A 56,423-nucleotide genomic window follows, 5' to 3' on the forward strand; every position below is an offset into this window, starting at 1 on the left:
TGCCGCCAGCGTTCAATCTGAGCCAGGATCAAACTCTTCAGTTCAAACCTGTTACTGTTTTTCGGTTCCGTTAAGAACCGGTCGCTCACTCAACGTACTGACGAATTGTTCGATCGTCTTTCGACAGTCAAACCTTCCTTTCATTACTGTGTGAGACTTGATACTTTCGCTTTACGGCAGATCCCGAAAGATCCGCCTCGCGTCTCGCATCAAGCGCCCACACTTATCGGCTGTTAATTTTTAAAGATCGATTACGCATTCACTACCAAACCAGCACCGCGTGTCGTCAACATCACAACTACCCGGCACCACTTCGTTCTGCGTCGCTGCATCTGCAGCAGAGAAACGAGATTATGAAGGCTCTTTTTCGTTTCGTCAACAACATTTTTTGCTTTCGCTTAAAACCTTGTTGACGCTACGGCCGCTGGTTTCTGCCGCGGCCCTCGTTCGCAAACGAGGAGGCGAATCTTAGGACAACATTCGCCATATGACAAGGGTTCGATGGAAATATTTTCCCGCAGCTCATTTGCGCATGGAATTTACTACTGTGTCCAGCGGAACGGCGTCCGCCATTGCCGCATAGCCGGCGTCGCTCGGATGGATGTGATCGCCACTGTCGAAGTTCCGCCGCAGGCGGTCCGGCTGCCCCGGGTCACGCAACGCCGCATCGAAATCCACGACGCCGTCAAATGCATGGCTGGTCCGAATCCACTGGTTGACAGCGAGTCGGATGCTCTCCCGCTGCGCCGGCAGCGATGCCGGCGTCAAAGTTGCGCCGAACACCTTCACGCCGGCGTGCCGCGCCGCGGTAATCACCCGTTGGTACCCCGCGATCAGATCGGGCGCCGTCACCGAGGTATGCGGAAAGTCGCAGTCGAGGCCGCTGCGAGCCGGCATCGAGGCGAAATTAATGTCGTTGATGCCGATCAGCAGGATCGCCGTCTTGACGCCCGGCCGCCCGAGAACATCGCGCTCGAAGCGTCTGGCGAGCGCATCCCCGTAGCAAGGCGAGTCGCTCAGCAGCCGATTGCCGCTGATGCCGAGGTTGACGATCGCCGTCGTCCGGTCGTTGCTACCGGCCAGTCGGCGCGCCAACGCGTCCGGCCAGCGGTGATTCTGATTCAGGCTGGAGCGCATGCCATCGGTGATCGAGTCGCCAATGGCGGCGACCGCGCCCGATGACGGCGTCGCCTCCACCGATACCCCCGTTACCCACACATATTGAGTGAAACGCCCACGGAACGCTTCGGCAGAAGCATCCGCTGCATGATTCCCCGGCTCGGAAACGTAATTGACCTGGCTCGATACGCGATGCCACGCAACGATTCGCTGCTCCGGGCCCATGAACGCGCTGATGGCGTACGGCGCGCCGTCGGCGATGTCGATCGTGACCGGATCGCTATCCAGCTCGCCGCCCGCCGGGATGCTCACCGCCGATTTGCCGCCGAAAGTCACGCGTGCCCCGTCATTCGCCACCGCGGCCGCGCCGCCCGCCGAGCGGGCGATGCGCAAATCATCGATCACGAGCGGCGTCTTGCCGTACTCGTTGCTGAGGTGGATTCGCGCGGCTCGTCCCGACAGCGTCGGATACACGATCTGGCGCACGGTGCGTCCGGCGACTTCCGGCGCGCGATACAAAGGTGGCAAGTCCTCGCGTTGCGGAATCGGCTGCAGCGCGGTCGCCCAGGCGGCGACCCAGTGCGCGGGGGCATCGGCGGCGAAAACGGTCGGGGAAACAGCGAATTGGGCAAGCAGCGCCGCGCCGCATGCGGCAGCCAGGGTGCGAAAAGTCATTCGGATGGTCGGTTCGAGGCGAAGCGTCCATTGTGCCCGAACGCTAGATCGATCGCGGCGCACCTTGGGTGCTGGGTGCTGGGTGCTGGGTGCTGGGTGCTGGGTGCTGGGTGCTGGGTGCTGGGTGCTGGGGCGCCGGGCATGGCCACGCCCACTGGCACTGGCACTGGCACTGGCACTGGCACTGGCACTGGGAACCGGTGCGCAGTGCCGAGCTTTGAGTGCGGGGCCGTGGACATCGGGCCCCGATCACCAAGCCTCAGACGCCAACCTCATCCGCTAATACCAAGACCAAGCCACCACCCACCCATAACCGCACCCTCACCCAATACCAGCCGCCCCTTACACCCCCGCCATCTTCAGCGCCACCGCCTCAGCCACCTCGATCCCATCAATCGCGGCCGAATAAATCCCGCCCGCATACCCGGCGCCCTCACCCGCCGGATACAAGCCCTCGACATTCATACTCTGATAATCATCCCGCCGACGCACCCGGATCGGCGACGACGTTCTCGTCTCCACGCCCGTCAGCACAGCGTCATGCATCGCAAAGCCGGCGATCTTCTTGTCCATCTGCGGCAAAGCTTCGCGAATAGCTTCGATCACATAATCAGGCAGCGCGGTGCTGAGATCAGTGGGATGCACGCCCGGTTTGTAAGAAGGCACCACCGAACCCAACGACGTAGACGGCCGCCCAGCAATGAAATCGCCGACCAGCTGCCCAGGCGCCATATAGTTACCGCCGCCCAACTCGAACGCCCGCTCTTCCCACTTCCGCTGGAAAGCGATGCCGGCGAGCGGGCCGCCCGGATAGTCCTCCGGCGTAATACCGACGACAATCCCCGCGTTCGCGTTGCGCTCCGCCCGCGAATACTGGCTCATGCCGTTCGTCACCACACGACCCGGCTCCGACGTCGCCGCCACCACCGTGCCGCCCGGGCACATACAGAAGCTATACACCGCGCGCCCATTGCTGCTGTGATGCACGACCTTATAGTCGGCGGCGCCCAACTGCTTATGGCCGGCAAACTTGCCGAAACGGGCACGATCGATCAAACCCTGCGGATGCTCGATCCGGAATCCAAGCGAAAACGGCTTCGCTTCTATATAGACGCCGCGGTCGTTCAGCATCTGGAAGGTATCGCGCGCGCTGTGCCCAACCGCCAGCACCACGTGGTCGCAGCGCAGCGTCTCGCCGGTCGACAGCTTCAGCCCGCGCACCTTGCCCTGATCGATCTCGATATCGTCGACGCGAGTCTCGAACCGCACTTCGCCGCCCAGCTCGTGAATGGTCGCGCGCATCTTCTCGACCATGCTGACAAGCCGGAACGTGCCGATATGCGGCCGGCTCAGAAACAGAATGTCTTCCGGCGCGCCGGCCTTGACGAATTCGTCGAGCACCTTGCGGCCGTAATGCTTCGGGTCCTTGATCTGGCTATACAGCTTGCCGTCCGAAAAGGTACCTGCGCCGCCTTCGCCGAACTGCACGTTCGACTCCGGATTGAGCACCGACTTGCGCCACAGCCCGAAGGTGTCTTTGGTGCGCTCGCGCACGGCCTTGCCGCGCTCGAGAATAATCGGCCGGAAACCCATTTGCGCCAGGATCAGCCCGGCGAACAGCCCGCACGGCCCCATGCCGATCACCACCGGCCGCGGCACGGTCAGTTGCGCCGGCGCCTTCGCGACGAACCGGTAAGCCATGTCAGGCGTCACGCCGCAATGCGGCACGTCGGCAAGCCGCTTGAGCGCGGCGGCCTCATCCGCGACCTCGACGTCGACGATGTACGTGAGCTTGATGTCGGCGCGTTTGCGCGCGTCGTGCGCGCGGCGAAACACGGTGTACCGGATAAGCCCGTCGGCGCCCACGCCGAGTTCCGCGAGGCGCGCGCGGACAGCGGCTTCGAGGTCGCTATCGGGGTGATCGAGCGGGAGTTTGATTTCGCTTAGACGTAACATGAGTACCGGGGGATGCAGGAAGGCCGCAAATCGCGGCCAATTCGCAATTTTATAGGTTAAGTGTCGGCACGGGGCATCGGCTCCGTCGAAACGCCCTCCGTCACGGAAATCTTGCCCCTATCAACACTGTCAGTCTGTCTCAAAAAATTTATTAACCGACCGGTCGGTTGGCTTATACTGTGCGCACACAGACAACTTCCGCAGAGAGCGTCCCCATGTACACGCAATCCCTGGATATTCCCGGCAATGTCGCCCCGCTGGATGCGGGCGCGAGTTCGCCCGAGCAGGCGCAATTCGATGCGGTCATGGCCGCCGACGGCAAGATCGAAGCTCAGGACTGGATGCCCGAGGCTTACCGCAAAACGCTGGTGCGGCAGATCTCGCAGCACGCGCATTCGGAAATCGTCGGCATGCTGCCGGAAGGCAACTGGATCACGCGCGCGCCCAGCCTGAAGCGCAAGGCGATTCTGCTCGCCAAGGTGCAGGACGAAGCCGGTCACGGCCTCTATCTCTATAGCGCGGCGGAAACGCTCGGCGTCTCGCGCGATCAGCTGATCGCCGCGCTGCACGCGGGCAAAGCCAAATATTCGAGCATCTTCAATTACCCAACGCCCACCTGGGCGGACGTCGGCGTGATCGGCTGGCTGGTGGACGGCGCGGCGATCATGAACCAGATTCCGCTGTGCCGCTGCACGTACGGTCCGTACGCCCGCGCGATGATCCGCATCTGCAAGGAAGAGTCGTTCCATCAGCGCCAGGGTTTCGACGCGCTGATGTCGATGATGGCCGGCACCGACGCGCAGCGCGAACTGGTCCAGCAGGCGGTGAACCGCTGGTGGTGGCCGGTGCTGATGATGTTCGGCCCGAGCGACAAGGATTCGATCCACAGCAATCAGTCGTCGAAATGGGGCATCAAGCGCATTTCGAACGACGACCTGCGGCAGAAATTCGTCGACGCCACCGTCGACCAGGCCAAGGTGCTCGGCGTCACGCTGCCGGACCCGGACCTGAAGTGGAACGAAGCGCGCGGTCAGCACGACTACGGCGACATCGACTGGGAAGAATTCTGGCGCGTCGTCAACGGCGACGGCCCGTGCAACCGCGAGCGCCTCGCCACCCGCGTCAAAGCTCACGACGACGGCACGTGGGTCCGCGAAGCCGCCCTCGCCCACGCCGAAAAACAGCGCCAGCGCGCGCAACAGCACGCCGCCTGATTCGCGCGGCACGCCAGACACAGCATCAGGAGATCAGCAATGAACAAGGAATGGCCGATTTGGGAAGTCTTCGTGCGCAGCAAGCAGGGACTCGACCATAAACACTGCGGCAGCCTGCACGCCGCTGACGCGCCGATGGCGCTGCGCATGGCGCGCGACGTCTACACGCGCCGCCAGGAAGGCGTGAGCATCTGGGTGGTGCCGTCTTCGGCGATCACGGCGTCGTTGCCGTCAGACAAGGCGGAGCTGTTCGAACCGGCGGGCGACAAGATTTACCGCCATCCGACGTTCTACACGCTCCCCGACGAAGTCAACCACATGTAAGCGCGGCCATGGATATCACGCCCCAACATCTCCAATACGTACTGCGTCTCGCGGATACCGCGCTGATTCTCGGTCAGCGCAATACCGAATGGTGCGGCCACGGCCCTATCCTCGAAGAGGACATTGCGCTGTCGAACATGAGTCTCGATCTGATCGGCCAGGCGCGTCTGCTGTACACGCACGCCGCGTCGCTCGAACAGCAGCTCACCGGCAAGACCCGCACGGAAGACGACTACGCGTACTTCCGCGCCGAGCGCGAATTCGCCAACTACACGCTCGCCGAGTTGCCGCATGTCGGCCCGCTGTGCGGCACGGCGCAAGCCGAGAAGGATTACGCCGTTACGATCGTGCGCAATTTCCTGTATTCGACGCTGATGGCGCATCTGTGGACGGCGCTGACCGCGTCCCCGGACGAGCAACTGGCCGCGATCGCGTCGAAGTCGATCAAGGAAACGAGCTACCACGTACATCACGCAAGCGAGTGGCTGATCCGTTTCGGCGACGGCACCGACGAGTCGCATCGCCGCGCGCAAGCCGCGCTCGACTACCTGATGCCTTACACCCGCGAGTTTTTCAGCGCGGACGCCGTGGAGGAGACGATCGCGGCGGCCGGCATCGGCCCGTTGACGTCGGATCTCGAAGCCGCCTGGCTCGACGACGTGCGCGCCACGCTCGACGAAGCCACGCTGAGCCTGCCCGAAGCGGTCAAGCACATCACGACCGGCAAGCACGGCGAGCATTCCGAGCACATGGGCTTTGTGCTGGCCGAAATGCAGAGCCTCGCGCGCCAGCATCCCGGCGCCACCTGGTGACGCGGCTTAAGCCAAGCGACCTAAGCCAAGCGACTTGACCCAAGCGATTTAACCCAACGGTAAAGCGACGATGACGACCTCGACAGCCACTTACAGCACCGACGCTACGCTCGATCACGCGTGGGCCGTGCTCGAAACGGTGCCCGATCCGGAGATTCCGGTGGTGTCGATTCGCGAGCTTGGCATTCTGCGCGACGTGCGGCGCGCCGCCGACGGCGCGCTCGAAGTCGTCATCACGCCGACCTACTCGGGCTGCCCGGCGATGTCGCAGATCGCCGAGGACGTCGCGCACGCGCTCGACGTCGCGGAACTGAAGCCTTACCGGATTTCCACCGTGCTCGCGCCGGCCTGGACCACCGACTGGATGACCGCCGACGCCCGCGAAAAGCTGCGCGCCTACGGCATCGCGCCGCCCACCGGCAACTGCGGTTCGGCCGCGGCGCCGCAGGAAAAAGTAATGCGCTTCGTGCCGCGCGCGCTGCCCGCGCCGTCGTGTCCGCGCTGCGGCTCGGCGCATACCGAACGTCTCGCGCAATTCGGCTCGACCGCCTGCAAAGCCCTGTACCGCTGCATCGACTGCCGCGAACCCTTCGACTACTTCAAACCATACTGATATGGCCACCCCGCAATTCCACTCGCTGCGTATCCGCGAAGTACGGCCCGAAACCGCCGACGCGGTCTCGGTCGCCTTCGAAGTCCCCGTCGAACTGCGCGATCACTATCGCTTCACGCAGGGCCAGTTCGTCACGCTGAAAACGCATTTCGACGGTGAGGAAACGCGCCGCTCGTATTCGATCTGCGTCGGCGTCACCGATTACGACCGCGACGGCGAACTGCGCATCGGCATCAAGCGCGTACGTGGCGGGCGTTTCTCGAACTTCGCGTTCGACACGCTGCAGCCCGGCCACACGATCGACGTGATGACGCCGGACGGCCGCTTCTTCACGCATCTGAACGCCGATCAGGGCCAGCAATACCTGGCGTTTTCGGGCGGTTCGGGCATCACGCCGGTGCTGGCGATCATCAAGACGACTCTCGAAATCGAGCCGCGCAGCACGTTCACGCTGGTGTACGGCAACCGCAGCGTCGATCAGATCATGTTCGCGGAAGAGCTCGAGGATCTGAAGAACCGCTTCATGAACCGCTTCGTGCTGTATCACGTGCTGTCCGACGATCTGCAGGACGTCGAGCTGTTCAACGGCGTGCTCGACCAGCAGAAGTGCGCGGCCTTCATTGAGAATCTGCTGCCCGCGGATGCGATCGACGAAGCCTTCATCTGCGGTCCCGCACCGATGATGGACGCCGCCGAAGCCGCGTTGAAAGCCGCCGGCGTGCCGCAGGAAAAGGTCCACGTGGAGCGCTTCGGTTCGCCGCTGCCGCAAGCGGGCGTACCGGCCGTCGAAATCACCGAAGACACGCCGGCCGCCGAGTTGGAGATCGTGCTCGACGGCAAACGGCGCAAGCTGCGCCTGCCGTATCAAGGCGTCAGCGTGCTGGATGTCGGGCTGAAGGCCGGGCTCGCGCTGCCTTATGCGTGCAAGGGCGGCGTCTGCTGCACCTGCCGCGCCAAGGTGCTGGAAGGCGAAGTGAAGATGGACAAGAACTACACGCTTGAAGAGCAGGAAATCCGCGATGGTTTCGTGCTGACCTGCCAATGCCATCCGATCAGCGATCGCGTGGTGGTGAGCTACGACGAACGGTAAATCGTACACGGCACGCGGGCAGGAACGACGCCCGCAATCCTTTGAGCCGTTCCACGATCCGCTTACACTAGGGGCCGCTCACGATCGGACACCTGTTCCGGTCGTCGAGCGGCCCCTTTTTGTCAACTGCCGAAGCCACTGCCGATGAGCACGATCCACCTCACCAACGGCGACGTCGCCGCCGAGTCACTGCGCACCGCGCTGCAGCAAGCGGGCCGCGACGATCGCGTGCATGCGTTGCGCGACGATCTGGCGGTCGGCCCGTTGCGCGGTGCCGACGACACGCCCGACGTGCGCGCGGACTTCTGGGAACGGGTCAGCGCGGACACGAAGCGCGATTTCCTGCGCGAATTCCGCGAGCAGGGCGCGACGCTGGACGCGATTGCGCGCGGCGAAGCGAACCTCGTGGTCTGGCACGGCGACAGCGCCGCCGATCAACTGATGCTCCGTCGCGTCTGCTATTACCTGCGCAACAATCCGCAGCGGCTGAACGAAGTGCGTCTGTCGATTCGCGACCTCACCGATCCGGGCGCATGGGCGCACAGCCGCAAAGATCACGCGACGTCCGTCGGCATGTTCGCACCCGACGTGCTGCAAGCGCGCCTCCCGGACGCGGCGCCGATTTCCGTGCTGCGCATTAGCCGGCTGGCGCTCGAATGGCAGGAAGTCAAACACGCGAACGGCGAAACCCGCCGGTGGCGTGACAACACGTTCACGAGCGGCCATTTCGCCGATCTGGACGCGCTGATTCTCGAACATATCGCCGACGGCTGGCAGCCCGCCGCGCACGTCGCCGCCGAACTGATGGCCGCCGAACTGGGCTTTCTGGTCAGCGACAACATGGTGCTGTGGCGTTTGCGCGAGTTGTCCGCGACCCGGCGCATCCGGCTACGCGGCGATGCGAACACGTGGCGCACGCTGGAGTTGTGCGCGGTGCTCGCTCCCTGTCCACACTAATAAAATCAACGACCATGGCCCGCACCCGAGCGCCCGACCACGAAACCCAGCGCGAACAGATTCTCGAACTCGCCGCGGCGAAATTCGCCCAGACCAGCTATCCGAGCACGTCGATGGCGGATCTGGCCGCCGCGAGCGGCACCTCGAAAGCGCGCCTGTACCACTACTACGCGAGCAAGGAAGCGATCCTGTTCGATCTGCTCGACCGCTACACGAAGCGGCTGATGCTGATCATCGCCGAGGTGGAAGGCGCGAGCCAGCGCCGCGGCCTGACGGAGCGGGAAACCTTCGCCGAACTGATTCGCGCGTTTCTGTCCGAGTACGAGACGTCGCATAGCCGGCACGTGGCGCTGTTGAACGACGTGAAGTATCTGGTCGACACCCAGCGCGAGGTGATTCTGAACCGCCAGCGCGACGTGGTCGCGGCGTTCGCGCGGCAATTGGCGCGGGCGTATCCGGAGCGCGCCACGCGCGACAACCAGACCGCGCTGACCATGATGGTGTTCGGCATGATCAACTGGACCTTCACCTGGCTCAAGCCGGACGGCCGGATGAACTACACCGAATTCGCCGAGCAGGTGGTCAATATGGTGGACCACGGACTAAGCTCGACACCCGCCTGATGACGCAAAGCAGCAATATTCATATGAAATAAAGGCTTGCCCGTCGCGTTGGCGTGGCATTGGGTCATGAACACCCGTTCATTTTGTTTTTCTTTATGAATCAACGCCCTAAAAATAGGGCGCAATATTTTTAGGCATTTAACTCAAAACGAGATACGGGTTTTCCCTAGGCTCGGGGTCGGCTTTCCGCTAAAATGATTTTTGCGGTGCACCACGCCGCTTGATCCAAGGAGAACCCGACCATGAACTTGATTACACCCCGCGTTGCTGAGCAGATCGTTCCGCGCGATCCGTTGTCGCAACCTGCCGGTCGTGCGCCTGCTCTGGTCCGTGAACTCACCGCGGTCGACCGCGAGCGGCTGCTGACCCACTTCCTCGCGCTCGGCGAAGACGACCGCCTGCTGCGCTTCGGCCAGATCGTGCCGAACCACGTGATCGAAAACTACGTCCGCGCAATCGACTTCACGCGCGACACGGTGTTCGGCGTATTCAACAGCCAGTTGCAACTCACCGGCGTCGGCCATCTGGCGTATCTGCCGGCCGAAGGCGACAAGCGCACCGCCGAATTTGGCGTCTCGGTGCTGGAAAGCGTGCGCGGCCAGGGCATCGGCTCGAAGCTGTTCGAGCGCGCCGCCATTCGCAGCCGCAATACGCACGTCAGCTCGCTGTACATGCATTGCCTGTCGCGCAACTCGACCATGATGCACATCGCGAAAAAGGCCGGCATGAAGATCGAATACGCGTACGGCGAAGCCGACGCTTATCTGACGCTGCCGCCGGCGGATCAATCGAGCATCATCGCCGAGATGCTGCAGGAGCAGGCCGCCGTGTTCGACTACGCCATGAAGCGCCAAGCGCGTCAGGCGTCGAAACTGTTCGAATCGTTTATGCCGACCGCCGCCGCGGCCTGAGCAGCAAACGCTTCGGCGCAATGACAGAGGGCAGCCCAATGGCTGCCCTTTTTGTTTGGCCTGCGCGTTCCGCCGCTCGCGGGCTGCGGTCCCGTACCGTGCTTACAAAATAGGCAACGCGGTGGTCTCCTTTATCGTGTCGAGCGAGAAGCTCGTCTTCACGTCGATCACCGACGGATGGTGCAGCAGTTGATCCTGCATGAAGCGGGAAAAGTGCGCCATATCCTCCACCTGCACGCGCAGCAGATAGTCCATGTCGCCCGTCATTGCGTGGCATGCGACCACTTCGGGCCATGTCTGCACGGCCGCGCGAAACTGATCCGCGTGCGTGACGTCGCCGCGCGGACGAGGCGCCGGCCCGCCACGCTTTTCCAGCCGCACGTTCACGTACGCGAGCAGATCCAGCCCGAGCCGCTGCGCATCCAGTAGCGCGACATAGCCGCGGATCACGCCGCACTCTTCCAGCCGACGAATCCGCCGCAGACACGGACTCGGCGACAGGTTCACGCACTCGGCGATCTCCTGATTCGACAGCCGGCCATTCTCCTGAAGGATCGCCAGAATGCGCCTGTCGATGGCGTCCATCTCTAAATCGGCCATTTTCTGCCCTCCACGTGAGTTACTGCGCTAGAAAATAGCGCCAGCGTATCCACACGTGCTTTATTTCGCAAGTTTTCGCCGTGATGACGCCTTTACACTGGCGTCATCCGAATCGCGCTCAACACCCCTTCCCCACTCGCACAACGCGCCGGCGCACTTCAGGAATCAGGAGACAGACCATGCAGGTTTCAACTTGGGACAATCCCGTCGGCACCGACGGCTTCGAATTCATCGAATACACCGCCCCGGATCCGGTTGCGCTCGGCAAGCTGTTCGAACAGATGGGCTTCACCGCCGTCGCGCGGCATCGCCATAAAAACGTGACGCTGTATCGCCAGGGCGAGATCAACTTTATCGTCAACGGCGAACAGGATTCGTTCGCGCAACGCTTCACGCGCCTGCACGGCCCGTCGATCTGCGCGATCGCGTTCCGCGTTCAGGACGCCGCCAAGGCCTATCAGCAGGCAGTCGAAAAAGGCGCCTGGGGTTTCGACAACAAGACCGGCCCGATGGAACTGAACATTCCGGCGATCAAGGGTATCGGCGACTCGCTGATCTATTTCGTCGACCGTTGGCGCGGCAAGAACGGCGCGGACGCGGGCAGCATCGGCAACATCGATATTTACGACGTCGACTTCGAACCGATTCCGGGCGCAAACCCGAATCCGGTCGGCCACGGCCTTACCTATATCGACCACCTGACGCACAACGTCCATCGCGGCCGCATGGATGAATGGGCGGAGTTCTACGAGCGCCTGTTCAACTTCCGCGAAGTGCGTTACTTCGACATCGAAGGCAAGGTGACCGGCGTGAAGTCGAAGGCGATGAGCTCGCCGTGCGGCAAGATCCGGATTCCGATCAACGAGGAAGGCTCGGAAACGGCCGGCCAGATTCAGGAATACCTCGACGCGTATCGCGGCGAAGGCATTCAGCACATTGCGCTCGGCAGCAATGACATCTACCGTACCGTGGACGGTCTGCGCACCGCGAACATTTCGCTGCTCGACACGATCGACACGTACTACGAGCTGGTCGATCGCCGCGTGCCGAACCATGGCGAACCGCTCGAGGAACTGCGCAAGCGCAAGATCCTGATCGACGGCGCGCCGGACGACCTGCTGCTGCAGATCTTTACCGAAAACCAGATCGGCCCGATCTTCTTCGAGATCATTCAGCGCAAGGGCAATCAGGGCTTCGGCGAAGGCAACTTCAAGGCACTGTTCGAATCGATCGAACTGGATCAGATTCGCCGCGGCGTGGTGCAGGACAAGGTCTGACAGCCAGATTGAGTTGAGGTGAGCCGGTGCGCGCAACCCGCGCACGGCCGATAAGAAGAAAGGGCGAGGATCTTGCGATCCCCGCCCTTTTTTTGCACCGCGTATTTGCACCGTTATCTCAACAGGATCAACGGCTAGTTATCCAACGACATCGACACACCGCTCGGGCGGTGCATCACGAATTCTGGTCTTCCTCGTCGTCCTTGCTGGAGCGCGTAACGCGTTCCATGGCGATGCTCGCGGGCGCCACTTGCGCCGTACGGGTCACCGCGTTCGACAACGCCCCCGCACTGCCCGTGCTCGAGCGGACCGGTGCGCTCATCGCGAAAAAAGCGGCCGATACCATCAGGAAGGTCTGGATGTTTCTCGTGTTCATGCGTACTCCTTTTTCTAACTGCCCTGCTGTCGTGAAGCTCCACCGAATGCGGAGCGTTGCGCTGACATTGCTCGCAGGTGGGGGTTAGACAGGTATTTCAACTACGGTTCCTTGAATTTGTAGTTTTTACAGCTTGTTACATGCTCGTCGTCAAAGATTGCCACGCGTCGCAATGCAGAGCGCATCAATGCGCCAAATCCCTTGCAGCGCAGCATTTTTGGCGCACTGCGGCGGGTTTTCACCAGTGCTACCATCACTTAAAACACGTCAATATGGCGACCCCGGGCACAAGCATTCAAAAGATGCCGAGGCCCAAAAAGTTTTGGTGATCCCAAACTGGTTGGAGGAGTACACATAATGAATGCCCCGCTAGACGCAGGTCAGCGAGCCTCGCTCGAAGCTGCCTTGTCTTCCGTCACGCTCGACGACAAATACACCCTCGAACGCGGCCGCGCGTATATGAGCGGCATCCAGGCGCTGGTGCGCCTGCCGATGCTGCAGCAGGAACGCGACCGTGCAGCCGGACTCAATACGGCCGGTTTCATCTCCGGCTACCGTGGATCGCCGCTCGGCGGACTCGACCAATCCTTGTGGAAAGCGAAGCAGCATCTCGCCGCGCATCAGGTCGTGTTCCAGCCCGGCGTCAACGAAGACCTCGCGGCAACCGCCGTCTGGGGTTCGCAGCAGGTCAATCTGTATCCCAGCGCCAAATACGACGGCGTGTTCTCGATGTGGTACGGCAAGGGCCCCGGCGTCGACCGTTCCGGCGACGTCTTCAAGCACGGCAACTCGGCCGGCTCCGCGCAGCACGGCGGTGTGCTGGTGCTGGCCGGCGACGACCACGCGGCCAAGTCCTCCACGCTTGCGCACCAGTCCGAACACATCTTCAAGGCGTGCGGCCTGCCGGTGCTGTTCCCGTCGAACGTGCAGGAATATCTCGACTTCGGTCTGCACGGCTGGGCCATGAGTCGCTACTCCGGCCTGTGGGTCGCGATGAAGTGCGTGACCGACGTGGTCGAATCGTCGGCGTCGGTCGACATCGATCCGCACCGCACCAAAATCATCCTGCCGGAAGACTTCGCGATGCCCGAGGGCGGCCTGAATATCCGCTGGCCGGATTCGCCGCTGGTGCAGGAAGCGCGTCTGCTCGACTACAAGTGGTACGCGGCGCTCGCCTACGTGCGCGCCAACAAGCTGGACCGCGTCGAAATCGATTCGCCGCATGCGCGCTTCGGCATCATGACCGGCGGCAAGGCCTATCTGGACGTGCGTCAGGCGCTGACCGACCTCGGTCTCGACGACGAAACCTGCTCGCGCATCGGCATCCGGCTCTATAAGGTCGGCTGCGTGTGGCCGCTCGAAGCGCAAGGCGCGCATGCCTTCGCGAAGGGCCTCGACGAAATTCTCGTGGTCGAGGAAAAGCGCCAGATTCTCGAATACGCGATCAAGGAAGAGCTGTACAACTGGCCGGATGCGCAACGTCCGCGTGTGTTCGGCAAGTTCGACGAGAAAGACGGCGCCGGCGGCGAATGGTCGGTGCCGATGGGTAACTGGCTGCTGCCCGCACATTACGAACTGTCGCCCGCGATCATCGCCAAGGCGATCGCCACGCGGCTGGACAAGTTCGATCTGCCGTCGGACGTGCGTGCGCGTATCGCATCGCGCATCGCGGTGATCGAAGCGAAGGAAAAAGCACTGGCCCGTCCGCGCGTCGAAGCCGAACGCAAGCCGTGGTTCTGCTCGGGCTGCCCGCACAACACGTCGACCAATGTGCCGGAAGGTTCGCGCGCCATGGCCGGCATTGGCTGCCACTACATGACGGTGTGGATGGACCGCAACACCAGCACCTTCAGCCAGATGGGCGGCGAAGGCGTGGCGTGGGTCGGTCAGTCGCCCTTCACTAACGACAAACACGTGTTCGCCAACCTCGGCGACGGCACCTACTTCCACTCGGGGCTGCTGGCGATTCGCGCGGCGATCGCCTCGAAGGTGAACATCACCTACAAGATTCTCTATAACGACGCGGTTGCGATGACGGGTGGCCAACCGGTCGACGGCGTGCTGACCGTGCCGCAGATCACGCATCAGCTCGCCGCCGAAGGCGCAACCAAGATCGTGATCGTCACCGACGAGCCGGAGAAGTATTCGGCGAACGTCGGTCTGGCGCCGGGTATCGACATTCACCATCGCGACAAGCTCGACGAGATTCAGCGTCAACTGCGCGAAGTGTCGGGCACCACGATCCTGATCTATGACCAGACCTGCGCGACCGAAAAGCGCCGCCGTCGCAAACGCGGCACGTATCCGGATCCGGCACGCCGCGTGGTGATCAACGACGCGGTCTGCGAAGGCTGCGGCGATTGCTCGGTGAAGTCGAACTGCCTGTCGGTCGAGCCGCTCGATACCGAATTCGGCACCAAGCGCCAGATCAACCAGTCGACCTGCAACAAAGACTTCTCGTGCGTGAACGGTTTCTGCCCGAGCTTCGTCTCGGTGGAAGGCGGTCAGTTGCGTAAGCCGAAGGCCGCCTCGGGCGCCGCCGGCGACACCCTGCCGCCGGTGCCGGAACCCGAACTGCCGTCCATGGAACGTCCGTACGGCGTGCTGGTGACGGGCGTCGGCGGGACAGGCGTGGTCACGATCGGCGCGTTGCTCGGCATGGCCGCGCATCTGGAGAACAAGGGCGTCACGGTGCTCGACGTCACCGGCCTCGCGCAGAAGGGCGGCGCCGTGATGAGCCACGTGCAGATCGCCAAGCATCCGGCCGACATCCACGCCACCCGCATCGCCATGGGCGAAGCGAGTCTCGTGATCGGCTGCGACGCGATCGTCACGGCCAGCGACGAATGCGTGTCGCGGATGCAGGTGGGCCGCACGCGCGTCGTGCTGAACAGCGCGCACACGCCGACCGCCGACCTGATCAAGAACCCGAACTGGCGCTTCCCGGGCAGCAGCACGGAAGCCGACGTGCGCGCCGGTGCGGGCGAAGACGGTGTCGATACAGTCGACGCGAATCACTTCGCGCTCGCGCTGCTCGGCGACGCGATCTACACGAACCCATTCGTGCTCGGCTATGCATGGCAACGCGGCTGGGTGCCGTTGACGTATCAGTCGCTGATGCGCGCCATCGAACTCAACAACGTGCAGGTCGACAAGAACCGCGCGGCTTTCGAGTGGGGCCGTCGCGCCGCGCACGATCTGGCTGCGGTGCGCAAGCTGGTACAGGCGCAAGGCAATGGCGTGAAGGCGGAAACGGCGAGCAGCAAGATCATCTCGCTGCACACCCCGAAGGCGCTCGACACGCTGATCGACAAGCGCGCCGACTACCTCACGGCATGGCAGAACGCCGCGTACGCGGACCGTTATCGCGCGCTGGTGTCACAGGTGCGGGTGGCGGAATCGGCGCTCGATTCGATCGACAGCCAGTTGCCGTTGACCGAAACCGTCGCGAAGAACCTGCATAAGCTGATGGCGTACAAGGACGAGTACGAAGTCGCGCGTCTGTACAGCGACCCGGCGTTCATCGACAAGCTGAAGGCGAATTTCGAAGGTGACTGGAAGCTGCATATTCACCTCGCACCGCCGACCTTCTCGAAGAAAGACGCTCACGGCCATCTGGTCAAGAAGAAGTACGGTCCGTGGGTGTTCAGCGCGATGCATGTGCTGGCCAGGTTCAAGTTCCTGCGCGGCACCGCGTTCGACGTGTTCGGCAAGACCGAAGAGCGTCGCACCGAGCGGGCGTTGATCGGCGAGTACGAAGCGCTGGTGCGTGAGCTGATCGGCGGGCTGACCACGCAGAAGCGTGAACTCGCGGTGGAGTTGGCGAATCTGCCGGACGGCATCCGCGGCTACGGTCACGTGAAGGAAAATAACCTGAAGGGCGTGCGCATCAAGTGGAACGAATTGCTGGCGCGCTGGCGTTCGCCTGACGCCGGCAAGACGCAACACGCGGCTTGAATCAGTGGCTTGAATGGCTCGAATGATTTGATGCAGGCCGGTTAGCTTGCAAATAAAAAGGCGGCGGTCCTCACGGACCGCCGCCTTTTCTCATTTCAACGCGTGGCTTACTGCGCGCCCACCCGCTTACGCGCGTTGGCCGATGCCACCGCCGTCATGTTGATGATCCGGCGCACGGTCGCGGCCGGCGTCAAGATATGCACCGGTTTTTCCGCGCCCAGCAGGAACGGACCGACCGTCACGCCTTCGCCGCCAATCATCTTCAGCAGGTTGTACGTGATGTTCGCCGCTTCCACGTTCGGCATGATCAGCAAATTGGCTTCGCCGCTCAGCGTCGTACCCGGGAACGCCGCCTTGCGCACCGCTTCCGACAACGCGGCGTCGCCGTGCATTTCACCGTCGATTTCCAGCGTCGGCGCACGTTCCGCGATCAGCTTGCGAGCCGCCGCCATGCGTTGCGACGACGACGACGGCGCGCTGCCGAAGTTCGAGTTCGACAGCAACGCCACCTTCGGCGTGATACCGAACTTCTCGATTTCGCGCGCCGCCAGCATGGTCATGTCGGCGAGCTGCTCGGCCGTCGGCGTTTCGTTCACGTATGTGTCGCAGATGAACAGATTGCGGCCCGGCAGCATCAGCAGATTCATTGCGGCGAAGTTCTGCACGTCTTCCGCCTTGCCCAGCACCTGCTCGATGAAGTTCAGATGCGCGTGGTACTGGCCGATCATGCCGCAGATCATGCCGTCCGCTTCGCCGAGGCGCACGAGGATCGCGCCGATCAGCGTGTTGAACTTGCGCATGGCGGCTTTCGCGACGTCCGGCGTGACGCCTTCGCGCGCGCCGACTTCGTGATAAGCCTGCCAGCATTGCTGATAGCGCGGATCGTCTTCCGGATCGACGATCTCGAAGTCTTCGCCACACTTCAGCTTCGAGCCCATCTTCTTCAGACGCATCTCGATCACCGACGGACGGCCGACCAGAATCGGCTTGGCGATCTTTTCCAGCAGCACGAATTGCGCGGCGCGCAGCACGCGCTCGTCTTCACCTTCGGCGAACACGATGCGCGCCGGCTCCGACTTGGCGGCCTGAAACACCGGACGCATCACCATGCCGGTGCGGTACACGGTGGTGCCGAGTTCTTCGCGGTACGCGTCCATATCTTTGATGGGACGAGTCGCGACGCCCGAGTCCATGGCCGCTTGCGCGACGGCCGGCGCGATCTTGATGATCAGGCGCGGATCGAACGGCTTCGGAATCAGGTACTCCGGACCGAATTCGAGCGAGTGGCCTTCGTAGGCCTTCGCGACTTCATCGCCCTGGTCGGTTTCTTCGGCCAGCTCGGCGATGGCGCGCACGCACGCGAGCTTCATTTCTTCCGTGATCGTGGTCGCGCCGACATCCAGCGCGCCGCGGAAGATGAACGGGAAGCACAGCACGTTGTTGACCTGATTCGGGTAGTCCGAACGGCCGGTCGCGATGATGCAGTCCGGGCGCACGCGCCTGGCTTCTTCCGGGCGGATTTCCGGCTCCGGATTGGCCAGCGCGAGAATCAGCGGCTGGGTGCCCATTTCGACGACCATTTCCGGCTTCAGCACGCCCGCGCTCGAGCAACCGAGGAACACGTCGGCGCCGCGAATCGCGTCAGCCAGCGTACGTGCTTCGGTGTTCGCCGCGTAACGTTCCTTCGACGGATCGAGGTTGCCGCGACCTTCAAAGATCACGCCCTTCGAGTCGGTGACGAGCACGTTCTTCTTCGACAGGCCAAGGTTCACCAGCAGATCCAGACACGCGATCGCCGCGGCGCCCGCGCCGGAGCACACCAGCTTCACTTCGTCGAGCTTCTTGCCGACCACTTTCAGGCCGTTCAGGATCGCCGCCGACGCGATGATCGCCGTGCCGTGCTGGTCGTCGTGGAAAACCGGAATCTTCATGCGCTCGCGCAGCTTCTTCTCGATGTAGAAGCATTCCGGCGCCTTGATATCTTCGAGGTTAATGCCGCCGAGCGTGGGCTCGAGCATGGCGATCGCTTCAACGAGCTTGTCCGGATCGGACTCGGACAGTTCGATGTCGAACACGTCGATGCCGGCGAACTTCTTGAACAGACAGCCCTTGCCTTCCATGACCGGCTTCGCCGCGAGCGGGCCGATGTTGCCGAGGCCGAGCACAGCCGTGCCGTTCGTGATCACGCCGACCAGGTTGCCGCGCGAGGTGTACTTCTGCGCGTCGAGCGGGTCTTCGTAGATCGCCATACAGGCCGCGGCGACGCCCGGCGAGTACGCGAGCGACAGGTCGAGCTGGTTGGACAGCGGCTTGGTAGGCGTGACCGAGATCTTGCCGGGTTTCGGAAACTGGTGGTATGCGAGAGCGCTTTGCTTAAGTTGTTCGTCCATTTTTTGGCCTGCGAGACGTAAGTAATTGGGCCCGGCATACCGCACCGCTGACGACGCTTCCACCTATCGAATGGATGATCGACTGAGACGGCTGACGCGTGCGCCGGTTAGGCGCGGCGTCGAACCTCAGCGGAGGACAAGACGGTGCGGAGTGCTACGCGGGTCGGTTAGTGTACACCCCGAATGAGTCGATGCACTGAGTGGTTAATCCGGCTCACCATCGGCGAAACAATGGTGCAGCGCCGCATCCGGCGGGCATTTGACGGGGGTCATGCGAGGGGCAATGCGTGTGCCGTTCGAGCTTAGTCGAGCTCGGCGCCGCGTCGTTCGGCAATCAGGAAAAGTGTCGCGAAGATGTCGAGCAGATAGATCGACGCGAGCAACGCCAACGCGGCGCCGAACGAATAGCGCGCGGCCAGCGCGCCCACCACGACCGGCCCGAAACCACCCACCGCCCGGCCGATGTTGAACAGCACGTTCTGCGCGGTGGCGCGCGCCTCGGTCGGATAGAGCTCGGAAATCAACGCACCGTATCCGCCGATCATCCCGTTGACGAACACGCCCATCGCCGCGCCGCCGATCAGCAGCGCCGACGGCGTCGTGAGGTGCGCGTAGACGAACACCATCACGACGGCCCCGGCCTGGTAAAACAGAAATGTCGGCTTGCGGCCGAAGCGGTCGGCGGCGATACCGAACAGCCAGATGCCGGCCGCCATGCCGAGCACCGTCACCGCGGTCCACACGCCGGATTTGGTCAGCGAGTAGCCGAAGGTCTTCGACAGATAGCTCGGTAGCCAGATCATCAGCCCGTAATAGCCGAAGTTCTGCACCGAACAGAGAATCAAGACGCCGATGCTGGCGCGCGTGGTGCGGCCATCGGCAACCAGTCGTTTTAGCGGCAGCTTGCGCGTGCCGAATGTGCTTCGTGCAACGCGTTCGGTGAACAGCGCCGGCTCCTCGACGCGGCGGCGCACGAAAAACGACACGACCGCGGGCAGCAACCCGAGCGCGAACATGCCGCGCCAGCCGATCACCGGCAACAGCAGCGGCGTCAGCAACGCGGCCGCCAGCACGCCGAGCTGCCACCCCAGGCCGACATACGACGAGACGCGCGCCCGCTGCGACGCCGGCCACGCTTCGGCCACCAGCGTCATGCCAATGCCGAACTCGCCGCCGAGCCCGATTCCCGCGATGGTCCGGTAGGCCAGCAGGTCCGTATAACCTTGCGCCAGCGCGCACAGGCCGGTGAACACGGCGAAGATCAGGATCGTCCACGTCAGCATCCGCACGCGGCCGAAATAGTCGCTCAATACGCCGAAAATCAACCCGCCCGCGACGGCGCCGATCAGCGTCCACGTCACGAGCGAGCCCGCCTGCGCGGAACTCAGATGCAGATCGGCGGCGATCACCGGCAGCATGAAACCGAGGATCAGCAGATCGAAACCGTCCATCGCGTAACCGAGCACCGAGGCAATCAACGCGCGTCCGGCATAGCCTTGTTTAGCCGATGCGCGGGAGTCGGTGGCGGAGGAGGCGGCAGTCATCGAAAGCATTCCGTAGGTCAAGGGGCGCTAAAGCGATCAGCCGCCCGGGAAATTCGCGTGAGTGTAAAGGCGGCTTCCGTGGCTCACAAGCCGACGCAAAAAAGGCGCGGCGAGACACGCTATACACCACGCGGAAAGCCGGTGAAACGCACGCGCCGAGCAAGTCGCGTCGAAGCCGGCCAGACTCGGCCAGAGGCGCCGTTATGACCGCCATTCGGCGCCGCACCGCACAACGGCCTCCTCGAAAGAGCCCGTTTCGGGTAAAATGTCGGGCTACGCGCGCAGCAAAAACCGACCTGCACTCCACTGGCCGGCAGCGTATTCGCCTATCAGGGCGCCGCCCGTCAGGGCGGACATACTCCACTTGCTGCGCCACCGGGCCCCGCGCCCGCTTCTCCCCGCTCACACCCAAGGATCCGCCCATGACAGGCTTCGATCGCCAGACGATCTCCGACACGACCGCCAAGATGCTGCTGGAAGTTCAGGCAGTGCACTTCAACGCGGAGAAACCGTACATTTTCACGTCCGGCTGGGCGAGCCCGGTTTACATCGACTGCCGCAAGCTGATCTCGTATCCGCGCGTGCGCCGTGGCCTGATGGAAATGGCTGAAAGCACCATTCTGCGCGACGTCGGCTATGAGCAGATCGACGCGGTGGCCGGTGGCGAAACCGCCGGCATCCCGTTCGCGGCCTGGCTGTCCGATCGCCTGATGGTGCCGATGCAATACGTGCGCAAGAAGCCGAAGGGTTTCGGCCGTAACGCGCAGATCGAAGGTCTGCTGACCGAAGGTCAACGCGTGCTGCTGGTCGAGGACCTGACCACCGACAGCCGCAGCAAGATCAACTTCATCAACGCGCTGCGCACCGCCGGCGCGACGGTGAACCACTGCTTCGTGCTGTTCCACTACAACATCTTCAAGGAAAGCGTGTCGGTGCTGAAAGACATTGACGTCGATCTGCACGCGCTTGCCACGTGGTGGGACGTGTTGCGCGTCGCCAAGGAAAACAACTACTTCGACACGAAGACGCTCGACGAAGTGGAAAAATTCCTGCACGCACCGGCTGAATGGTCGGCTGCGCACGGCGGCGCCAACGCGACGCCGCAGTAAGCATCTCAGTTAAGCGCTACGGTCCTTTGCGGACCGGTTAAGCGGGCTTAATGCAAAAGGGCTGCCTGTCGACAAGACAGGCAGCCCTTTTTTCGTTTCGCGCGGTTTCATGCGGTTAAGCGGTGTGCGCGCACCCGCTCATGCCCGACCGGGCGCGCGTTGCTAAGACGCTTCGCCGGTATCTTCCACCGAACTGGACGACAGATTCAGCAGCCCATTGCTTTGCGCGTACTGGAACAATTCGGAATCACGCTCGATACCGAGTTTGCGCATGGCCGTGTTCTTCTGCGTGCTGATCGTCTTGATGCTGCGGTTGAGCTGCTCCGAGATTTCCTTGATCGTCATGCCGGACACGAAGCGGCGCACCACCTCGAGTTCGCGCCGCGACAACATCACTTCGTCGGTCTTGCCGCCGGCGTTCATGCGCAGCGCGTCCAGCGAAGCTTTGACGGACGGGCTCATGTATTCGAGCTTGCGGCTAACGTGCTGCACCGCAAGGCCAATATGACTCAGATCGTCGGACTTGTTGACCACCGACGTCACGCCAAGCTCGCTCAGTCGCTTCAGCAACGCGGCGTTCTCCAGCATGGTTAGCACGACGATGGGCAGGTTGGGGAAATTGCGGCGCAAATAACCGATGAGCGGCAGCCCGTCGCCGTACTGTCCGCCTGGCATGGCGAGATCGGTGACGAGCACGTCGCAGGCTACGGTTTGCAGCACCTTGATCAATTCTGTGGATTGCCGCGCACGCGCGACGACCTGCAGCCCGGGAAACTTGAGCAAAGCCTGCTCGGCGCCGAACAGAATTACCGGATGGTCGTCGGCGACCACGACCCTGACTGGATCTTGCATTGCCCTCCCCTCGACGGTTAAAACTCTCTCCAGAACTTCTGACATGCTTTTCTATTGTAGGAATTCAATCGGATGAAAACGCGGCGGTACTGGCGCGGACAATTCCTCCGACTATAGCCGATATTCCATCCGCAAATTCCAGCCAACGACAACAATGATGTGTCGCAGAGCTAATGTTAGACATGATTCGACCTGGGGGCACAAAATAGGGACAATGATGATGCGAGGACGACCGCCTCGCGCCCTGACAGGAGAACCGGCACATGCGCTCGCGTTGCCTGGTTGTTTCGCTTGTTTCGCCGTTCCGCCTTACGCCGTCCTTCCTCTGCGCCGCGCTGGGTGTCGCGCTGCTCGCGGCGCATAGCCCGAACGCGCTATCCGAGAACGCATTCACGCTAACCAGCGCGAGCTTCCACGCGGGCGGCACGGTGGCGGACGCTCAGGTTTTCAATCAGGACGACTGCAAAGGCGGCAATCGCTCGCCGCAACTCACATGGCACGACGCGCCGCCCGGAACGCGCAGCTTCGCTGTCACGATGTACGACGAAGACGCGCCCGGCCGCGGCTGGTGGCACTGGGCGGTAGCCGGCATTCCCGCCAGCGTGCAGAGCTTGCCGGAGAACGCGAGCTTTTCCGGCTTCCTCAGCAAACTGGGCGCGGTTGAAGCGCGCAACGATTTCGATGTCGACGGTTATGGCGGCCCGTGTCCGCCGCCGGGCAAACCTCACCGGTATATCGTCACCGTGTATGCGCTGAGCACCGCCGATCTGCGGCTCGCGCAAGGCCGTCCCGCGCTGATGTTCGATCACGAGATCGGCACCGCCACGCTCGGCAGCGCGCGGATGGTGGTGAACTACGGGCGGTGATGCGGGCTGCGCACGGATAACGCCGTGCCGGGCGCGATTAACCGCGCGGGCGGCGGCGGCCGGCGGCATGGCCAGGCTCAGGTAAGACCCAGCACCGAGCAAAGCGAACACGGTTTATCCGCCGTCAATGACCGCCACGAAATCCGCGTTGGCCTGCGGCTTGCATCGGATTGCCGTCCGCGTGGAATTTCTGTCATCCGCGCACGCTAATGTGCCGGGGAGCGCTATGCGCGATGCTTGGGTGTTGCCGCATCGCCTGTGTGCGCACCATTGCCGTGCCCTATCCCATCCTTTTTCCTTTGCCGGAGAATGCCATGTCGAAGATCGTCATCGTTTATCACAGCGGCTACGGCCACACGAAAAAAGTCGCCGAAGCCGTGCTCGCGGGCACCCTCGAAGCCGGCGCCGAGGCGCGCCTGCTGCCGGTCGGCGAAATCGACGACGCCGGTTGGGCGGAACTGGCCACGGCCGACGCGATCATCTTCGGCGCGCCGACCTACATGGGCGGCCCGTCCGCCGACTTCAAGAAATTCGCCGACGCGAGTTCCAAACCGTGGTTCGGCCAGACATGGAAGGACAAGATCGCCGCCGGCTTCACCAACTCGGCGACCATGAACGGCGACAAGTTCTCGACCATCCAGTACTTCGTCACGCTGGCGATGCAGCACAGCATGATCTGGGCGGGCACCGGCATGATGCCGTCGAACACCAAGGCCGCCACGCGCAACGACCTGAACTACGTGGGCGGCTTCACCGGTCTGCTGACGCAGTCGCCGGCGGATGCGTCGGCGGAAGAAGCACCGCCCGCCGGCGACCTGGAAACCGCACGGATGTTCGGCGCGCGCATTGCCGGCGTGACGGCGCGCTGGCTGGCCGGCGCGCCGCGCTAAGCCGCCGACTAACCGACTAACCGACTCACCGACTTACTGGCGCACCGACGCACTGGCGCACTGGCGCACTGGCGCACCAACACATCGGCGCGGCGCTGCCGCGAACCGGCCGACATCGGCGTGCATCTATGCTGCAACGGGTCACGCCGATGTCACTTTCAGCGCGCATCGTGCTTTTCTCAGCGCGCTTTTTTCACCCGTTTTGCACGCCCGCGACCGTCCGGTCTTAAAATAGCGTTCCGGCGCCAAGTCGCGCCCTGTTTCCAGCAAGCCAGTGAGATCGAGATGAGCACGAAAGTTTTTGTCGACGGACAGGAAGGCACGACCGGCCTGAAGATTTTTGAATACCTGTCGCAGCGCGCCGACGTTGAGATCCTGCGTATCGAAGAAGCGAAGCGCAAGGACATCGAAGAGCGCCGTCGTCTCATCAATGCGTCGGACGTCACGTTTCTGTGTCTGCCGGATGTGGCTTCGCGCGAATCCGCGTCGCTGGTCGACAATGAGCATACCGTGCTGATCGACGCGAGCACCGCGTTCCGCACGTCCGCCGACTGGGCGTACGGTTTGCCGGAACTGGCCCATTCACAGCGCGAACGCCTGCGCAGCGCGAAACGTATCGCCGTGCCGGGCTGCCATGCGTCGGCCTTCGTGCTGGCCATGCGTCCGCTGGTCGAAGCCGGCGTGGTGCCGGCCGATTTCGCCGCGCACGCTTATTCAATTACCGGCTACAGCGGCGGCGGCAAGAAAATGATCGCCGACTACGAAGCCGGCGGTAACGACAAGCTCAAGAGCCCGCGTCCGTACGCGCTCGGCCTGACGCACAAGCATCTGCCGGAAATGGCCGCGCACACGGGGCTGAAGTCGGCGCCGGTGTTCACGCCGATCGTCGGCGATTTCTACAAGGGTCTGGCGGTCACCACATTCTTCTCGCCGAGCCAACTGGCCAAGAAGACGACGCCGCAAGACGTGCAGGCGCTGTTCGCCGAGTACTACGCGGGCGAAGCCTTCGTGCATGTCGCGCCGTTCGACGCGGCAGCGAACCTGGACGACGGCTTCTTCGACGTGCAGGCGAACAACGACACCAATCGCGTCGACCTGTTCGTGTTCGGCAACGAGGAACGCTTCGTCACCGTCGCGCGTCTGGACAACCTGGGCAAGGGCGCGTCGGGCGCGGCGATCCAGTGTATGAACCTCGCCATCGGCACCGCGGAAGAAAGCGGTCTGAAACGCTAAACGGATTCAAGGAGACGGCGGCGCTTTCGCCGTTAATCCACCGCCCCGAAAAGCCGGTCTTCACAGACCGGCTTTTTTGTTTTTAAAAACATGCGCTTTGAATTCCACTTATCGGGTTTAATGAGTAGTAGCCCGTATTACTTAAAAAATCAAAATCGGACTGCTCACCGCTGTGCGGTAATTCATTCCTGAAAATGACCCGCGTCGCATAGTTTTCCGCATAGGGAAACTCCGGACTTTTTCTCGAACGATCGTTCGAAGATGATAGGAGCATTTTGCTGAAACGCCTGCCTGGTAAGGCGCGTGCGGCGAGGCGCCGAGACCGTCATACAGCTCGAATTTATTTTTTGTTTAAAAGGGTCGTCCGCGTCCACGCTGTCTGCGTCTGGCAAAACCCACACTGTTTGAATCGCGCTTTTTAGACGGCTCATTCAATTGACAGGCATTAAGCGCGCAGCGAAATTAGTTCGCACAATTACAGGAAGGGAGACAGCAGCATGGCGCACGCCATTACTCGAGGCCTGGCGTTGGCATTCGCCACGGCCCCATTGCTCATCGCATGCGGCGGCGGCAAAGCCGGCGATCCGGGCGCGGTCAACGCCCCGCAATGCTCGGGCGCGAGCTGTGGCGTGCAAGGTCCGCCGGCCTCGGGCACGTCGGCGTCGCTCTGTCCGGCAACCGCCGACATCGGCAACTCCACCTTCCTCGGTGGCGCAGGTAGTGGCGAAGTGGTCCAGTTGAACATCAACGCGACGGCCATGACGTACACGCTGAAATGGCTCGCGTCGCCGATTCCGTTGGCCACCGGCACGGTCTCGCCCACGCGCGCGGGCACGCAAATCGCCGGCGCGGTGATTCACCCGCCCACCGGCGCGCTGCCGACCGCCGAACAGATCCGCTGCGCGTTCATTCTCGGCGCGGGCACCGGCACCGCGTCGGACGGCACCACGTACACGACGCCCGACTTCGTCAACAACCCGAACCCGCCGATGATTCTGGTCGGCCAAGGCGTGGCTGGCGGCGGCATTCCCGGCGCGACGGTGCAATACGCGGGGATTTTGGGCATTGGCGCCGTGAACCTGCGGCACTTCGATTTCTATCCGTTCCTCGGTTTCGCCAGCACCACAACCGATATCACCAAGCTGCCCGGCACCTACAACGGCTTGCTGTATCACCTGTCGCCGACCGCGAACTATGAGACCGTCGCGACCAATTCCGTCGAAACCTTCGACGCCAGCGGCAACTGCACGTCGCCGAGTTCGAGCGGCTGCCTGTCGACCGGTAACGCGCTCACGCTCAACAGCAACGGCTACTTCGACAGCAGCAGCCCGCCGCAGATCGTGCCGAGCGGCGGTAGTCCGGCGCCGCTGCGCACCGGCAACTTCGGCACCGCGCACATGATCCTCGGTCAGGTCAACGGCGCCACGGTCCCGCTGGTGGTGCGCACCGGTTCGGTCAACACGAACACGCTGCAGATCGACGACGAATCCGGCATCGCCATGCTCGCCGCAGCCACCCCGCTCGCCTCGGGCGGTTTCGACGGCGGCTATGTCGGCGCGGATTCGAACTTCAAGTACACCGCGACGTTGATTCAGGGGGCGGTCGGCACGTTCATCAACCCGAGCACGTCGGGTGCGGAAAGCGGGTTCGGTCTCGGCTACGGGTTGCCGAGCCCTGGGCTGGTCGGCGTGCAGGACACCAACGGCAAAACCGGCTTCGCGATCGCCTCGGGCGGCTTGTACGCGATCGTGATTCAGGGTGCGGAGAACGGCGGCATCACGTCGACCTCGGCCAACGCGGACACGCCGAGCACGCCGTACTTCGGCATCGGTGCGCAGATCAGCAAGTAAGCATCAGCAGCGAAGCACGAGCCGTACGCAACACCACTAAAGCAAAAGGTGGCCGGACTGAGAGCCGGCCACACACAACGAGAAAATTCTGGAGGCGGTATGAATTGGAGATTCCTTTCGGTGCTCGCTCTTGCAGCACCGTTGCTCGGGGCATGCGGCGGCGGCGGGGGCGGCGATGGGCCGGTGACGGAAGTGCGTCTGTGTCCTTCATCGCTCGACTACACCACCACGTTTACGGGCGGCGGCGGTGACGGGGAACTGGTCAAGCTGCAGCTCGACACGACCAAGATGACGTGGCAGATCAATTACGTCGAGTCGCCGATTCCGGCGACCACCGGCACCGTCGTACCGACGCGCGCGGGTCAAACCGCCAGCGGCACGCTGACCCAGGAAACCCTGCTGCCGACCAACAAGCTCAATCAATGCGCGTTCCGCCTCAACGGCGCGAGTCTCGACCCGACTCGTCCAGCGCGGATTTTCGTCGGCGAAGGGGTGGCGGGCGGCACGATTCCCGGTGCGGAAATCTCGTTCGGCGGGATTCTGGGTGTCGGCGCGGTGCCGGATACCACCTTCCCGTACTACCCGTTCATCGGTTTTTCGTCGATTGAAACGAATCTCGCGAACGTGGCCGGCACGTATAACCAGCTCGGCTATCACCAGGTGCCGTCGCAGAGCTTCGCGCCGGTCGCCGTCGATTCCAGGATCACGATCAACGCGGACGGTACGTGGACGGAGTGCGACAACTCCGGTATCAACGCCGGCAAATGTCAGCAGCCCGGCGGCAACTTCGCGCCGGCCGCGGACGGCAGCGGCGCGTTCCAGACCAATAACTTCCTCGGTCAGGCAAAGCCGACGCTCGCGGCCACGCCGGAAGCACGCGGCTACATGATCGTCGGCAAGCTCCGCGGTCAACTCGTGCCGATCCTGGTGCGCACCGGCGCGGCGAACTCGTCGGTGACGGTGCCGCAAAACGGCGCGCTCGGGCCGTACGCGGACGACGAATCGGGCATCTCGATTCTGTCGCCGCAAACGTCGGTAACAGTGGGCTCGCAGAACGGCGAGTACATCGGTGTGGATAGCCAGTTCGACTATCGCACCACCGCGCTCACGGGCACCCAGGCCACGCTGCTCGATCCGTTCAACGCGTCGCAGGCATCGCTCGCGACGGCGCTGAATCTGGACTTCACGCAGGCCGTGCCGGGCGTGGTCACGACGACGCAAGTGGGCGCCAGTACCGGCACCACGCCGACCGGCAAGATGATCTTCACGGGTGGCGTGTTCGGCTACCTCGATCTGACCAACGCGGCCTCGCCGTACTTCACGATCGGCGCCTTCGTCCAGTAATGGACGTGACCCGCGCCGCCAACCCGCAACGAGGCGTTCGCGCCCCGGCTGCCGCGCCCGATCAGCGCGCGGCAGCCGGTGTCCACCGACTATCCAGCGCAACGGCCGGGCCGCCAACCCGCCGCCGCTCGACGCGCGCGATAGATGCAACGAGCGCCAGAGGAGAAACAACATGAAAAAAATCTGTCTCGCGATACTGACCGTTTGCCTGTCCGCCAGTGCCTATGCCCAACACGCGGGCGACAACGTCGCCGTGCTCGGCTGGTTTCACGTGATGCCGCAGGATTCGAGCACGCCGCTCACCACCAACGTCGCGCCAACGCCGATCAATACGCCGCTGCGTCTGCCGAGTTCGTTCACGTCGTCGGGCACGGGCTTGTCGACGGGGAGCGCCGATACGGTCGGCCTGGTGTTCAGCCATTACCTCACCGATCACATCGCCATCACGACGGTGGCGGGTGTGCCGCCGGTGTTCAAGATCTACGGCCACGGCACGATCAAGCCGCCGGGACCGGCGGGCGCGCTGGGTCAGCAGGATCTGGGCGACCCGCAGTCCAATCCGATCGTGAAAAGCGTGCGTCAGTGGAGCCCGGCGCTGCTGTTCCAGTACTACTTCAATGAACCGACGGCGAAGTTCCGGCCGTTCGTCGGTATCGGCGTGTCGTACAACTTCTTCTCGGATATTCAACTGAGCCCGAACTTCGTCACGTCGACGCAGAACAACCTCGGCGCCGTGCTGGCCGCGGGCGCCGGCAAGCCGGGCACGACGCAGGTGTCGGCGAAGGCGTCGTCGTCGTGGCAGCCGGTGTTCAATGCGGGTCTGGCGTACAACATCACCGATCACTGGGGTCTGGTGGCATCGGTCACGTACATTCCGCTGAAGACGACCTCGTCGGTCATCATCAAGGCGGCGGACGGCACCGAACTCGGCGTCTCCAAGGCGGACCTGAAAGCGGACCCGATCATTTCGTTCCTGGCGGTCTCGTACAAGTTCTGAGTCCGACGGCGCTCTGGCACGCGGCCAGATAAGTCCGCGAATCGCAAACGACAAAGCCGGCGGCCCTGCGAAGGGGCCAGCCGGCTTTGTCGTTTGTCATTTCTGAAGCGCCCGGGAAATTCGGGGCAAAAAAAAGCCCGCCTAGTTTGGCGGGCTGAATCCATATCAGAGGAGACATGGAGGAGACAAGACGAACTATAGCAAATGGTTTGGTGCGGCGCAACATTCTAATTAGGGATGACCCTCAGCGTTGTGCTCGTGCGACACCTTGCTGAGTCTGCGGAGGCGCCTGGCGGCTAGTGCCGCACCAGCGCCATCATCGCGCCGAAGCCGACGAACACGCCGCCCGTCAGTCGATTGAACATTTTTGCGACGCTGCGGCTCTTCAATTTCGCGCCGATCCGCGTGCCGAACCCCGCGTACACCAGATACCAGCTCACCTCGATCACGGCGAACGTGGCGACCAGCACGCCGAACTGCGGCAGCTTCGGCTGCGCGGCGTCGATGAATTGGGGCAGCAAGGCGGCGGCGAACAGAATGGCTTTCGGATTGCTGCCGGCCACCAGAAAGCCGTTGCGAAACAGCGCGAAGCGCGAGCGCGCTGGCTTCGCGGCGAGCGCGTCGGCCTGGTCGGCGGCGGCTTCGTCGGCCGGCGCACGCCATGCCTTGACGCCCAGATAGACGAGGTAAGCCGCGCCGATCAGGCGCAGCGCGTTGAACATGGCCGGCCACGCGGCCAGAACCACGCCGAGCCCCGCCGCGGACACCGCCAGCATCAATACCAGCGCCGACAGGCAACCCGCCATCGTCGCGCTGGAGCGGCGCAGACCGTGTTGAGCGCCATGCGTCATGACGAGCAGCATGTTCGGGCCGGGAATCGCGGATACGACGAAAACAGTGGCGACGAACAGCCACCAGGTATGCAGAGTCATGACAATCGCGGTGAATAAGGACGGGCGGCCATTATGCCCGCCCGCGCCAATACGCGACTTGACGCACGGGGTGGGGGCTTGTGCAGAGCGCGGCGCGCGGGACTCAAAGCGTTCGCTTCGCCTCTGCCCGTGCCGCTGTCTCTGCCCTGGCCCTTGCGGTTCGCCCCGCAGCCCTAGCGCTCCTAACGCCCAGCGCGCCGTGCAGCCACCTGCCCCAGCACCGCGAAATCCTTCTCGCCGTCGCCGTGCGCTACCGCTTCGAGCAAACTGTCGCGCACCACGCTCGCGATCGGCAGCGGCGTCGTTACCGCATCGGCGGCGGCCAGCGCGAGGCGGATATCCTTCAAGCCGAGACGCGCCTTGAACTGCGCCGGCTCGTATTGCTGCTCGGCGATCAGCTTGCCGTAGCCCGCGTAGACCGGCCCCGGGAACAGCCCGCTCGTGATGACGTCGAGGAAATCCTGCATGGCCAGCCCATGACCGGTCACCAGCGTGGCCGCTTCGCCGAGCGTCTCGACCGCCGCGCCCAACATGAAATTGGCGGCCAGTTTCATCACGTTCGCCTGCTGCGGCAGCGAACCGATGCGCCACGTCTTCTGGCCGATCGCGTCGAAAATCGGCTGCACCCGGTCGATCGACTCCGCCGGACCACCGGCAACGATCGTCAGCTTCGCCGCCGCCGCGACGTCCGGCCGACCCAGCACCGGCGCGGCAACGTAGTGAACCCCGCGCGACGCATGGGCCGTCGCCAGTTCTTCGGCCAGCGCCACCGAGATGGTCGCCATGTTCACGTGGATCAGCCCACGCGGTGCATGCTCCAGCAGCGAAGCGGTGATCACTTCACGCAGTGCGGCATCGTCGGCGAGCATCGAGAACACGGCATCGCCCGCAAACGCTTCGGCCGGCGTCGCGACGATGCGCGCCCCAGCGTCAGCGAGCGCTCGCGCCCGTTCCGGCGAGCGGTTCCACACCCGCACCTGATGCCCGGCTTTCAAAATGTTGGCAACCATCGCGGCGCCCATCTCGCCGAGACCGATAAAACCGATGTCCATCTGTCGCTCCGTCTTCTAAAGAACTGGCAGTAAAGCACACTCATGCGACACCCGCAGGGCAGCGCGCAACGGGAGGCGGTGCCATACTGCAGGAATGGTGACCGCGACTTTCCGCTTCTATGAGGAGCTGAACGATTTTCTCGCCCGGCCGCTGCGTCGGCGCGCGTTCAGCTACGCCTGCGCGCGCGGCGCCACCGCCAAACACATGATCGAAGTACTCGGCGTGCCGCATACCGAGGTCGAGCTGATTCTGGTGAACGGCGAATCGGTCGGTTTCAATCATCCTCTCGCGGACGGCGACCGCATCGCCGTCTATCCCAAGTTTGAAGCGCTCGACATCCAGCCGCTCCTGCGGGTGCGCGAACGGCCGCTGCGCGTGGTGCGATTCATCGCCGACGCGCATCTCGGCGGCCTGGCGCCGCTGCTGCGGCTTGCCGGCTTCGATACGCTGTACGACAACCACTACCCGGACGCCGATATCGAAGCGCTCGCCGCCGCGCAACAGCGCGTGGTGCTGACGCGCGACCGCGAGCTATTGAAACGCCGCAGCATCACGCATGGCTGCTACGTTCGCACGCTAAAACCGCGTGAGCAACTGCGCGAAGTGTTTGAACGGCTCGACCTGGCCGGCAGCGCGACGCCGTTCCGGCTATGCCTGATGTGCAACGCGCCGCTGCGGCGCATCGCCAAAGAAGAAGTGGGCAGCCGCGCGCCCGACGGTGTACTGCAACGGCATAACCAGTTCGTCACCTGCGACGTGTGTCTGCGAGTGTTCTGGGAAGGCACGCACTGGCAACGAATGCGCGCGCTGATGGACAGCATGGCCGCCGCGCCGGACCGATCCGGCTGAGTGCCGCGCAATCAGCACGATCCGCGCAAGCCGCCCCTCAACCCGCCGCTGAATCCCGCCGCTCGCTCGACGCCCGGCGCGATGCGTACAATGCGGGGTTTACTTATCTGCAGAGGCCTTCCAAATGGCGATGAAAAAAACCGACCTTGAAAAGAACAAGGCAAAGAAGCTGAACAACGCAATGAATCTGTCCACCGCCGATCGCTTCGGCAAATCCGCTGCGGCCGACCCGAAACTCGATCGCCGCGAACAGCGCAAGCTGGATCAGGCGCAAGGCCTTGTTGCGTTCGCGTGCAAGCTGAACGGCGAACTGGTCGAAGAGCTCAAGACGCGCGCGGCCACGCATCCCGACGGCATGAGCGGCCTGCTCGACGAAGTCATCAAGCGCGGCCTCGCGGGCTGAGTGCCGCGAACCGAGGCGCGCGCAAAGCGCGCCGTGAAATGCAAAAAGGCCAGAGCATAAGCTCTGGCCTTTTTGCTGGCGATGCCATTAACCGAACCACGATGCACTGACCGGCTGGCGGCGCAATGCGGCGACCCGACCTGGCTCGCCCAGCAAACTAAAGACAGCTTAGTTTGCCGTGCCCTTGTCGTTCGTGCCAGCTGCCGAAGCTGCTGCAGCGACCGGAGCGCGCTTGCCGTGCGTCTTCAGCTTCTTGACGTGATGCTTCTTCGGCGCGCTTGCTGCTGCAGCCGGTGCTGCTGCGTCCGATGCTTGTGCGAAAGCTTGAACGGAAACCAGCGCGATCGAAGCTGCTGCGAGCGAGACGATAACTTTTTTCATGTGTTGTTCCCCAAACCTGGACGACTGAGTCAATGTGAATGAAATAGCTGCACGGTGAAGCAGACAGGGCTTCAGGCGCCTTCCCGCTCCCCGCGGGAGAGTATTACCCAGTGTAGGCGGTTTGTCATGCCCAAAACTCGATATGTATTTTCCGGGAGACAGCTTGCTTTCGAGACGCTTTCACTCGTTAAGCATCCCATACCAGGGGGATTACTTAGTATCGGTTAAACGAGGTTGCGCAACAGGCTGGCGGTCTCCTGCAAGGTCGGCAAAACCCGATGCAGCGCGGCATTCGCCGATTCCTGGCCGATCGGCATGCTGACGCTGATCGCGGCAACCACCGAACCATGCCGGTCGCGCAACGGCACCGCGACACCGCGCACGCCGAGCTCGAGTTGCTGATCGGTGACGACATAGCCATTGCGGCGAATTTCACCAAGCACTTCGCGCAAGCGCTCGATCGTTGCGTAGGTGTGCGGCGTGAACACCTTGATCTGATAAGTGGCGAGCCATTGCTCGATGCTCTCCGGCGCCTGGAACGCCAGCAACACCAGCCCTGCGGACGACAACGGCGCCGCCACGCGCGAGCCGAGCACGAAGCCGACCGCCATCGCCCGGTTCACGCCGTTGCGCGCCACGTACACCACGTCGTGCTCGTCGAGGATCGCGACCAGCGCGGTTTCCTGCACGGTCGCGGTGATGCGCTGAAGAAACGGCTGCACGGTACGCGGCAAACGCGCCGAATCCAGATACGACTGGCCGAGCCGCAGCACGCGCGGCGCCAGCCAGAACAGCTTGCCGTCGGTGTCCACGTAGCCGAGTTCGCCCAGCGTCAGCAGATAGCGGCGCGCCGCCGTGCGCGACAAACCCGCGCGGCTGGCCACCATGGTCGGCGTCATGCGCGCGTGTTCTTCGTCGAATGCTTCGATGATCGCCAACGCTTTCGCCGCGCCGGCAATCCAGTCTTTCTCGTCCATTGAACTTGCCTGAAAAACAGCCGGCCTGCCGGTTGGTCGTGTGATCGGTCGCACGACCGTTGCGCGATTATCGCGCGAGTCGGCGCCGGAATCGGTCGCGGCATCGGCGTCGAGAGGAGTATGGGAGTCGGTCGCGACGCGAACGATCTCCGAATTGATAGGCCACTGTGTCATTTGAAATCCCAACGCATTTGTTCAACGATGCCCACACCGCGCGACGTCCGCACACACTCGCTGACATAGTCGGTGAACGGCAGGGGTTCGAATCCGATTTCGTCACGCAGACGCCGGTTGTCGAACGCATAGTCCAGCTCCGCGAAGCCCGCATATAAACGCAGCGCGTGCTCGATCAGCCGGCCGCTGCCGCTGCGGTCGCGGCCCACCACTTCGCGCGCGATCTTGCCGAAGTCGCGCACACGGCACATCGAATAACGGCGGCCCGAGGTACCGGTGGCTTCATCCATCGCGCTGATAATCTGGCCGACGGTCGGCGCCTCCGTGCCCGCCGACACGTGATACGTGTCGAACGCCAGCGTCGGCTTCACCGCCAGCAGCGCAATGGCGCGCGCGCAGTCGTCGGCGGCGACCACGTCGAGGCGGTTCATCGCGCGGGCGGTGAAGCGCCGCGCGCCGTGCACCACGCGAAATACCCAGAACAGACTCGCCGACGGCAGCGTGCCGAGCACCGTATGACCGACCACGATCGACGGCCGCACCACCACCAGCGGCAGGCGCGGATAGGTGGTGCGCAACAACCGTTCGACTTCACGCTTGCTGCGCGTGTACGGCACGATGTGGTTCGTTTCGCCATAGCCGAACGGCGACTCCTGCACGTTTGCGCCGCATTGCGTGCCGCACGCCATCGCCGTACTCACGTGCAGAAAACGCCGCAACATCCTGCTGCCGGCAAAGCGCGACACAAAGCGCAAGGTGTCGCGCACGTTGGTGTCGAGCACTTGCGGGTTGGTCGAAAACGACGCCAGCGCAGCGCAATTAATCACGTGCGAGACCTTCGCAAGACGCGCCAGATCGATCTCCGAAAACGCGCCGCCGAGTTCGCCGACCATCACGTTGACCTCGGTGATACGGTGCGCACGGTTGTGCGACAGACCGCAGCGCACCGCCGACGCTCGCAGCCGCGCGAGCGCATCGGCCACGCTCACGCCGCGCACGAGGCACACCAGCCGATTGGCGAGGCCGGCGTTGATCAGGGTCACCAGCAGATTGCCGCCGATAAACCCGGTCGCGCCGGTGAGCAGCAAACTGTCGACGCCCAGCGCCTCGCCGCGCACCGGTGAAACAAGACTGTCCTGCCACGCGCTGGACAGCGGGGTTTGCCATGCAAACATCGCAAGCTCCTTGATGAGACGTCGGATCGGCGAGCCGAGGGTCCGGCCAACCTGTCGACAGACGGAATCAGTAGCGGTAGCTGATCGCCGTGATCGCGAAGTAGTTGTTCTTCGACTGCACGATCGGGCTGTTCGCCGACGCACCCAGCAGACGCGTCACGCCACCTTCGGTATGCACCGACCAGCGCGGCGAAAACATGTAGGTCCAGCCGAGCGACACCTTCGCGCTGTCGAAACCGCCCTTCACCGAATACGGCCGGAAGCCGCTCGCGAGCGATTGCGCGTCGGTGACGCCGAAGAAGGTCTGCGTGTAGCGGCCGCTGCCTGCATGCAGCGAGCCGCTGACATTGATGATGTTGTCGGCCGTTTGCAGCACCGGCACCACCACGTCGAAGTGGCCGCTGGTGCCGTGGCTCGTGTGGGTGAGCGGCTGATCGAGCGTGACGCTGACGGTCGACTCGCCGAACACGTGCGCGCCGACGGTGAACGACATCATCACGGAGCCGGGAATCCGTCCCATGCCCCGGAGGTAATCGGAGCCCGGCAGGTCGGCGCGATTGCGATCGGTCCGGCCGAAGTCGTAGGTGAGTGCCGCCGACGCGTACATCCCGTTGGCGAAGTCGTGCTTGTAGCCGAGCCCTTCGAGCGGGCTTAGAAAGATGCCGTTGCTGAACTCCGCGGCAATCAGCGGCGCGACGAACGGACGGTAATCACGGCTGCCCTGATAGCGCGGTCCAACGCCGCCCGCCAGAGAAAACGTATAAAAGTTCTCGGCGTAGGTCAGTGACGAGCAGGTCAGGCCAAAGAGCGGAATACACAGAGTCAGCAGGCGTTTGCGCACGGTCAGATCTTTTTATTGGGACGGAGACCGCAGTCTAGGGATGCCGCCCCGCCCCGTCTGTCCTGAAGTTGGGGGAATGTGTGCGCAATTGTGTTCAAGTGTTCGAGAGTGTTCGCGGCGTATCCCGCTCAGGCAGGCACGGATAGAATCAGCGCCTGCTAGTGGAGACCTCTATGAACGACGCCCCCCTCAAGACCAGCGTGCTGCTGATCGAGGACGACGATCGGCTCGCGCAGTTGATCGGGGAATATCTGAACGGCTACGAATTCAACGTGACGATCGTGCGGCGAGGCGATACGGCGGTGGCCGCCGTGCATGAACACAAGCCGGCGCTGGTGATCCTCGATCTGATGCTGCCCAATCTGGACGGCATGGAAGTCTGCCGGCGGATTCGCAGCTTTTCGCGTGTGCCGGTGCTGATCCTGACGGCGCGCGTCGATGTGTACGACCAGATCGCCGGTCTGGAAACGGGCGCCGACGACTACGTCCTCAAACCGATCGAACCTCGCGTGCTGGTCGCGCGAGCACGTGCCCTGCTGCGGCGCGCGCAGCCCGCGGAAGGCGCGGCGCCGTCTACTCAGGACGACACGCTGAGCTTCGGCGAACTGGTGATCTCGCCGCCCGATCGCGCGGTGAACTGGCGCGGTCAGCCGGTCGAACTGAAAACCGCCGAATACAACCTGTTGCTAATCCTCGCGCGCGCCGCCGGCACCGTGCTGAGTCGCGACGACATTCTCAAGCAACTGCGCGGGATCGAATTCGACGGTATCGATCGCACGGTCGATGCCGGCATCTCGCGGCTGCGCCGGCGTTTCGAAGACGCGTCGCCCGAACCGCACAAGATCAAGACGATCTGGGGACGCGGCTATCTGTTCAGCCCATCAGCGTGGGAGGAATAAATGCTGCGCTCACTCGTGCGCCTTTATCTGGTGGTGCTGATCGGCGGCGCCATTGCGATCGTGCTCATCAATCAATCGTTCGGGAAGCTGTTCCATGGCCGCGTGACGGAGATCGAGCGCGCCGCGGACAGCGCCTACGCGTTCGTACTCGGCGATTACCTGCAACGACACGCGGGCGCTGAGCGGGCGCAAGCCCTGGCCGAACTGCAAAAGCACGGCCGCAACGGCTTCACGCTACTGAGCCTCGCCGACGTCAGACCCCTGCTGTCCGAGCACAGTTGGAGTGAATTGCGCGAAGGCAAGCTGGTGCTGAACGACGACGCGACGAGTTACTACTTGCCGCTTCCGGACGGCGTCGTCCTGTATGCGCAGCGCAATGAAGTGTCGAATCTCGACATCCAGGCGCTCGCCTATGGCTTGTTCGCGCTCGCTATCCTGCTGTCGGTGATTTTGTGGGTTCACTATCACTGGCGCGATCTGCGCAAGCTCGAAGCCGCGGCGCGCGCGTTCGGTTCCGGCCATCTGTCGACGCGCGCGCAGTTGTCGCGTAAGTCGAACATCTACGAGTTGTCGCAGCAATTCAACGAAATGGCGCGGCAGATCGAAGCGTCGATCCTGCATCAGCGCGACATGATGCACGGCATCTCGCACGAGCTGAAGACGCCGCTCGCGCGGCTCGAATTCGGCCTCGCGTTGCTGCAATCGCCGGAGTCGCCGGATCGGCAGCGCGAACGTCAGATGGCGCTGCGGCAAGACGTGCGTGAACTCGACGAACTCGTCACCGAACTGCTGACCTTGAGCCGGTTGGAGCAAGGCGAAGATCATCTGGTGCTGATGCGGGTGTCGGTGGATGAGCTGCTCGATAGCGTGGCCGCGAGCATGGCCGACGACGTGGCGGATCGGTCGCTGGTGTTGTCGGTGTCGACGGCGGGGGTGATTCAGGGCAAGCCCACGTATCATGTCTGCGATCCGAAACTGGTCGCGCGCGCACTGCTGAATCTGATCCGCAACAGCACACGCTACGCACGGCAGGCCATCTCGCTGCGCGCTGAAATCGGCGTGGCCGGCGCACTGGTGCTGACCGTCGACGACGATGGCCCCGGCATTCCGCTCGCCGATCGCGAGCGCGTATTCGAACCGTTCCATCGGCTCGACTCGAGCCGCGACCGGCATACCGGCGGTTTCGGTCTCGGCCTCGCGATCGTGCGACGCGTCGCGCTGGTTCACGGCGGCGATGTGCGGCTGGAGTCGGCGGCGTCGGGTGGAGCGCGCTTCGTGATGACGCTGCCCGCGTTGCCGCTGCCGGTTCCGGTGAAAGACGCTGCGTCGTAAAGGACAATGCGGGACACTGCCGCACACCGCGCGGCGCGTTCCGCAGATCAGCTTCGGCCGCGTTGCTGCCGCATCAATTTTTCGAAAGACCCGCTTTGAAAACTGACACCCGCCAACACCTACGCGCCAATCTGCTGATGCTGGTCGCCGCGATGATCTGGGGCTCCGCGTTCGTCGCGCAACGCCTGAGTCTCGACGCGATCGGCCCGTTCCTGTTCACCGGTCTGCGGTTCCTGCTCGGCGCGATGGTGGTGCTGACCTTGATCGTTTGCATACGACGCCCCGCGCTGGCCGAATTGACGAAGCGCGGCCCCGGCGGCTCTCGCGAACTGCTCGGCGCCGGGATGCTGCTCGGCCTCGTGGTGGCCGCGTCGATCTCGTTGCAGCAGATCGGTCTGCAATACACGAAGATCGCCAACGCGGGGTTCATCAGCTCGCTCTATGTGGTGATCGTGCCGCTGCTGGGTGTGCTGTTCCGTCATCGCACAGGCGTCGGCACCTGGCTCGGCGCGACGCTCGCGGCCATCGGCATGTATTTTCTGAGCGTCGACGAGCATTTTTCGATGCTGTACGGCGACTGGTATCAACTCGGCGGAGCGCTCGTGATTTCCGTACAGATGATGCTGGTCGGCCGGTTCGCGCTACGGCACGACACCTTGATGCTGGCGCTCGTGCAGTTCGTAACGTGCGGGATTGCATGTCTCGCGGTTGGCCTTGTCGTCGAGCCGGTCAGTCTCGCGGTGATCGCGCGCGCCGCGCCGACGATCCTGTACGGCGGGGCGTTGTCGGTGGGCGTCGCGTACACGATTCAAGTGGTCGCGGCAAAGCATGCGGCGCCGTCGCATGCCGCAGTGATCTTCAGTATGGAAGGCGTGTTCGCCGCGCTGGCCGGCTGGCTGGTGCTCGGCGAAACGCTGTCGACGCGCGCGCTATTCGGATGCGCGCTGATGCTGGCGGGGTTGATCGTGTGTCAGGTGATGCCGGTTTGGGGACGCGGGCGGGAACACTTGCCTCGCGCGTCTTCCTGATGGCGTAGCACGTTCGGCGGTTGGCCCGCTTCGTCGTGGCCGTGACACCGCTGCGCTTTTCAGCCGTCTTGTGCCGCCAGATTTGCAGTCAAGCCGCTCGCGGATGCGCAAACAGACTGGGCGTATCCGCCGTCGGCGGAAACACACACCAGCAGCCGTCATCGTGACGAAAGAAAAATAGCCCGCGCGAGTTCGAGACCGCGTCGAGCGACGTCTCCACGCGCACATAGCGCCGGCCGCCCAGGCGCGTGCGGCTGAATTCGGTCACGTGAACCGATTCCGTCGACGCCGGCGCCAGCCATTTTTCCACCAGAAAACGCAGCGATCGTTCGCTCGCGGTTCTCATGATCCACTCCGGATCGGCTTGTCGTGATGGGCGTCGCGTATGGCTTCGGCGTTGTCGTCGGTATTGTCGGTGTCGTCGCGATCCGCGCTGTCCGCGTCGTGTTCCGCGGCGGCAAGGGCAATGGCCCGGTTGGTAGCTGCCGCCCGCAGCGTGGTGCAATGGGTGGCATGTCGGATATCCGAGAGAAGATGGACAAGCTGTCGTGCTGTTCTGCGTTTCATTACACACCCCCGCACTGCACCAATAACTTCAGAAACTACTTTAACTCTATGCCTGGATCGGCGTTGCCGAAATGATTTCGACGAAATAGCAACAGTTGCGCTTGCAAAAACAGACACGCAATCTTCGTACCGTCCAGCTTCAGAGTGCGCGTGCGGTGCGTGACGGTATGTACGCTGGCGAGCGCTAGGGAGGGATGAAAAGCGTGCTGCCCAGAGGATGAAAATTGGGCCGCCCATCAGAGTTATCCACAATTGCCTATGAATAACTTCGGGATAGGCCATGGAACAGCCTGTGTGCGGATTCTTGATAAGACGGCACGGCAGCCAAGCCCCATCAAAGTTATCCCAGCTTTGTAGTTTTTCTACAGACGTGTTCCGCAGGGTTTGAGAGTTTGCATGACCTTGATGTGACAGAACATTTGGGAGTTATCCACAGAAGGGGTTAACCCTTGTTAACTATTACTACATATGTATACGAAAGAAGTAAAAGACATAGGATAAGTACCGCATCGCGATGAGATTGAAGGCTGAACAACGCTTGATCAGCCTTCGGCTCGATGAGTGTTACGGTTTTAATGCATGAATGCCGTTACGTTTACCGACGCACATCGACTCCGGTAAACACCTCACCTCACCTCACGGCGCGAGGCTCGCTCCGCTCGCCGGCTGCGCCGCGGCGGCCTTGTCAAGGGCATCGAGCAGGTCGGGAACCGGAACCGGCGTCGGCGTCGTGACTTCAACCGGCATCGGCAATAGCCGTGTTTCGATGCGGTTACTTACCACCGGCTGCGTACGCACGACCGTCTGCAGATAATGATCGACCAGACCGAAGAACCGATCGTAAAACTTGCCCGACGGAATGGTCTCGCTTGAAATCTTGACCATCGCGTCGCTGTTCGAGCGGATCGGCAACGACAGCGAGCCCAACACGCTCAACCCGACGCTTGCCGAGGTGTCGCTTTTCTTCAGCGCAAAACCGTTCTGCACGGCGTTGACGTAAACGATGCTTGTATCGCTCGCCTCTTCCCCCGGCGTACAGACCACATGAAACTCAACGACGATGTGGGTATCGCCCGTCGGCTGAAAATTCTTCGTGCCGTCGACGGTATCGGTGCGCGTCATCGTCGTCAGATAGCCCTGGCTCAACAACGCGCGACGCGCGGCTTCGCAGGTATCAGTGGTGCTCGAATTGAAATTGCGTGCGTACGGACTGGCGCCGGTTTCGAATAATTCCTGCTGGAATTTCGGCTGCGGCGTGGTGTTGCAGGCGGCAAGGGTCAGCAGACCGAGCAGCGCTGTGGCGGTGGTTCTGGAAAACAAGGTCAGCATGGTCGTTCGGAAGGGTGGCGCTGCGCGAGCGCGAATGGGAAAGCATTGTAGAGCGGTTGCCTGACGTGCGTAAAAAGCACGCAGCACACGGTCGATGTCGGCTCGTTTGACGCTAGAAGATCACTCGCCGAGGCGGGTAGCCATCAAGCAAGGAAGAAGAGAAAGAGAGATCGGCGCGTGACGCCAAGGGTACTGAGGGCCGCGAGAAAGCGGCCGGAAGGAATTTTCAGTTCGACGTTGCGGCCGGGCCGCTGCCGCCCATCGCACTGACGGCCGGCACGGTAAACGCATTGACCCAATTGTCCGACGTCGCGCAGCGATCCGCTTCGCACATGCCGCCCTGCGCGCCCGGATGCGGAGCGGCATCTTGCGGCGGAGCGACCGCGGCGAAGTCTTCCACGCGCAAGCTCACCTTCTGCGCGTAGGCTTTCGAGCCGCCGTAACTCTTCAGCGCCGCGTTCAGGTCGCCGTTCGCGGAGCGCATGTAGCCGTACAGAATCGCCGAACCCACTTCGATGTTCGCGGTCGGCTCGGTGAGATCCTTCACGTTTCGCAGCAAGCCGCGATGCGCGCCCGGCACGACCTGCATCAGCCCGGTTGCGCCGTTGGCGCCCTTGGCTTTTTCCTTGAAGCGGGATTCGATCGAGATGATCGCCAGCAGCAAGGCCGGCGGGAGGGAATATTTCGACGCGGCGGACTGCACCGCGTCGGAAATCTTTTGAGCTTTTTCCGTTGCCAGACCGAATTTCCGAGTCAGATACGCGGACATGCGATCGCTGTTTTCGTCAGCCGTTGCGGTCTGCACCAGGCCGAGCGAAAGCACGATCAGGCAAAGTAATCGGCTCATAACGGTGGACGGAAGAGAAAAAGGATTCGCGCATTATAGCTCTGCCCCCAAATGAGGCACCCAAACGGCGAAATTCGTCTTAAGAATGATCGGCGTCGGGGTGGTTGGCGCGGTTCATTTCACGCGTTTGGGTGTCGGTACGTAACCGTCGTTCAGCGTGGTGAGGAACGCGGCGACGTCGTCGATATCGCGTTCCGACCAGACCGGGCGTTCGCCGGCTTTGCGGGTCAATGGTTCGTCCGTCGTATCGACGTTGATGCGCAGCGCGACCGGCAGATCGTTGAATTTATCGACCTTGCCATGCGCGTCTTTGGGATACCACTTCGCCGGATTGGTGTCGCGCTGCACGTAAAAGCGCAGTGCGTCTTTCAGCGTGTGAAAGCGGCCGTTGTGGAAAAACACCTGGCGCGTCGCCGTGTTTCGCAGCGACACCGACTTGAAGAGCCCGCAGTTGCTTCTGTCGCTAGCCTGATCGGTGCGCAGCGGCCCGCATAAGCCCATGTCGAAGTACTTCGGATCTGCATTCGCGCGCAGCTCGGGATTACGCGGCACGCCTAACGCCTGGAAATTGAAGTCCGTGAACAACGGATGCGAGCCGTCGACACCCACCTGGTCGATATGGCAGGAGGCGCAATTGCCCCCCGTCGGACTGTCGAACAGCTTTTTGCCTCTTAATTCTTGTGCCGTTAGTTGCAATTTACCGTCCAGGTAGTCATCGAACTTGCTGGTATACGGATGAAAACTCGGGTCTTCGAGTTCGAAGCGCTCGATCGCATACATTGCCTGCGTAAACGTCTTGGTGCGATCCGCGAAAATGTTCTGACCGAACACTTCCTTGAATCGCGTCGCGTAGGGCGTCTGTTCCAGCTTCGCAAGCACTGCGGCCGGATCCTTGTTGGCCATTTCGTCCGGATTGAACAGCGGGAAGCTCGCCTGATCGTGCAGATGGTTGAAGCGTCCATCCCAACCGAAACCACCCACCGGCGCGTTGTCCGTTTCGCTTAGCCGCTCGGACAGGCTGGCCGCCTGCGCGTGACTCCAGATCGGCGTGCGGTTCAGCACGTAGCGCAGGCTCGGTACGGCGCGCGTACCTTGCGAGCGCATGTCGGGGCCTCCCAACTGCGCGGCGAGGCCGTTAGGCGGCCCGTACGCGTGCGACGGGCTATGACAACTCGCGCACGACATCTTGCCCGAGGCCGATAACGACGCATCGAAGAACATCAGCTTGCCGAGCGCGGCGGCGTCGCTGTAGACGGGCTTCGCATTGGCCGAAGCCGGCTGCGGCGCTGACGTTGCCGACGCGTTGCTTGTAACGGCCGCCGACGCTGCCGCCACTGCCGCGCAAGGCGGCAGCGCGGCACCCATCAACCCGGCCAACGCCGCCCATCGCGCGGCAGCGCGCACCGTGAATCGCATGACAGAAAACTGCATCGTGTCGCTTACAGGTTCGTGAAGATATCGCTGCCGAAGCCGACGAGACCCGCCTGCCCTGCGTAACCGAGATAGCCCAACTGGAAGATGTCTTCAATGCTCTTGAGCATCGAATAGTGGTTGTACTGCACCGTCGACACCGTGCCCGGCTTGATGAACTTCGAGATCATGACCGCGCCGGTCTGGTCGCCGCCGAAGCTCTGCTTGGTCAGGTTGATCGTCAAGCCCTTGTACGTCAGCGACGACGTCTGCGGGAACGGCGCCAGATTCGGCCCGGGTTGCTGGCTGCAGCAGGTCGCGCCGGAGAAGATCAGGTCCTCGCTCGACGCGGTCTGCGTCACGGTGGCGTAACTGCTCTCGTCGAAGTTGATGATCAGCAGGCCGTCCTGCTGGAACGCCGGCGACGCCGTGATAATCGGCACCCACTTCTGCAGGAACGTGTTGGCGCTCGTCAGGCCGCCCGGCTGGCCGTTCACGCACGGCGAGTCGTGACCGTCGTCGCACAGACTCGGCGTGATCAGGTTGAAGTTGGCGGTGGTCGAGATGGATTGCAGATCGGTCGTGAGCTTGTTCAGATTCACGACGTTCTGCCCGCAGTCCGACGAATCGATGATCGAGTGGAAGTACATGAACGGGTTGTGGCGCGTCGCGTACTGATCGCCCAACGGCACCGCCGCGCTCGGCGCTTCGGCCGTCTGCGTCAGGTCGGTCGTGTTGAGCGTCGGGTGGCCGCAGGTGGCGGCTTCGCGCGTCGGGTCGTTGCCCATGTCGCCTTCATAGCCCTTCCACGTGAAGCCCGCCGCCTTCAACTGGTCCGGCAGCGTCTTGATACTCGCCGGGTACACGCAGCCCGAGCCGATCGCCTGGCCGTCCGGCGTCATGCCGGTGAGCTTGTAGTCTTCGTAGGTGACGCAATCGTTGTCCGTGTCCGGCGTCGGTGCCTGACCGCTGATCATCGAGATGTAGTTGTCGAGACTCACGTGGCCGGTGCCGTAGTACTGCTGCACCATCGCGCCTTGCGAGGCGAGCGTTTGCGCCAGATACGGCGCCTTGCTGTTCGCGCCGAAGGTGGTCGCGTAGTTTTCGTTTTCGAGCGTGATGACGAACACGTGCTTGATCTGCTGCTGTCCGGCCGCTTTGATCGACGACGACGATGAACCGCACGCCGCGACGATCACCCCGATCAAGGCCGCGCAAACGACCATGAATAAAGCACGCAAGCTGCTGCGTTGTGACATGTTTTTTGCCCCTGAGTAGTGCCGTTTTGGTGGGGGCAAACTCTAGGCAGCGCGGATGACTGTGGCGTGACGATTGCCGTATTTTCGTCATATATAGGACATATAACGCGACGTATGGGCATGCTTGAAACGCACGCGCCCAGCGTGTTCATTGAACATAACGACGATGCAGCGCCGCGACGACTTCGGCGATCTTCTCGCGCAATTCCAGCGGCGCCAGCACTTCCGCCTCGCTGCCGAAACGCAGGAATTCCGCGCACGCCTGTCTCGTCGAACCGACGGGCAAGGTCACGGTGCGCCAGCCATCCACAGGATCGGGCTCGCCGATTGTCGCGGCCGCACGCGCGAACGGCGACGTGAACGCCTCGAGCATCTGCACGCCCCATGGCGAAAGACGCAAGGTGGCTTCATTCGCGTACAGCTCCTCGGACAAACGGCGCGTGCTGTCCTGCCAGTAGGTGGCGAGATCGAACGTGAGCGGCCTCTCGAACGTCTCGTCCAGCAGACTCAGTTCGAGAATGCGCGCGATCCGGTAGATGCGAACGTCCGCATCGACGCGTCCGACCACATACCACGCGCCGCTTTTTAGCACGACACCGAGCGGCTCGATCCGCCGGAATTTTTCGGCCTTCCAGCTTTGATAGCGAATCTGCAACGGACGCTGCTCCCACACCGCGCGCGCGATCAACGGCAAGTGTGCGGGCTGATCCGCGTCGGAGAACCAGGCTGGCGCGTCGAGATGAAAGCGCGAACGCATGCGCTCGGCGGTGGAGCGCAGCTCGACCGGCAGCGCGGCGAGCAGCTTGGTTTGCGCGCCGGCCATCACGGCGCCCAGACCGAGCGCTTGCACCGGCCCGGGCAAACCTGACAGAAACAGCGACTCCGCTTCCTGCGACGAGAGCCCGTTCAGGCGCGTGCGATAACCGTCGAGCAGGCGATAACCGCCTTCCGCGCCGCGCTCGCTATGAACCGGCACGCCGGCGGCGCTCAACGCGTCGATGTCGCGATAGATGGTGCGCAGCGAGACCGCGCATTCGTCGGCGAGCGACTGCGCGGTGACACGGCCGCGTGCCTGCAGCGTCATCAGGATGGAAAGAAGGCGGCTGGCTCTCATTCGCTCAAGTGTAGTCATACCTGACAGAAACTGACAGGTATGGCGGCATAGGATGAAGGCAGTCCGGCGCTCGCTGTGCCCCGTTCTTGCCGGTTTTCCTATATGACGTCCTCCTGGAGGCTTCCCACCATGACTAACGATCGCACGATCACCCTGTTCCATTCACCGCAATGCCGCTCCGTCAGCGCGCTCACGCTGCTCGAAGAGCTCGGCGCGCCGTATCAACTGAAGGTGCTGAACATGAAGGCCGGCGAGCAGCGCAAGGCCCCGTATCTGGCCATCAATCCGCTCGGCAAGGTGCCGGCGATTCTTCACGGCGACGCGTTGGTCACCGAGCAGGTGGCCATCTTCATCTATCTTGCGGATCTGTTTCCGGCGGCGGGCCTCGCCCCGGCGCTCGACGATCCGCGCCGCGGTCCGTATCTGCGCTGGCTCGTCTATTACGCGGCGTGCTACGAACCGGCGCTGGTCGACAAGGCAATGAAGCGTGAACCGGCGCCGCTCGCCACGTCGCCCTATGGCGATTTCGATTCGATGATCGGCACGCTGGCGAGTCAGTTGCAAACATCGCCTTATTTGCTAGGGGACACGCTGTCGGCGGCGGACATTCTGTGGGGCATCGCGTTGCACTGGGGAATGATGTTCAAGCTGGTGCCGGAAACGCCGGTTTTGCTGGCATACGTCGAGCGCATTTGCTCGCGGCCGAGTTTCGTCGGAGTGAATGAGCGGGATGTCGCGCTGGCGGCCGAACATGCGGCGGCGGTGAGCGGCGCTTGATAAAGTGGGTGGCGAACACGCATGCCGGACGGCCGACCAAGTCCGCTGGGATTTGAGACAATGAAGGCCGCCGGTGAATGTCTTGCCGGGACAACCGGGCGCAGTTGGGCCTTCCGCGCAGATGCCGCCCCCTTGAACAAGAGATGTTTTCAGGTATGAGCAAGACCGCCTTTATTCCCAGCGTGCCCGCGAAGTCGGAAGACGAGTTCGATGTATCGGCGACGTCCAAACTAGCCGGCTACCGGCGTTTCTTCGGCGTGTTGAAAGTGGTTCGAACCACCGACGGCCGCGTGCTGTTTCCGTTCGACGGCGCGCCGGAACTGGGCCCGTATGCGACCAAGCTGGAAGCGGTCGCGGCGGCGCAGGTTTATGGCGAGCATATCGTGGCCAGCGATCTGGCGCGGCCGGAGCTTTGATCGCTGCCGACAGCTAAACCGTCAGCAATCGTTGCAAACAAAAGGGCGCTGAAAACCGCTTCAGCGCCCTTTGACAAACTTTTCTATTACTTCTACTCACGCCGCGTAGCGCGACATTGGCGATTGCCGAGGTCCGTGAGAAAAACTCTCTACACGGACGCCCGCCCCGCCCTCACTCCACCGTCACCGACTTCGCCAGATTCCGCGGCTTGTCCACATCGGTGCCCCGCGCACACGCCGTGTGATACGCCAGCAACTGCAACGGCACCACATGCAGGATCGGCGACAACAAACCGTAGTGTTCCGGCATCCGGATCACATGCAGGCCTTCGTCGTTGACGATCTTCGTATCCGCATCGGCGAACACATACAGCTGACCGCCGCGCGCGCGCACTTCCTGAATATTCGACTTCAGCTTTTCCAGCAGCGCGTCATTCGGCGCCACCGTCACCACTGGCATCGCCTCGGTCACGAGCGCCAACGGCCCATGCTTCAACTCGCCGGCCGGATACGCCTCAGCGTGAATGTACGAAATTTCCTTGAGCTTCAGCGCGCCCTCGAGTGCGATCGGGTAATGCAGACCACGCCCGAGGAACAACGCATGTTCCTTCCGCGAAAACTCTTCCGACCACGCGATGATCTGCGGCTCCAGCGCCAGCACGCTATTCAGCGCGGCCGGCAGGTGACGCAACTGCTTCAGGTATTCGGCTTCCTGCGCTTCGCTCACGCGCCCGCGTAACTTTGCCAGCGTCGCGGCGAGCACGAACAACGCGACCAGTTGCGTCGTGAATGCCTTGGTCGACGCCACACCGATCTCGCGGCCGGCATGCGTGAGGAACGACAGTTCGGTCTGACGCACCATCGCGCTCGTGCCGACGTTGCAGATGGCCAGCGTGTGCTTATGTCCCAGCGACTGCGCATGCTTCAGCGCCGCGAGCGTGTCCGCCGTTTCACCGGACTGCGAGATCACCACCACCAGCGCCTTCGGATTCGGCACCGACTCCCGGTAGCGATACTCGCTGGCAATTTCCACCTGGGTCGGAATCTTCGCGATCGATTCAAGCCAGTACTTCGCCGTCAGCCCCGAGTAGTAGCTCGTGCCACAAGCGAGAATCAGCAGGCTGTCGATGTCCGCGAACACCTTGTCCGCGCCTTCGCCGAACAGCGACGCGTCGAACGAATCCGCTTGCGGGATCGTGTCGGAGATCGCGCGCGGCTGCTCGAAAATTTCCTTCTGCATGAAGTGACGGTAGGGCCCAAGTTCGACCGCGCCGCCGTATGCCGCCACCTGACGCACGTCGCGCTGCGTCTCGTTGCCGTCGCGATCAGCGATACGCACGCCTTCGAGCGACAGTTCGCACACGTCGCCTTCTTCGAGGAAGATGAAGCGTTCGGTGCTGCCCGCGAGCGCAAGCGCATCCGACGCGAGGAAGTTCTCACCGTTGCCGAGCCCGACCACCAGCGGCGAACCCTGACGCGCGCCGACCACCGTATGCGGCTGGTCCTTGTGCAGAACCGCGATCGCATATGCGCCGTGCAACTGCGCAACCGCTTCGCGCACCGCGGCGAACAGATCGCCGCGATACAGGCTGTGAACCAGGTGAGCGATAACCTCGGTGTCGGTCTGCGAGACGAACGTGTAACCCTTGCCGCGCAGCATCTCCCGCAGCGACTCGTAGTTTTCGATGATGCCGTTGTGTACCAACGCGAGCGCGTCTTTCGAGAAGATCGGGTGCGCGTTGTCCGTGACCGGCGCGCCGTGCGTGGCCCAGCGCGTATGCGCGATACCGGTGATGCCTTCCAGATGGCTCTCGCGAACCTGATCGTCGAGATCGGCGACGCGCGCCACACTGCGAGCGCGACGCGGACCGTCGGCGCCGAGCACGGCCACGCCGCACGAGTCGTAGCCGCGATACTCGAGGCGACGCAGTCCTTCGATCAGGACGGGAACGATGTTACGTTGCGCAACCGCGCCAACAATGCCACACATGGCTTATTCCTTTTCAGTGCTGGATTGCAAGGAGCGCGCTCAAAGCGCGCGTCATGTTCATCAGCTCTTCTTCTTGGTCGGGCGGACGTAGCCCGTCTTGCTAGTTTGTGTCTTGTCGTTCAACACCAGACTCTCGGCTTCGACGTCTTTCCACACCGTAGTGCCCGCCGCGATCGTCACGCCGCGCCCGACGCGCACCGGCGCAACCAGTTGCGTGTCCGAACCGACGAACACGTCGTCTTCGATAATAGTGCGGAATTTGTTCGCGCCGTCGTAATTGCAGGTGATGGTGCCCGCGCCGATATTCACGCGCGCGCCGATGTCCGCGTCGCCGATATACGTGAGGTGATTCGCTTTGGAGCCGCGGCCGAGCACCGCGTTCTTCACTTCGACAAAGTTGCCGACATGCGATTCATCAGCCAGCGACGCGCCGGGGCGCAGCCGTGCATACGGTCCGAGCACGACGTTCGCGCCGACTTCGGCGCCTTCGATATGCGTGAAGGCATCGACACGCGTACCGGCGCCGATCGTCGCATTGCGGATCACGCAGTTTGGCCCGATGGTGACGTTATCGGCCAGCGTGACGCGGCCTTCGAATACGCAGTTCACGTCGATCGAAACGTCGCGGCCGCATTCGAGCGTGCCACGCACGTCCAGACGCGCCGGGTCGGCCAGCGTCACGCCCGCCACCAGCAACGCCTCCGCCAGTTCGCCCTGATAGATTCGTTCGAGTTCGGCAAGCTGCTGCTTGCTGTTCACGCCGAGCGTTTCCCACTCTTCGTCCGGCTGCGTGGTCACGACTTCGAGGCCTGCCTCGATCGCCATTTCGACCGCGTCGGTCAGATAGAACTCGCCTTGTGAATTGTCGTTTTTCAAGGCCGCCAACCAGCCGGCGAGCCGCGCGGTCGGCGCCACGATAATGCCCGTGTTGATTTCGGCGATCTTGAGTTGCTCGGGCGATGCGTCTTTCTGCTCGACGATGCGCGATACCTTGCCGTGCGCGTCACGCACGATGCGGCCGTAGCCGCTCGGGTCAGCAAGCGTGACGGTCAGCACGCCGTAGCCGCCCTCGCCCGCACGGTCGGTCAGCGCGCGCAACGTGCTGGCGCGCGTGAGCGGCACGTCGCCGTAAAGCACCAGCGTGGGCGCGCTCGGGTCGAGCAGCGGCAATGCCTGCTGCACCGCGTGGCCCGTGCCGAGTTGTTGTTCCTGAACGGCGAACTGGACGTCCGGCGCCGCCACCGCCTGGCGCACGGCTTCGGCGCCATGACCGATCACCACCACGAGACGCGCGGGATTCAGCGCGCGTGCGGTGTCGATGACATGAGCGAGGAGTGGCCGGCCGGCCAGCGGATGCAGCACCTTGGGAAGCGCGGACCGCATGCGCTTACCGGTGCCTGCCGCCAAAATAACGATGTTCATGGCGTCGGCGAATAGACGAGTTTGGAGGCGCCGATTCTATCATGCAGCCCACCGCCGACGCCGTTGTGAAACACGCTATAACCGGCTGAAATGCCCGTAGTTCGGGCGTTTTCGTTAAAGATCGTCGAATTGAACGATCGAAATCGACTTCGATGCACCGAGCATCGCGCCGTCGTTCGAATCGGTCGAGCACGGCTCTTCGTCGAACGCAATGTCGCCTTGCGGATCGACCTCGCCGGTGGCGCGCAAGCCTGCGAACGGGAACAGCTTGCGATCCATCAAATGCGACGGCACGACGTTCGACAATGCATTGAACATATTCTCGATGCGCCCCGGGAAACGCTTCTCCCAATCGCGGACCAGCGCCTTCATTTCCGCGCGCTTCAGGTTCGGCTGGCTGCCGCACAGGGTGCACGGAATGATCGGGAATTCGCGCAACTCCGCGTATTTTTCAAGATCGGTTTCCTTCACGTAGGCGAGCGGCCGGATCACGATGTTCTTGCCGTCGTCGGATTGCAGCTTGGGCGGCATGCCCTTCAGCTTGCCGCCGTAGAACATATTCAGCAGCAGCGTTTGCAGAATGTCGTCGCGATGGTGGCCGAGCGCGATTTTAGTCGCGCCGAGCTCGCCCGCGACGCGGTACAGAATGCCGCGACGCAACCGCGAGCACAGCGAGCAGGTGGTCTTGCCCTCCGGCACCAGCCGCTTGACGATGCTGTAGGTGTCCTGGTTCTCGATGTGAAACGGAATGTCGAGTTGCTTCAGGTACTCGGGCAGCACGTGCTCCGGAAAACCTGGCTGCTTCTGGTCGAGATTCACCGCAACGATGTCGAAGTTGATCGGCGCGCGTTCGCGCAGCCGCATCAGCAACTCGAGCATTGCGTAGCTGTCTTTGCCGCCCGACAGGCACACCATCACCTTGTCGCCTTCCTCGATCATGTTGAAGTCGACGATCGCTTCGCCGACCTGGCGCGCGAGCCGCTTGAACAGCTTGTTGTTCTCGTACGCTTCTTTCTGCTCGCGGCGTGTGAGCGGCATCTTCGTCGGCGCAGCGGCTACCGTCGGGTTCAGGGTGTCGGGCGTGGCCATGACTCAATCCTCCTTGACGCGGAAGACTTCGACGCCCACCGCGTCACAGTCGGGATAGACGTCCGGTTTTTCGGTCGACACGCGCGCGGCCCGCACCAGCGGATGCTCGAGCATGGTCTTGACGAGGTCGTCGCAGAGCGTTTCCTGCAAGTGGATATGGCCTTGTTCGACGCGACGCGCGATGGTCGAGCGCATGAAGTCATAGTCGACGACTTCATTCAGCTTGTCCGCCACCGGCGTGGACAGCGCGAGCGGCACGAACAGTTCGACGTTGATCACGACGCGCTGTTCGCCGCGCTTTTCGAAGTCGTGCACGCCAATGTTGATGTGCACTTCGTAATTGCGCAGAAAGAGCCGGCGGCAATCGGCGAGCCGGGGATGCGAAAGAGCGGCAAACATGTTCGTTCCAGTCGAAAAAAGCGTGCGGAGCACGCAAAGGGCGTTTCAGGCGCCCGTCAAAAACATAACGTCGCGCGGCAGGGGCACCAGGTGCTGCCCGCCGTCGACCACCAGCGTCGTTCCGGTGACGCCCGCTGCATCGGCGAGATACAGCGCGGCGGCGACAATATCCTCGGGCCGCGACGCGCGACCCAAAGGCGTAGTACGGTGGGCGGCGGCGAAACCGTCCGGCGTTTGATCGCCCGACTGCATCGTCAGGCCGGGCGCGAGCCCGACCACCCGCACTTTCGGCGCTAAAGCCTGCGCCAGCGCGACCGTGGCTGTCTGCAACGCCGCCTTCGACAGCGTGTACGACAGGTAATCCGGATTCATGTTGTACAGCTTCTGATCCAACACATTGATCACGACACCACGCTGACTTTCGTCGCTGCGCGCGGCCTCCGGCGTGGCCTCATGGAGCATACGCGCCAGCACCAACGGCGCGCCGACGTTCATCGCGGTCAGCTTGAGCAACAACTCGTAGCCGACATTGAGCGCCGTATCTTCTTCGAAACGCGACGCGTTGTTGACGATGCACGCCGGCCGCCCCAGCGCCGCGATACAGGCGGGCAAAAGCCGTTCGACCTGCGCTTCGTCGCCCAATTCGGCCTGGAGCGCGACCGCCCGGCGTCCCAGCGCGACGATTTCGGCGACCACCTGGTCGGCTGCCTCGCGCGATTCGCCGTAATGGACCGCGACGTCCCAGCCCCGCGCGGCAAAGCCGAGCGCGAGCGCCCGCCCGATGCGGCGGGCGGCGCCGGTAATCAGCACGATTCGCGGCGCGTCAGGCGCGCGGGCAGCGGCGGTATCCAGAGAGGCGGTCATTTACAATGCGGGGATGAATCCGAAAGCTCACCAACCCGATAGTTTACCTGCTCCCGGCCCGAGCGCGCTGGCGCAGTCGGAAGCGCTGGTCGCGCAACTGCGCGCGGAGCTCGACAACGCCGGCGGCTGGCTGCCGTTCGAGCGCTACATGGAGCGCGCGTTATACGCGCCAGGGCTCGGTTATTACAGCGGCGGCGCCCGCAAATTCGGGCTACGCAGCGACGACGGCAGCGACTTCGTCACCGCGCCCGAATTGTCGCCGCTGTTCGCCACGACGCTCGCGCGTCCGCTCGCGGAAGCGCTGCAGGCGAGCGGCACGCGCGACGTGATGGAATTCGGCGCCGGCACGGGCAAACTGGCGGCGGGCTTGCTCGTCGCCCTCGAAGCGCTGGGCGCGGAATTCGACAGTTACGCGATCGTGGATTTATCGGGCGAATTGCGCGAGCGCCAACGCGAAACGATCGAAGCGGGGGCACCTTCGCTTGCCGCCAAGGTGCGCTGGCTGGACGCGTTGCCGGAGCGCTTCGAAGGCGTGGTGATCGGCAATGAAGTGCTGGACGCGATGCCGGTACGGCTATTCGCCTTCAATGCCGGCGCATGGCATGAGCGCGGTGTCGTTTCGCGCGACGGCGTGTTTGCGTTCGAGGATCGCGCGGTTTCAGCCGCCGACGACCTCAGGCTGCTGTCCGAAATCGACACCGACACCGCCAACGACGCCTACGTGACCGAAACGCACGAAGCGGCACGCGCCTTCACGCGGACCATCTGCACGATGCTCACGCGCGGCGCGGCGTTCTTTATCGACTACGGGTTCCCGCGTCACGAGTATTACCACGCGCAACGCGCGCAGGGCACGCTGATGTGCCATTACCGGCATCGCGCGCACGGCGACCCGTTTCTGTATCCGGGCTTGCAGGACATTACCGCGCACGTGGAATTCACCGGCATCGCCGAAGCGGGCTGCGAGACGGGCGCGGATCTGCTCGGCTTCACGTCGCAAGCGCGGTTTTTGTTGAACGCCGGAATCACCGAGGCGCTGTCGGAAATCGATCCGTCGGATACGAAACGGTTCTTGCCCGCGGCAAACGCGGTGCAAAAGTTGTTGTCCGAGGCCGAGATGGGTGAGCTGTTCAAGGTGATCGCGTTTTCGCGCGGTCTGGACGACACGTTGCAGGCGTTTTCGAGCGGCGACCGCTCGCATACGCTGTGATTTTTTGCCTGATCCGGCTCGGGAACGCGCAATGATCCGCTGGCTGTTGACGACGTTTGTAGCGGTGGCCGTGCTGTCGGCCTGCTGGCCGTGGCTGAGGAAAATCGGCATTGGACGCATGCCCGGCGACGTGACCTTGCGGCTGTTCGGCCGCGAGTACCCGTTTCCGTTTATGTCGACGCTGGTGCTGTCGATGGTGTTGTCGTTGCTGGCCAGGCTGTTGTAGTTACGCCTGATCAGCCCATCGCCGCTTCCACCGCCCGAATCCGCTCCTTGTGCACCGCGTCCTTGATTCCCGCGGGCGCATCGGCCAACCGCTTCGCCACCGCACCGGCATCGACACCACGCGCCGCGACGAGCGCCACTCTCAGCCGCTCGGCCTGCGGATAATCCCGCGCCTCGAAACCCAGCCGTCCACGCGCATCCGCCTCGCAAGCCTGCAACGCTTCCGCGAAGCGCGCCGGCTTGCGAATCGCGTCGCTGCGCTCGAGCAGCCTCACCAGCGCGGCCGCGCCCATTTCCATCACGCGATGAATGTTGCCGTGCTCCCGCGCCACCAGCAGCGCAAGGTCGCGGCACTCGTTCGGCACGCGCAGGCGTTCGCATAACGGCTTCAGCAGATTCACGCTGCGCTCTTCATGACCGATATGCCGAGGCAACACGTCTTCCGGCGTGGTTGCTTTGCCGAGGTCGTGCGTCAACGCGGCAAAGCGAACCGGTAGCGCGTAGCCTTGGTGCGCGGCGTGGTCGACCACCATCATCACGTGCACGCCGGTGTCCACTTCCGGGTGATAGTCGGCGCGTTGCGGCACACCGTACAGCGCGTCGACTTCCGGCAGAATCCGCGCCAGCGCGCCACACGCGCGCAGCACCTCGAACATGCGCGAAGGCTTCTTCTCCATCAAACCGCGCGACACTTCCTGCCAGACGCGTTCGGCGACCAGCGCGTCCACTTCGCCGTCGGCCACCATCTTGCGCATCAACGCCAGCGTATCCGGCTCGACCGTGAAATCCACGAACCTCGCGGCAAACCGTGCGATTCGCAAGATCCGCACGGGGTCTTCGAGAAACGCATCGCTCACATGACGGAAGAGCCGCGCCTGCAAATCCCCCTGCCCATTGAACGGGTCGATCACCGGACCGGTCAGCTCGCCGTCCGGTCGCACCTCGCGCGCCATGGCGTTGATGGTCAGGTCGCGGCGCGCCAGGTCTTCCTCCAGCGTCACGTCCGGCGCATAGAAAAACTGGAAGCCGTGATAGCCCGCCGCCGTCTTGCGCTCGGTACGCGCGAGCGCGTACTCCTCATGCGTCTGCGGATGCAGAAACACCGGAAAATCCTTACCCACCGGACGGTAACCCTGCGCAACCATCTGCTCGGGCGTCGCGCCGACCACGACGTAATCGCGGTCCTGCACCGGCACGCCTAGTAGCTCGTCACGAACCGCCCCGCCTACCACGTAGAGTTTCATGGGCATACGTCTTGATCGGGAAGAGCGTGTGTTTCGCGCAGCGAGTCGTCGATCCAGGCTTGCACGGCCGGCAGCGCGGTCACGCGGCGGGCATAGGCCAAAGCCGCTTCCGACAACGCCGGTTGCCAGGTGTTGAAGCGCATCACCACCGGCGCGTACATCGCGTCGGCAATGCTGAACTCGCCGAACAGGAAGGGGCCGCCGTAGGTGTCGAGACAGTCGCGCCACAACGCGTCGATTCGCGCGATGTCGGCCAGCGCACCCGGCGTTGCGTTCTTGCCGGGGAACGACGCGCGAATGTTCATCCACATGTTCGAGCGCAACTCGCCGAAACCCGAATGCATCTCGGCGCTCACGCTACGTGCGTGGTTGCGCACCGCCGCGTCGCGCGGCCACAGCGCGTGCTGCGGGAAGCGCTCGGCCAGCGTCTCGGCGATCGCCAGCGAATCCCACGTGATCTGTTCGTCGTCGCCGATCAGACACGGCACTTTGCCCGGTCCGCGCGGCGCATGCGCCAGGATCGCGGCCGTCGTGCCGGGTTCGCGCAAATGGATCAGCACCTCGTCGAAGGGAATGCCGAAATGCTTCAGCAGCAGCCATGGACGCATCGACCACGACGAATAATTCTTGTCACCAAT

53 protein-coding genes (1 of these 53 running past the window's edge) are annotated in these 56,423 nt (G+C 63.0%); 27 read left to right on the forward strand and 26 right to left on the reverse strand.

The features are described 5' to 3' along the window. Positions 1–522: 522 nt before the first annotated feature. Entirely contained in the window at positions 523–1,794 is a 1,272-nt protein-coding gene (locus tag HWY05_RS15390; RefSeq protein ID WP_176059183.1) for an SGNH/GDSL hydrolase family protein, read from the reverse strand. A gap of 342 nt (positions 1,795–2,136) precedes the next feature. Next, positions 2,137–3,750: an NAD(P)/FAD-dependent oxidoreductase gene (locus tag HWY05_RS15395; RefSeq protein ID WP_035554716.1), complete on the reverse strand. Its 1,614-nt coding sequence runs from the start codon at positions 3,748–3,750 to the stop codon at positions 2,137–2,139. Positions 3,751–3,965: 215 nt separating this feature from the next. Between HWY05_RS15395 and paaA the strand changes: the two genes are divergently transcribed. The 8 genes from paaA (at position 3,966) to HWY05_RS15435 (ending at position 10,294) form a co-directional block, all read left to right on the forward strand. Next, positions 3,966–4,964, forward strand: coding sequence for a 1,2-phenylacetyl-CoA epoxidase subunit PaaA (gene paaA, locus HWY05_RS15400; RefSeq protein WP_035554714.1), 999 nt, complete (start codon positions 3,966–3,968; stop codon positions 4,962–4,964). A gap of 39 nt (positions 4,965–5,003) precedes the next feature. Beyond that, positions 5,004–5,288: a 1,2-phenylacetyl-CoA epoxidase subunit PaaB gene (paaB, locus tag HWY05_RS15405; protein WP_176058874.1), complete on the forward strand. Its 285-nt coding sequence runs from the start codon at positions 5,004–5,006 to the stop codon at positions 5,286–5,288. An 8-nt stretch (positions 5,289–5,296) separates the two neighbouring features. After that, positions 5,297–6,100: a 1,2-phenylacetyl-CoA epoxidase subunit PaaC gene (gene paaC, locus HWY05_RS15410; protein WP_176058875.1), complete on the forward strand. Its 804-nt coding sequence runs from the start codon at positions 5,297–5,299 to the stop codon at positions 6,098–6,100. 70 nt (positions 6,101–6,170) lie between these two features. Further along, positions 6,171–6,713, forward strand: coding sequence for a 1,2-phenylacetyl-CoA epoxidase subunit PaaD (gene paaD / locus HWY05_RS15415; RefSeq protein ID WP_035554708.1), 543 nt, complete (start codon positions 6,171–6,173; stop codon positions 6,711–6,713). Between the two features lies 1 nt (position 6,714). Continuing rightward, positions 6,715–7,803 carry a 1,2-phenylacetyl-CoA epoxidase subunit PaaE gene (gene paaE / locus HWY05_RS15420; RefSeq protein ID WP_035554707.1) on the forward strand — a complete coding sequence of 363 codons (1,089 nt, stop codon included), beginning with the start codon at positions 6,715–6,717 and terminating at the stop codon, positions 7,801–7,803. A gap of 144 nt (positions 7,804–7,947) precedes the next feature. Then, entirely contained in the window at positions 7,948–8,760 is an 813-nt protein-coding gene (locus tag HWY05_RS15425; RefSeq protein WP_035554705.1) for a DUF1835 domain-containing protein, read from the forward strand. Positions 8,761–8,774: 14 nt separating this feature from the next. Further along, positions 8,775–9,383, forward strand: coding sequence for a TetR/AcrR family transcriptional regulator (locus tag HWY05_RS15430; protein ID WP_035554703.1), 609 nt, complete (start codon positions 8,775–8,777; stop codon positions 9,381–9,383). Positions 9,384–9,625: 242 nt separating this feature from the next. Continuing rightward, positions 9,626–10,294: a GNAT family N-acetyltransferase gene (locus tag HWY05_RS15435; protein ID WP_035554701.1), complete on the forward strand. Its 669-nt coding sequence runs from the start codon at positions 9,626–9,628 to the stop codon at positions 10,292–10,294. 102 nt (positions 10,295–10,396) lie between these two features. Here HWY05_RS15435 and HWY05_RS15440 read toward each other — a convergent pair whose 3' ends face one another. Next, entirely contained in the window at positions 10,397–10,894 is a 498-nt protein-coding gene (locus HWY05_RS15440; protein ID WP_176058876.1) for an Lrp/AsnC family transcriptional regulator, read from the reverse strand. A gap of 179 nt (positions 10,895–11,073) precedes the next feature. On the opposite strand from HWY05_RS15440, the gene hppD reads away from it, so the two are divergent. Then, a complete protein-coding gene (gene hppD / locus HWY05_RS15445; protein ID WP_035554695.1) occupies positions 11,074–12,171 on the forward strand; it encodes a 4-hydroxyphenylpyruvate dioxygenase in 1,098 nt (365 codons plus the stop codon). 175 nt (positions 12,172–12,346) lie between these two features. Here hppD and HWY05_RS15450 read toward each other — a convergent pair whose 3' ends face one another. Then, complete coding sequence (locus tag HWY05_RS15450; RefSeq protein ID WP_035554693.1) at positions 12,347–12,547, reverse strand: hypothetical protein; 201 nt, start codon at positions 12,545–12,547, stop codon at positions 12,347–12,349. A 357-nt stretch (positions 12,548–12,904) separates the two neighbouring features. Here HWY05_RS15450 and HWY05_RS15455 point away from each other — a divergent pair, with 357 nt between their 5' ends. Further along, positions 12,905–16,504, forward strand: coding sequence for an indolepyruvate ferredoxin oxidoreductase family protein (locus HWY05_RS15455; protein ID WP_176058877.1), 3,600 nt, complete (start codon positions 12,905–12,907; stop codon positions 16,502–16,504). A 107-nt stretch (positions 16,505–16,611) separates the two neighbouring features. Here HWY05_RS15455 and HWY05_RS15460 read toward each other — a convergent pair whose 3' ends face one another. Continuing rightward, complete coding sequence (locus HWY05_RS15460) at positions 16,612–18,894, reverse strand: NADP-dependent malic enzyme (RefSeq protein WP_176058878.1); 2,283 nt, start codon at positions 18,892–18,894, stop codon at positions 16,612–16,614. 302 nt (positions 18,895–19,196) lie between these two features. Further along, positions 19,197–20,438, reverse strand: a complete 1,242-nt coding sequence (locus tag HWY05_RS15465; protein ID WP_176058879.1) for an MFS transporter — start codon at positions 20,436–20,438, stop codon at positions 19,197–19,199. A gap of 422 nt (positions 20,439–20,860) precedes the next feature. Here HWY05_RS15465 and HWY05_RS15470 point away from each other — a divergent pair, with 422 nt between their 5' ends. Beyond that, entirely contained in the window at positions 20,861–21,547 is a 687-nt protein-coding gene (locus HWY05_RS15470) for an orotate phosphoribosyltransferase (protein ID WP_035554684.1), read from the forward strand. A gap of 162 nt (positions 21,548–21,709) precedes the next feature. Here the strand turns inward: HWY05_RS15470 and HWY05_RS15475 are convergent, their stop codons facing one another. After that, positions 21,710–22,399, reverse strand: a complete 690-nt coding sequence (locus HWY05_RS15475; protein WP_035554682.1) for a response regulator — start codon at positions 22,397–22,399, stop codon at positions 21,710–21,712. A gap of 263 nt (positions 22,400–22,662) precedes the next feature. Between HWY05_RS15475 and HWY05_RS15480 the strand changes: the two genes are divergently transcribed. From HWY05_RS15480 to HWY05_RS15505, 6 genes are all read left to right on the forward strand, one after another. Then, complete coding sequence (locus HWY05_RS15480; RefSeq protein WP_176058880.1) at positions 22,663–23,265, forward strand: YbhB/YbcL family Raf kinase inhibitor-like protein; 603 nt, start codon at positions 22,663–22,665, stop codon at positions 23,263–23,265. A gap of 314 nt (positions 23,266–23,579) precedes the next feature. Next, the gene (locus HWY05_RS15485; RefSeq protein ID WP_035554678.1) at positions 23,580–24,155 is read left to right on the forward strand and encodes a flavodoxin family protein; all 576 of its coding nucleotides are present in this window, start codon (positions 23,580–23,582) and stop codon (positions 24,153–24,155) included. 285 nt (positions 24,156–24,440) lie between these two features. Continuing rightward, a complete protein-coding gene (gene argC, locus HWY05_RS15490) occupies positions 24,441–25,388 on the forward strand; it encodes an N-acetyl-gamma-glutamyl-phosphate reductase (protein ID WP_035554676.1) in 948 nt (315 codons plus the stop codon). A gap of 497 nt (positions 25,389–25,885) precedes the next feature. Next, positions 25,886–27,238 (forward strand): DUF2957 domain-containing protein, encoded by a 1,353-nt coding sequence (locus tag HWY05_RS15495; protein ID WP_035554674.1) that lies wholly within the window; start codon positions 25,886–25,888, stop codon positions 27,236–27,238. A 99-nt stretch (positions 27,239–27,337) separates the two neighbouring features. Next, complete coding sequence (locus HWY05_RS15500) at positions 27,338–28,582, forward strand: DUF2957 domain-containing protein (protein ID WP_176058881.1); 1,245 nt, start codon at positions 27,338–27,340, stop codon at positions 28,580–28,582. 172 nt (positions 28,583–28,754) lie between these two features. Further along, on the forward strand, positions 28,755–29,579 hold the full coding sequence (locus tag HWY05_RS15505) for an OmpW family outer membrane protein (RefSeq protein WP_035554670.1): 825 nt from the start codon (positions 28,755–28,757) through the stop codon (positions 29,577–29,579). Between the two features lie 296 nt (positions 29,580–29,875). Here the strand turns inward: HWY05_RS15505 and HWY05_RS15510 are convergent, their stop codons facing one another. Beyond that, positions 29,876–30,511 (reverse strand): LysE family translocator, encoded by a 636-nt coding sequence (locus tag HWY05_RS15510; RefSeq protein WP_176058882.1) that lies wholly within the window; start codon positions 30,509–30,511, stop codon positions 29,876–29,878. A gap of 182 nt (positions 30,512–30,693) precedes the next feature. Then, positions 30,694–31,563, reverse strand: coding sequence for an NAD(P)-dependent oxidoreductase (locus HWY05_RS15515; RefSeq protein ID WP_035554666.1), 870 nt, complete (start codon positions 31,561–31,563; stop codon positions 30,694–30,696). Between the two features lie 94 nt (positions 31,564–31,657). Here HWY05_RS15515 and HWY05_RS15520 point away from each other — a divergent pair, with 94 nt between their 5' ends. Continuing rightward, positions 31,658–32,413 carry a Mut7-C RNAse domain-containing protein gene (locus HWY05_RS15520; RefSeq protein ID WP_176058883.1) on the forward strand — a complete coding sequence of 252 codons (756 nt, stop codon included), beginning with the start codon at positions 31,658–31,660 and terminating at the stop codon, positions 32,411–32,413. Between the two features lie 124 nt (positions 32,414–32,537). Continuing rightward, entirely contained in the window at positions 32,538–32,816 is a 279-nt protein-coding gene (locus HWY05_RS15525) for a hypothetical protein (protein WP_035554662.1), read from the forward strand. Between the two features lie 168 nt (positions 32,817–32,984). On the opposite strand, the gene HWY05_RS15530 is transcribed toward HWY05_RS15525, so the two are convergent. The 4 genes from HWY05_RS15530 to HWY05_RS15545 form a co-directional block, all read right to left on the reverse strand. Beyond that, entirely contained in the window at positions 32,985–33,197 is a 213-nt protein-coding gene (locus HWY05_RS15530) for a hypothetical protein (protein WP_035554660.1), read from the reverse strand. 224 nt (positions 33,198–33,421) lie between these two features. Continuing rightward, positions 33,422–34,174 (reverse strand): IclR family transcriptional regulator C-terminal domain-containing protein, encoded by a 753-nt coding sequence (locus tag HWY05_RS15535; protein WP_035554658.1) that lies wholly within the window; start codon positions 34,172–34,174, stop codon positions 33,422–33,424. Positions 34,175–34,344: 170 nt separating this feature from the next. Next, positions 34,345–35,523 (reverse strand): SDR family oxidoreductase, encoded by a 1,179-nt coding sequence (locus tag HWY05_RS15540; RefSeq protein ID WP_035554656.1) that lies wholly within the window; start codon positions 35,521–35,523, stop codon positions 34,345–34,347. Positions 35,524–35,590: 67 nt separating this feature from the next. Next, the gene (locus HWY05_RS15545) at positions 35,591–36,364 is read right to left on the reverse strand and encodes a MipA/OmpV family protein (protein WP_231584994.1); all 774 of its coding nucleotides are present in this window, start codon (positions 36,362–36,364) and stop codon (positions 35,591–35,593) included. Between the two features lie 173 nt (positions 36,365–36,537). Here HWY05_RS15545 and HWY05_RS15550 point away from each other — a divergent pair, with 173 nt between their 5' ends. The 3 genes from HWY05_RS15550 (at position 36,538) to HWY05_RS15560 (ending at position 39,623) form a co-directional block, all read left to right on the forward strand. After that, positions 36,538–37,263, forward strand: a complete 726-nt coding sequence (locus tag HWY05_RS15550) for a response regulator (protein WP_176058884.1) — start codon at positions 36,538–36,540, stop codon at positions 37,261–37,263. Continuing rightward, on the forward strand, positions 37,264–38,595 hold the full coding sequence (locus HWY05_RS15555; protein WP_176058885.1) for an ATP-binding protein: 1,332 nt from the start codon (positions 37,264–37,266) through the stop codon (positions 38,593–38,595). It begins immediately after the preceding gene. A 95-nt stretch (positions 38,596–38,690) separates the two neighbouring features. Further along, positions 38,691–39,623, forward strand: coding sequence for a DMT family transporter (locus HWY05_RS15560; RefSeq protein WP_176058886.1), 933 nt, complete (start codon positions 38,691–38,693; stop codon positions 39,621–39,623). An 88-nt stretch (positions 39,624–39,711) separates the two neighbouring features. Here the strand turns inward: HWY05_RS15560 and HWY05_RS15565 are convergent, their stop codons facing one another. Then, complete coding sequence (locus tag HWY05_RS15565; RefSeq protein WP_035554649.1) at positions 39,712–39,969, reverse strand: hypothetical protein; 258 nt, start codon at positions 39,967–39,969, stop codon at positions 39,712–39,714. Positions 39,970–39,992: 23 nt separating this feature from the next. Between HWY05_RS15565 and HWY05_RS15570 the strand changes: the two genes are divergently transcribed. Then, on the forward strand, positions 39,993–40,265 hold the full coding sequence (locus HWY05_RS15570; protein ID WP_176058887.1) for a hypothetical protein: 273 nt from the start codon (positions 39,993–39,995) through the stop codon (positions 40,263–40,265). A gap of 561 nt (positions 40,266–40,826) precedes the next feature. Here HWY05_RS15570 and HWY05_RS15575 read toward each other — a convergent pair. The 5 genes from HWY05_RS15575 to HWY05_RS15595 form a co-directional block, all read right to left on the reverse strand. Continuing rightward, positions 40,827–41,519, reverse strand: a complete 693-nt coding sequence (locus tag HWY05_RS15575) for a DUF2242 domain-containing protein (protein ID WP_176058888.1) — start codon at positions 41,517–41,519, stop codon at positions 40,827–40,829. Between the two features lie 226 nt (positions 41,520–41,745). Further along, entirely contained in the window at positions 41,746–42,366 is a 621-nt protein-coding gene (locus HWY05_RS15580) for a transglycosylase SLT domain-containing protein (protein ID WP_035554643.1), read from the reverse strand. Positions 42,367–42,480: 114 nt separating this feature from the next. Continuing rightward, positions 42,481–43,782: a cytochrome c peroxidase gene (locus HWY05_RS15585; protein ID WP_176058889.1), complete on the reverse strand. Its 1,302-nt coding sequence runs from the start codon at positions 43,780–43,782 to the stop codon at positions 42,481–42,483. A 23-nt stretch (positions 43,783–43,805) separates the two neighbouring features. After that, positions 43,806–45,035, reverse strand: a complete 1,230-nt coding sequence (locus HWY05_RS15590; protein ID WP_035554641.1) for an alkaline phosphatase family protein — start codon at positions 45,033–45,035, stop codon at positions 43,806–43,808. Positions 45,036–45,183: 148 nt separating this feature from the next. Then, positions 45,184–46,149, reverse strand: coding sequence for a YafY family protein (locus HWY05_RS15595; RefSeq protein ID WP_176058890.1), 966 nt, complete (start codon positions 46,147–46,149; stop codon positions 45,184–45,186). Positions 46,150–46,278: 129 nt separating this feature from the next. Here HWY05_RS15595 and HWY05_RS15600 point away from each other — a divergent pair, with 129 nt between their 5' ends. Both HWY05_RS15600 and HWY05_RS15605 read left to right on the forward strand, forming a co-directional pair. Beyond that, positions 46,279–46,926, forward strand: coding sequence for a glutathione S-transferase family protein (locus HWY05_RS15600; protein ID WP_176058891.1), 648 nt, complete (start codon positions 46,279–46,281; stop codon positions 46,924–46,926). 155 nt (positions 46,927–47,081) lie between these two features. Beyond that, entirely contained in the window at positions 47,082–47,342 is a 261-nt protein-coding gene (locus tag HWY05_RS15605) for a DUF6723 family protein (protein ID WP_035562604.1), read from the forward strand. Positions 47,343–47,514: 172 nt separating this feature from the next. Here the strand turns inward: HWY05_RS15605 and glmS are convergent, their stop codons facing one another. The 5 genes from glmS to HWY05_RS15630 form a co-directional block, all read right to left on the reverse strand. Then, a complete protein-coding gene (glmS, locus tag HWY05_RS15610; RefSeq protein WP_176058892.1) occupies positions 47,515–49,332 on the reverse strand; it encodes a glutamine--fructose-6-phosphate transaminase (isomerizing) in 1,818 nt (605 codons plus the stop codon). 60 nt (positions 49,333–49,392) lie between these two features. Next, entirely contained in the window at positions 49,393–50,754 is a 1,362-nt protein-coding gene (glmU, locus tag HWY05_RS15615) for a bifunctional UDP-N-acetylglucosamine diphosphorylase/glucosamine-1-phosphate N-acetyltransferase GlmU (RefSeq protein WP_176058893.1), read from the reverse strand. A gap of 114 nt (positions 50,755–50,868) precedes the next feature. Then, entirely contained in the window at positions 50,869–51,843 is a 975-nt protein-coding gene (ttcA, locus tag HWY05_RS15620) for a tRNA 2-thiocytidine(32) synthetase TtcA (RefSeq protein WP_035554608.1), read from the reverse strand. Positions 51,844–51,846: 3 nt separating this feature from the next. Next, positions 51,847–52,242 (reverse strand): dihydroneopterin aldolase, encoded by a 396-nt coding sequence (locus HWY05_RS15625; RefSeq protein WP_035554606.1) that lies wholly within the window; start codon positions 52,240–52,242, stop codon positions 51,847–51,849. Positions 52,243–52,287: 45 nt separating this feature from the next. Then, positions 52,288–53,106, reverse strand: coding sequence for an SDR family oxidoreductase (locus HWY05_RS15630; protein WP_035554604.1), 819 nt, complete (start codon positions 53,104–53,106; stop codon positions 52,288–52,290). A gap of 13 nt (positions 53,107–53,119) precedes the next feature. Here HWY05_RS15630 and HWY05_RS15635 point away from each other — a divergent pair, with 13 nt between their 5' ends. Both HWY05_RS15635 and HWY05_RS15640 read left to right on the forward strand, forming a co-directional pair. Further along, complete coding sequence (locus HWY05_RS15635; protein WP_176058894.1) at positions 53,120–54,316, forward strand: SAM-dependent methyltransferase; 1,197 nt, start codon at positions 53,120–53,122, stop codon at positions 54,314–54,316. Between the two features lie 31 nt (positions 54,317–54,347). After that, positions 54,348–54,542: a DUF2905 domain-containing protein gene (locus HWY05_RS15640; RefSeq protein ID WP_035554600.1), complete on the forward strand. Its 195-nt coding sequence runs from the start codon at positions 54,348–54,350 to the stop codon at positions 54,540–54,542. 10 nt (positions 54,543–54,552) lie between these two features. Here the strand turns inward: HWY05_RS15640 and HWY05_RS15645 are convergent, their stop codons facing one another. Both HWY05_RS15645 and HWY05_RS15650 read right to left on the reverse strand, forming a co-directional pair. Next, on the reverse strand, positions 54,553–55,785 hold the full coding sequence (locus HWY05_RS15645) for a multifunctional CCA addition/repair protein (RefSeq protein WP_176058895.1): 1,233 nt from the start codon (positions 55,783–55,785) through the stop codon (positions 54,553–54,555). Continuing rightward, positions 55,782–56,423: the 3' portion of a glutathione S-transferase family protein gene (locus HWY05_RS15650; RefSeq protein WP_176058896.1), read on the reverse strand. It continues 12 nt past the right edge of the window; 642 of the gene's 654 nt are visible here — the last part of the coding sequence; its start codon lies beyond the right edge, outside the window — the gene reads right to left on this strand; it ends in the stop codon at positions 55,782–55,784. Before HWY05_RS15650 ends, HWY05_RS15645 begins: the two co-directional genes overlap by 4 nt.

Origin of the sequence: Paraburkholderia sp. BCC1876 (genome assembly GCF_902833695.1) — a bacterium.
Lineage (GTDB): Bacteria > Pseudomonadota > Gammaproteobacteria > Burkholderiales > Burkholderiaceae > Paraburkholderia.

Bases quoted from the DNA above. Each gene is read 5' to 3' on its own strand.
- HWY05_RS15510 (WP_176058882.1), bottom strand. From the start codon at position 30,511: ATGACTCTGCATACCTGGTGGCTGTTCGTCGCCACTGTTTTCGTCGTA.
- HWY05_RS15430 (WP_035554703.1), top strand. From the start codon at position 8,775: ATGGCCCGCACCCGAGCGCCCGACCACGAAACCCAGCGCGAACAGATT.
- HWY05_RS15630 (WP_035554604.1), bottom strand. From the start codon at position 53,106: ATGACCGCCTCTCTGGATACCGCCGCTGCCCGCGCGCCTGACGCGCCG.
- HWY05_RS15600 (WP_176058891.1), top strand. From the start codon at position 46,279: ATGACTAACGATCGCACGATCACCCTGTTCCATTCACCGCAATGCCGC.
- HWY05_RS15565 (WP_035554649.1), bottom strand. From the start codon at position 39,969: ATGAGAACCGCGAGCGAACGATCGCTGCGTTTTCTGGTGGAAAAATGG.
- HWY05_RS15390 (WP_176059183.1), bottom strand. From the start codon at position 1,794: ATGACTTTTCGCACCCTGGCTGCCGCATGCGGCGCGGCGCTGCTTGCC.
- HWY05_RS15505 (WP_035554670.1), top strand. From the start codon at position 28,755: ATGAAAAAAATCTGTCTCGCGATACTGACCGTTTGCCTGTCCGCCAGT.
- HWY05_RS15530 (WP_035554660.1), bottom strand. From the start codon at position 33,197: ATGAAAAAAGTTATCGTCTCGCTCGCAGCAGCTTCGATCGCGCTGGTT.
- HWY05_RS15625 (WP_035554606.1), bottom strand. From the start codon at position 52,242: ATGTTTGCCGCTCTTTCGCATCCCCGGCTCGCCGATTGCCGCCGGCTC.
- HWY05_RS15395 (WP_035554716.1), bottom strand. From the start codon at position 3,750: ATGTTACGTCTAAGCGAAATCAAACTCCCGCTCGATCACCCCGATAGC.
- HWY05_RS15550 (WP_176058884.1), top strand. From the start codon at position 36,538: ATGAACGACGCCCCCCTCAAGACCAGCGTGCTGCTGATCGAGGACGAC.
- HWY05_RS15575 (WP_176058888.1), bottom strand. From the start codon at position 41,519: ATGCTGACCTTGTTTTCCAGAACCACCGCCACAGCGCTGCTCGGTCTG.
- HWY05_RS15495 (WP_035554674.1), top strand. From the start codon at position 25,886: ATGGCGCACGCCATTACTCGAGGCCTGGCGTTGGCATTCGCCACGGCC.
- HWY05_RS15585 (WP_176058889.1), bottom strand. From the start codon at position 43,782: ATGCGATTCACGGTGCGCGCTGCCGCGCGATGGGCGGCGTTGGCCGGG.
- HWY05_RS15520 (WP_176058883.1), top strand. From the start codon at position 31,658: ATGGTGACCGCGACTTTCCGCTTCTATGAGGAGCTGAACGATTTTCTC.
- HWY05_RS15460 (WP_176058878.1), bottom strand. From the start codon at position 18,894: ATGGACGAACAACTTAAGCAAAGCGCTCTCGCATACCACCAGTTTCCG.
- HWY05_RS15645 (WP_176058895.1), bottom strand. From the start codon at position 55,785: ATGAAACTCTACGTGGTAGGCGGGGCGGTTCGTGACGAGCTACTAGGC.
- HWY05_RS15640 (WP_035554600.1), top strand. From the start codon at position 54,348: ATGATCCGCTGGCTGTTGACGACGTTTGTAGCGGTGGCCGTGCTGTCG.
- HWY05_RS15470 (WP_035554684.1), top strand. From the start codon at position 20,861: ATGACAGGCTTCGATCGCCAGACGATCTCCGACACGACCGCCAAGATG.
- paaD (WP_035554708.1), top strand. From the start codon at position 6,171: ATGACGACCTCGACAGCCACTTACAGCACCGACGCTACGCTCGATCAC.
- HWY05_RS15555 (WP_176058885.1), top strand. From the start codon at position 37,264: ATGCTGCGCTCACTCGTGCGCCTTTATCTGGTGGTGCTGATCGGCGGC.
- glmS (WP_176058892.1), bottom strand. From the start codon at position 49,332: ATGTGTGGCATTGTTGGCGCGGTTGCGCAACGTAACATCGTTCCCGTC.
- HWY05_RS15500 (WP_176058881.1), top strand. From the start codon at position 27,338: ATGAATTGGAGATTCCTTTCGGTGCTCGCTCTTGCAGCACCGTTGCTC.
- HWY05_RS15605 (WP_035562604.1), top strand. From the start codon at position 47,082: ATGAGCAAGACCGCCTTTATTCCCAGCGTGCCCGCGAAGTCGGAAGAC.
- HWY05_RS15515 (WP_035554666.1), bottom strand. From the start codon at position 31,563: ATGGACATCGGTTTTATCGGTCTCGGCGAGATGGGCGCCGCGATGGTT.
- paaA (WP_035554714.1), top strand. From the start codon at position 3,966: ATGTACACGCAATCCCTGGATATTCCCGGCAATGTCGCCCCGCTGGAT.
- paaE (WP_035554707.1), top strand. From the start codon at position 6,715: ATGGCCACCCCGCAATTCCACTCGCTGCGTATCCGCGAAGTACGGCCC.
- HWY05_RS15535 (WP_035554658.1), bottom strand. From the start codon at position 34,174: ATGGACGAGAAAGACTGGATTGCCGGCGCGGCGAAAGCGTTGGCGATC.
- HWY05_RS15440 (WP_176058876.1), bottom strand. From the start codon at position 10,894: ATGGCCGATTTAGAGATGGACGCCATCGACAGGCGCATTCTGGCGATC.
- HWY05_RS15580 (WP_035554643.1), bottom strand. From the start codon at position 42,366: ATGAGCCGATTACTTTGCCTGATCGTGCTTTCGCTCGGCCTGGTGCAG.
- HWY05_RS15465 (WP_176058879.1), bottom strand. From the start codon at position 20,438: ATGACTGCCGCCTCCTCCGCCACCGACTCCCGCGCATCGGCTAAACAA.
- HWY05_RS15450 (WP_035554693.1), bottom strand. From the start codon at position 12,547: ATGAACACGAGAAACATCCAGACCTTCCTGATGGTATCGGCCGCTTTT.
- HWY05_RS15480 (WP_176058880.1), top strand. From the start codon at position 22,663: ATGCGCTCGCGTTGCCTGGTTGTTTCGCTTGTTTCGCCGTTCCGCCTT.
- glmU (WP_176058893.1), bottom strand. From the start codon at position 50,754: ATGAACATCGTTATTTTGGCGGCAGGCACCGGTAAGCGCATGCGGTCC.
- HWY05_RS15590 (WP_035554641.1), bottom strand. From the start codon at position 45,035: ATGTCACAACGCAGCAGCTTGCGTGCTTTATTCATGGTCGTTTGCGCG.
- HWY05_RS15475 (WP_035554682.1), bottom strand. From the start codon at position 22,399: ATGCAAGATCCAGTCAGGGTCGTGGTCGCCGACGACCATCCGGTAATT.
- argC (WP_035554676.1), top strand. From the start codon at position 24,441: ATGAGCACGAAAGTTTTTGTCGACGGACAGGAAGGCACGACCGGCCTG.
- HWY05_RS15525 (WP_035554662.1), top strand. From the start codon at position 32,538: ATGGCGATGAAAAAAACCGACCTTGAAAAGAACAAGGCAAAGAAGCTG.
- HWY05_RS15595 (WP_176058890.1), bottom strand. From the start codon at position 46,149: ATGAGAGCCAGCCGCCTTCTTTCCATCCTGATGACGCTGCAGGCACGC.
- HWY05_RS15455 (WP_176058877.1), top strand. From the start codon at position 12,905: ATGAATGCCCCGCTAGACGCAGGTCAGCGAGCCTCGCTCGAAGCTGCC.
- paaC (WP_176058875.1), top strand. From the start codon at position 5,297: ATGGATATCACGCCCCAACATCTCCAATACGTACTGCGTCTCGCGGAT.
- HWY05_RS15485 (WP_035554678.1), top strand. From the start codon at position 23,580: ATGTCGAAGATCGTCATCGTTTATCACAGCGGCTACGGCCACACGAAA.
- HWY05_RS15635 (WP_176058894.1), top strand. From the start codon at position 53,120: ATGAATCCGAAAGCTCACCAACCCGATAGTTTACCTGCTCCCGGCCCG.
- HWY05_RS15435 (WP_035554701.1), top strand. From the start codon at position 9,626: ATGAACTTGATTACACCCCGCGTTGCTGAGCAGATCGTTCCGCGCGAT.
- HWY05_RS15540 (WP_035554656.1), bottom strand. From the start codon at position 35,523: ATGTTTGCATGGCAAACCCCGCTGTCCAGCGCGTGGCAGGACAGTCTT.
- HWY05_RS15425 (WP_035554705.1), top strand. From the start codon at position 7,948: ATGAGCACGATCCACCTCACCAACGGCGACGTCGCCGCCGAGTCACTG.
- paaB (WP_176058874.1), top strand. From the start codon at position 5,004: ATGAACAAGGAATGGCCGATTTGGGAAGTCTTCGTGCGCAGCAAGCAG.
- ttcA (WP_035554608.1), bottom strand. From the start codon at position 51,843: ATGGCCACGCCCGACACCCTGAACCCGACGGTAGCCGCTGCGCCGACG.
- hppD (WP_035554695.1), top strand. From the start codon at position 11,074: ATGCAGGTTTCAACTTGGGACAATCCCGTCGGCACCGACGGCTTCGAA.